Annotated in this window: 50 protein-coding genes and 2 pseudogenes; 19 read left to right on the top strand and 33 right to left on the bottom strand. The window is 64.3% G+C overall.

Going from position 1 to position 57,671, the window contains the following annotated elements; genetic code table 11:
- Positions 1–304: 304 nt before the first annotated feature.
- From AC3IF3_RS00260 to AC3IF3_RS00230, 7 genes are all read left to right on the top strand, one after another.
- Positions 305–1,330, top strand: a complete 1,026-nt coding sequence (locus AC3IF3_RS00260; protein ID WP_489226650.1) for a cyclase family protein — start codon at positions 305–307, stop codon at positions 1,328–1,330.
- A 360-nt stretch (positions 1,331–1,690) separates the two neighbouring features.
- On the top strand, positions 1,691–2,641 hold the full coding sequence (locus AC3IF3_RS00255) for a 3-hydroxyacyl-CoA dehydrogenase family protein (RefSeq protein ID WP_489226649.1): 951 nt from the start codon (positions 1,691–1,693) through the stop codon (positions 2,639–2,641).
- Positions 2,638–3,396 (top strand): SDR family NAD(P)-dependent oxidoreductase, encoded by a 759-nt coding sequence (locus tag AC3IF3_RS00250; protein WP_489226648.1) that lies wholly within the window; start codon positions 2,638–2,640, stop codon positions 3,394–3,396. Before AC3IF3_RS00255 ends, AC3IF3_RS00250 begins: the two co-directional genes overlap by 4 nt.
- 17 nt (positions 3,397–3,413) lie before the next feature.
- A complete protein-coding gene (locus AC3IF3_RS00245) occupies positions 3,414–4,298 on the top strand; it encodes a beta-keto acid cleavage family enzyme (RefSeq protein ID WP_489226646.1) in 885 nt (294 codons plus the stop codon).
- Between the two features lie 370 nt (positions 4,299–4,668).
- A complete protein-coding gene (locus AC3IF3_RS00240; RefSeq protein WP_489226645.1) occupies positions 4,669–4,986 on the top strand; it encodes a hypothetical protein in 318 nt (105 codons plus the stop codon).
- Positions 4,987–5,349: 363 nt separating this feature from the next.
- Positions 5,350–5,712: a hypothetical protein gene (locus AC3IF3_RS00235; RefSeq protein ID WP_243964810.1), complete on the top strand. Its 363-nt coding sequence runs from the start codon at positions 5,350–5,352 to the stop codon at positions 5,710–5,712.
- Positions 5,713–6,024: 312 nt separating this feature from the next.
- Entirely contained in the window at positions 6,025–7,254 is a 1,230-nt protein-coding gene (locus tag AC3IF3_RS00230; protein ID WP_489226643.1) for an ABC transporter substrate-binding protein, read from the top strand.
- Positions 7,255–7,416: 162 nt separating this feature from the next.
- Here the strand turns inward: AC3IF3_RS00230 and AC3IF3_RS00225 are convergent, their stop codons facing one another.
- Positions 7,417–8,286, bottom strand: coding sequence for an aldo/keto reductase family oxidoreductase (locus tag AC3IF3_RS00225; protein WP_489226641.1), 870 nt, complete (start codon positions 8,284–8,286; stop codon positions 7,417–7,419).
- A gap of 92 nt (positions 8,287–8,378) precedes the next feature.
- On the opposite strand from AC3IF3_RS00225, the gene AC3IF3_RS00220 reads away from it, so the two are divergent.
- Positions 8,379–9,308, top strand: coding sequence for a LysR family transcriptional regulator (locus AC3IF3_RS00220; protein WP_489226639.1), 930 nt, complete (start codon positions 8,379–8,381; stop codon positions 9,306–9,308).
- Here the strand turns inward: AC3IF3_RS00220 and AC3IF3_RS00215 are convergent.
- The gene (locus AC3IF3_RS00215; protein WP_489226637.1) at positions 9,262–11,049 is read right to left on the bottom strand and encodes a methanol/ethanol family PQQ-dependent dehydrogenase; all 1,788 of its coding nucleotides are present in this window, start codon (positions 11,047–11,049) and stop codon (positions 9,262–9,264) included. The genes AC3IF3_RS00220 and AC3IF3_RS00215 overlap by 47 nt on opposite strands.
- Before the next feature lie 32 nt (positions 11,050–11,081).
- Positions 11,082–11,678 (bottom strand): LOG family protein, encoded by a 597-nt coding sequence (locus tag AC3IF3_RS00210; protein ID WP_243964815.1) that lies wholly within the window; start codon positions 11,676–11,678, stop codon positions 11,082–11,084.
- A 210-nt stretch (positions 11,679–11,888) separates the two neighbouring features.
- Between AC3IF3_RS00210 and AC3IF3_RS00205 the strand changes: the two genes are divergently transcribed.
- Complete coding sequence (locus tag AC3IF3_RS00205; protein WP_489226635.1) at positions 11,889–13,226, top strand: LysM peptidoglycan-binding domain-containing protein; 1,338 nt, start codon at positions 11,889–11,891, stop codon at positions 13,224–13,226.
- A 6-nt stretch (positions 13,227–13,232) separates the two neighbouring features.
- Here AC3IF3_RS00205 and AC3IF3_RS00200 read toward each other — a convergent pair whose 3' ends face one another.
- The gene (locus tag AC3IF3_RS00200; protein WP_489226633.1) at positions 13,233–14,567 is read right to left on the bottom strand and encodes an aminotransferase-like domain-containing protein; all 1,335 of its coding nucleotides are present in this window, start codon (positions 14,565–14,567) and stop codon (positions 13,233–13,235) included.
- Positions 14,568–14,671: 104 nt separating this feature from the next.
- Here AC3IF3_RS00200 and AC3IF3_RS00195 point away from each other — a divergent pair, with 104 nt between their 5' ends.
- From AC3IF3_RS00195 to AC3IF3_RS00185, 3 genes are all read left to right on the top strand, one after another.
- Positions 14,672–14,866, top strand: coding sequence for a DUF1127 domain-containing protein (locus AC3IF3_RS00195; protein WP_489226631.1), 195 nt, complete (start codon positions 14,672–14,674; stop codon positions 14,864–14,866).
- A gap of 88 nt (positions 14,867–14,954) precedes the next feature.
- Positions 14,955–16,889: an ABCB family ABC transporter ATP-binding protein/permease gene (locus AC3IF3_RS00190; RefSeq protein ID WP_489226629.1), complete on the top strand. Its 1,935-nt coding sequence runs from the start codon at positions 14,955–14,957 to the stop codon at positions 16,887–16,889.
- Between the two features lie 728 nt (positions 16,890–17,617).
- The gene (locus AC3IF3_RS00185; RefSeq protein ID WP_489226628.1) at positions 17,618–18,193 is read left to right on the top strand and encodes a helix-turn-helix transcriptional regulator; all 576 of its coding nucleotides are present in this window, start codon (positions 17,618–17,620) and stop codon (positions 18,191–18,193) included.
- Between the two features lie 34 nt (positions 18,194–18,227).
- On the opposite strand, the gene AC3IF3_RS00180 is transcribed toward AC3IF3_RS00185, so the two are convergent.
- Positions 18,228–19,019, bottom strand: a complete 792-nt coding sequence (locus AC3IF3_RS00180; RefSeq protein ID WP_489226627.1) for a hypothetical protein — start codon at positions 19,017–19,019, stop codon at positions 18,228–18,230.
- Positions 19,020–20,089: 1,070 nt separating this feature from the next.
- On the opposite strand from AC3IF3_RS00180, the gene AC3IF3_RS00175 reads away from it, so the two are divergent.
- On the top strand, positions 20,090–20,464 hold the full coding sequence (locus AC3IF3_RS00175) for a hypothetical protein (RefSeq protein WP_489226625.1): 375 nt from the start codon (positions 20,090–20,092) through the stop codon (positions 20,462–20,464).
- A gap of 47 nt (positions 20,465–20,511) precedes the next feature.
- Here the strand turns inward: AC3IF3_RS00175 and AC3IF3_RS00170 are convergent, their stop codons facing one another.
- The 9 genes from AC3IF3_RS00170 to AC3IF3_RS00130 all read right to left on the bottom strand — a co-directional run bounded on the left by AC3IF3_RS00170 (position 20,512) and on the right by AC3IF3_RS00130 (position 31,600).
- On the bottom strand, positions 20,512–20,796 hold the full coding sequence (locus AC3IF3_RS00170; protein WP_489226624.1) for a hypothetical protein: 285 nt from the start codon (positions 20,794–20,796) through the stop codon (positions 20,512–20,514).
- Between the two features lie 194 nt (positions 20,797–20,990).
- Positions 20,991–21,392: a hypothetical protein gene (locus AC3IF3_RS00165; protein WP_489226622.1), complete on the bottom strand. Its 402-nt coding sequence runs from the start codon at positions 21,390–21,392 to the stop codon at positions 20,991–20,993.
- A 63-nt stretch (positions 21,393–21,455) separates the two neighbouring features.
- The gene (locus AC3IF3_RS00160) at positions 21,456–21,827 is read right to left on the bottom strand and encodes a hypothetical protein (RefSeq protein WP_489226620.1); all 372 of its coding nucleotides are present in this window, start codon (positions 21,825–21,827) and stop codon (positions 21,456–21,458) included.
- 197 nt (positions 21,828–22,024) lie between these two features.
- Positions 22,025–23,512 (bottom strand): HlyD family type I secretion periplasmic adaptor subunit, encoded by a 1,488-nt coding sequence (locus tag AC3IF3_RS00155; RefSeq protein WP_489226619.1) that lies wholly within the window; start codon positions 23,510–23,512, stop codon positions 22,025–22,027.
- Positions 23,512–25,227: a type I secretion system permease/ATPase gene (locus AC3IF3_RS00150; RefSeq protein ID WP_243964830.1), complete on the bottom strand. Its 1,716-nt coding sequence runs from the start codon at positions 25,225–25,227 to the stop codon at positions 23,512–23,514. The genes AC3IF3_RS00155 and AC3IF3_RS00150 overlap by 1 nt, the downstream gene beginning before the upstream one ends.
- 350 nt (positions 25,228–25,577) lie before the next feature.
- Positions 25,578–28,970 carry a carbohydrate-binding domain-containing protein gene (locus AC3IF3_RS00145; protein ID WP_489226617.1) on the bottom strand — a complete coding sequence of 1,131 codons (3,393 nt, stop codon included), beginning with the start codon at positions 28,968–28,970 and terminating at the stop codon, positions 25,578–25,580.
- A 957-nt stretch (positions 28,971–29,927) separates the two neighbouring features.
- On the bottom strand, positions 29,928–30,185 hold the full coding sequence (locus AC3IF3_RS00140) for a hypothetical protein (RefSeq protein WP_489219229.1): 258 nt from the start codon (positions 30,183–30,185) through the stop codon (positions 29,928–29,930).
- A 423-nt stretch (positions 30,186–30,608) separates the two neighbouring features.
- Positions 30,609–31,007 carry a hypothetical protein gene (locus AC3IF3_RS00135; RefSeq protein WP_489226615.1) on the bottom strand — a complete coding sequence of 133 codons (399 nt, stop codon included), beginning with the start codon at positions 31,005–31,007 and terminating at the stop codon, positions 30,609–30,611.
- 182 nt (positions 31,008–31,189) lie between these two features.
- Positions 31,190–31,600, bottom strand: coding sequence for a DUF1236 domain-containing protein (locus tag AC3IF3_RS00130; protein ID WP_489226613.1), 411 nt, complete (start codon positions 31,598–31,600; stop codon positions 31,190–31,192).
- Positions 31,601–31,639: 39 nt separating this feature from the next.
- Between AC3IF3_RS00130 and AC3IF3_RS00125 the strand changes: the two genes are divergently transcribed.
- Positions 31,640–31,891 carry a hypothetical protein gene (locus AC3IF3_RS00125; RefSeq protein ID WP_489226611.1) on the top strand — a complete coding sequence of 84 codons (252 nt, stop codon included), beginning with the start codon at positions 31,640–31,642 and terminating at the stop codon, positions 31,889–31,891.
- Between the two features lie 172 nt (positions 31,892–32,063).
- Here the strand turns inward: AC3IF3_RS00125 and AC3IF3_RS00120 are convergent, their stop codons facing one another.
- Both AC3IF3_RS00120 and AC3IF3_RS00115 read right to left on the bottom strand, forming a co-directional pair.
- Positions 32,064–32,204: a hypothetical protein gene (locus AC3IF3_RS00120; RefSeq protein ID WP_243971311.1), complete on the bottom strand. Its 141-nt coding sequence runs from the start codon at positions 32,202–32,204 to the stop codon at positions 32,064–32,066.
- Entirely contained in the window at positions 32,204–32,455 is a 252-nt protein-coding gene (locus AC3IF3_RS00115; RefSeq protein ID WP_489226609.1) for a hypothetical protein, read from the bottom strand. The genes AC3IF3_RS00120 and AC3IF3_RS00115 overlap by 1 nt, the downstream gene beginning before the upstream one ends.
- A gap of 281 nt (positions 32,456–32,736) precedes the next feature.
- Between AC3IF3_RS00115 and AC3IF3_RS00110 the strand changes: the two genes are divergently transcribed.
- The 4 genes from AC3IF3_RS00110 (at position 32,737) to AC3IF3_RS00095 (ending at position 36,480) form a co-directional block, all read left to right on the top strand.
- Positions 32,737–33,213: a MarR family winged helix-turn-helix transcriptional regulator gene (locus AC3IF3_RS00110; protein WP_489226607.1), complete on the top strand. Its 477-nt coding sequence runs from the start codon at positions 32,737–32,739 to the stop codon at positions 33,211–33,213.
- Entirely contained in the window at positions 33,210–35,252 is a 2,043-nt protein-coding gene (locus AC3IF3_RS00105) for an FUSC family protein (protein ID WP_489226605.1), read from the top strand. The genes AC3IF3_RS00110 and AC3IF3_RS00105 overlap by 4 nt, the downstream gene beginning before the upstream one ends.
- A complete protein-coding gene (locus AC3IF3_RS00100) occupies positions 35,249–35,458 on the top strand; it encodes a DUF1656 domain-containing protein (RefSeq protein WP_489226603.1) in 210 nt (69 codons plus the stop codon). The genes AC3IF3_RS00105 and AC3IF3_RS00100 overlap by 4 nt, the downstream gene beginning before the upstream one ends.
- 77 nt (positions 35,459–35,535) lie before the next feature.
- Positions 35,536–36,480, top strand: coding sequence for an efflux RND transporter periplasmic adaptor subunit (locus AC3IF3_RS00095; RefSeq protein WP_489226602.1), 945 nt, complete (start codon positions 35,536–35,538; stop codon positions 36,478–36,480).
- Between the two features lie 415 nt (positions 36,481–36,895).
- On the opposite strand, the gene AC3IF3_RS00090 is transcribed toward AC3IF3_RS00095, so the two are convergent.
- The 6 genes and pseudogenes from AC3IF3_RS00090 to AC3IF3_RS00065 form a co-directional block, all read right to left on the bottom strand.
- Positions 36,896–37,957, bottom strand: coding sequence for a hypothetical protein (locus AC3IF3_RS00090; protein WP_489226601.1), 1,062 nt, complete (start codon positions 37,955–37,957; stop codon positions 36,896–36,898).
- A 327-nt stretch (positions 37,958–38,284) separates the two neighbouring features.
- Positions 38,285–38,458: a hypothetical protein gene (locus tag AC3IF3_RS00085; protein WP_489226599.1), complete on the bottom strand. Its 174-nt coding sequence runs from the start codon at positions 38,456–38,458 to the stop codon at positions 38,285–38,287.
- Positions 38,459–38,543: 85 nt separating this feature from the next.
- Positions 38,544–38,786: pseudogene (locus tag AC3IF3_RS00080) on the bottom strand (integrase core domain-containing protein); the annotation flags it as partial.
- A gap of 543 nt (positions 38,787–39,329) precedes the next feature.
- Positions 39,330–40,178 (bottom strand): hypothetical protein, encoded by an 849-nt coding sequence (locus AC3IF3_RS00075; protein WP_489226597.1) that lies wholly within the window; start codon positions 40,176–40,178, stop codon positions 39,330–39,332.
- A gap of 297 nt (positions 40,179–40,475) precedes the next feature.
- Entirely contained in the window at positions 40,476–41,363 is an 888-nt protein-coding gene (locus tag AC3IF3_RS00070) for a glycosyltransferase family 2 protein (RefSeq protein ID WP_489226596.1), read from the bottom strand.
- 1 nt (position 41,364) lies between these two features.
- Positions 41,365–43,386, bottom strand: a complete 2,022-nt coding sequence (locus AC3IF3_RS00065) for a glycosyltransferase WbsX family protein (RefSeq protein ID WP_489226595.1) — start codon at positions 43,384–43,386, stop codon at positions 41,365–41,367.
- Between the two features lie 314 nt (positions 43,387–43,700).
- On the opposite strand from AC3IF3_RS00065, the pseudogene AC3IF3_RS00060 reads away from it, so the two are divergent.
- Positions 43,701–44,286, top strand: a pseudogene (locus tag AC3IF3_RS00060) (IS701 family transposase); the annotation flags it as partial.
- Positions 44,287–44,466: 180 nt separating this feature from the next.
- On the opposite strand, the gene AC3IF3_RS00055 reads toward AC3IF3_RS00060, so the two are convergent.
- The 11 genes from AC3IF3_RS00055 to AC3IF3_RS00005 all read right to left on the bottom strand — a co-directional run.
- Positions 44,467–45,063, bottom strand: coding sequence for an RNA-dependent RNA polymerase family protein (locus tag AC3IF3_RS00055; protein WP_489226594.1), 597 nt, complete (start codon positions 45,061–45,063; stop codon positions 44,467–44,469).
- Between the two features lie 86 nt (positions 45,064–45,149).
- Positions 45,150–45,791: a hypothetical protein gene (locus AC3IF3_RS00050; RefSeq protein WP_489226592.1), complete on the bottom strand. Its 642-nt coding sequence runs from the start codon at positions 45,789–45,791 to the stop codon at positions 45,150–45,152.
- A 537-nt stretch (positions 45,792–46,328) separates the two neighbouring features.
- Positions 46,329–47,066 carry a rhamnan synthesis F family protein gene (locus tag AC3IF3_RS00045; RefSeq protein ID WP_489226590.1) on the bottom strand — a complete coding sequence of 246 codons (738 nt, stop codon included), beginning with the start codon at positions 47,064–47,066 and terminating at the stop codon, positions 46,329–46,331.
- A 556-nt stretch (positions 47,067–47,622) separates the two neighbouring features.
- The gene (locus AC3IF3_RS00040) at positions 47,623–48,720 is read right to left on the bottom strand and encodes a glycosyltransferase family 61 protein (RefSeq protein ID WP_489226589.1); all 1,098 of its coding nucleotides are present in this window, start codon (positions 48,718–48,720) and stop codon (positions 47,623–47,625) included.
- Positions 48,721–48,963: 243 nt separating this feature from the next.
- Positions 48,964–49,845, bottom strand: a complete 882-nt coding sequence (gene rfbA / locus AC3IF3_RS00035; protein ID WP_489226587.1) for a glucose-1-phosphate thymidylyltransferase RfbA — start codon at positions 49,843–49,845, stop codon at positions 48,964–48,966.
- Positions 49,842–50,747, bottom strand: coding sequence for a dTDP-4-dehydrorhamnose reductase (gene rfbD / locus AC3IF3_RS00030; RefSeq protein ID WP_489226585.1), 906 nt, complete (start codon positions 50,745–50,747; stop codon positions 49,842–49,844). The genes rfbA and rfbD overlap by 4 nt, the downstream gene beginning before the upstream one ends.
- Positions 50,747–51,796, bottom strand: a complete 1,050-nt coding sequence (gene rfbB / locus AC3IF3_RS00025) for a dTDP-glucose 4,6-dehydratase (RefSeq protein ID WP_489226583.1) — start codon at positions 51,794–51,796, stop codon at positions 50,747–50,749. The genes rfbD and rfbB overlap by 1 nt, the downstream gene beginning before the upstream one ends.
- A gap of 86 nt (positions 51,797–51,882) precedes the next feature.
- Complete coding sequence (gene rfbC / locus AC3IF3_RS00020) at positions 51,883–52,434, bottom strand: dTDP-4-dehydrorhamnose 3,5-epimerase (protein ID WP_489226581.1); 552 nt, start codon at positions 52,432–52,434, stop codon at positions 51,883–51,885.
- Between the two features lie 112 nt (positions 52,435–52,546).
- A complete protein-coding gene (locus tag AC3IF3_RS00015; RefSeq protein WP_489226579.1) occupies positions 52,547–54,415 on the bottom strand; it encodes a tetratricopeptide repeat protein in 1,869 nt (622 codons plus the stop codon).
- Between the two features lie 71 nt (positions 54,416–54,486).
- Positions 54,487–55,938 carry an HlyD family type I secretion periplasmic adaptor subunit gene (locus AC3IF3_RS00010; protein WP_489226577.1) on the bottom strand — a complete coding sequence of 484 codons (1,452 nt, stop codon included), beginning with the start codon at positions 55,936–55,938 and terminating at the stop codon, positions 54,487–54,489.
- Positions 55,838–57,671: peptidase domain-containing ABC transporter (locus tag AC3IF3_RS00005; protein ID WP_489226575.1), on the bottom strand; the 1,834-nt coding region annotated here is incomplete at its 5' end. The genes AC3IF3_RS00005 and AC3IF3_RS00010, both read right to left, overlap by 101 nt.

Raw genomic sequence — 57,671 nt, 5'->3', positions numbered from 1 at the left:
AGCCGGCGCCCGACGGATCACAAGGGCCGGTCGGCGCGGGACGGGTGACGTTTCCCCCGAGTCGTTCGCGCCGCGTCGGCGGCGCCGCTGCGGCGGGGGTTTCACGAGGGGGTTTCACGAGGGCCGCCCTGTCCGCCCGCGGGGCTTCCGAGTCCGGCCCTCCCGGCCTAGGTTCGTGCCCGGCCCGACGCGAAGCGGGACCGACGGCCTCGAAGAAGGGCGACGGACAGGTGAGGAACGCACGCTTGGCCGCGCCCGGGACCGTCCCGCGCCGCGGCGCCCGGCCCTGCCGGGGACGACGCCCATGAGTCTGCGCTGGACCCGCCGGCCCGAGGGCTCGACCTGGGGCGATTTCGGCCCCGATGACGAGCGCGGGCGCCTGAACCTGCTCACCCCCGAGAAGGTGCTGCAGGGCGTCGCCGAGGTGCGGGAGGGCCTGACCTTCTGCCTCAGCCTGCCGCTGGACCTGCCGGGCGGCAACGTCCTGAACCCGCGCCGGCACCCACCGCAGATCACCCCGACCCGGCGCGCCAACGGCCGGCCGAACATGAACTTCCCGGTCTGCGAGGAGGTCGAGGGCGCCACCGACGTGATCTGCGACGACCGGGCGCTCATCCACCTGCAATACTCGACGCAGTGGGATTCGCTCGCCCATGTCGGGTCGCTGTTCGACGCGGACGGCACCGGCGCGGGCCCGACCTTCTACAACGGCTTCCGCGGCGGCCGCGACATCGTCGGGCCGGAGCGCGCCGAGGCGGCGGACCAGCCGTCGCGGGCGAAGCACCTCGGGATCGAGCGCCTCGCCGAGGCCGGCATGCAGGGCCGGGCGGTGATGATCGACCTGCGCGCCCATCTGGGCGACGCCAAGACCAAGGTCGGCTACGCCCAGCTCGCCCGGATCCTGGAGGCCGACGGCGTCGTGGTCGAGCCCGGCGACATGGTCTGCCTGCACACGGGCTTCGCCGAGCGGCTGATCGCCATGGGCGGCAATCCGGACCCGAAACTGGTCCACACCCTCTGCGCCGGGCTCGACGGGCGGGACCCGGCGCTCCTCAACTGGATCACCCGCACCGGGCTGTGCGCGCTGATCGCCGACAACTACGCGGTCGAGGCCTATCCGGCCGGGCCCGGACCCGCCTGCTGCGCGACGCTGCCGCTCCACGAGCACTGCCTGTTCAAGCTCGGGGTCAATCTCGGCGAGCTCTGGCACCTGACGCCGCTGGCCGACTGGCTGCGCGCGCACGGCCGCAACCGGTTCCTGCTGACGGCCCCGCCGCTGCGCCTGCCCGGCGCGGTCGGCTCGCCGACGACGCCGATCGCGACGGTGTGAGGGAAGAATGGAAGCTCTTGCGTCGAAGGCCATGAACGCACGGTCGCAAACGCGTCTCCCTCCCCCCTCTGCGGGGGAGGGTAGCCCCTGCGTCAGCAGGGGTCGGGTCGGGACGAAGTCCCGCAAGGGGGGAACCCGGGTTCAGAAAAGGGCGCGACTGGCCGGACGGATACAGCCTTATTCTGCAGCGTCGCTCCCCTCTCCCGACCCCCTTCGGGGGCCACCCTCCCCCGCAGAGGGGGGAGGGAGGGCGCGTGCCGGGACAGGTCCGATAAGCTTTCGACGTAACCGATCACGCGAGCGCCGCGCTGTCAGTCGGCCCGCGACCCGGATCGACATTCCACAGAGAAGGCCCGCCGCATGACCGAGATCGCGATCGTCGGGGGCGGCCTGATGGGGCACGGCATCGCCCTGGTGCTGGCGCTCCACGGGCATGCCGTGCGGATCACCGACACGCAGTCCGAGACCCGCGCGCGGGTGCCCGCCCTCATGGCCTCCGCTCTCGCGACCCTGCAGGAGGCGGGCGCCGCCCCGGAGGGCTGGGATGCCGACAGGCTGGCACGCACCGTCCGGGTCGAGGCGGAACTCGAACCCGCGGTGGCGGGCGCCGGCCTCGTGATCGAGGCGATCACCGAGAACCCGGAGGCCAAGCGTGCGCTGTTCACCGAGCTCGACCGGCTCTGCCCGGCGGACACGATCCTCGCCAGCAACACCAGCTACCTCGACGTCTTCCCGCTGATCCCGGAAGACCGGCAGGGGCGGGCGCTGATCCTGCACTGGTACACGCCGCCCTACATCGTCGACCTCGTCGACGTGGTGCCCGGCCCCGGCACCGACCCGGCGGTCGTCGCCGCGATGGCCGATCTGGTGCGCGAGCTGGGCCAGGTCCCGATCGTGCTGAAGCGCTTCATCCCCGGCTACGTCGCCAACCGGATCCAGCAGGCGATCAGCGCCGAGGTCTTCCGGCTCCTCGACGAGGGCGTCGCCGCGCCGAGGGACATCGACGACGCGATCATCCATGGCCTCAGCCTGCGCATCCCGATCCTCGGCCACCTCGCCAAGGCGGACTTCACCGGGCTGGAGCTGACCCAGCGGGCGCTCGCCAACGCCAGCTACGCGCCGCCGCCGCCGCGCACCCGCTCGGAGACCCTGGACGCCCTCTGCGCCGAAGGCCGGACCGGGGTGATGGCGGGGCGCGGCTATTTCGACTGGGGCGGCCGCCCTCCGGAAGAGCTGTTCCGCGAGCGCGACCGCAAGCTCCTGGCGCTCAAAGCCGCGATGGCCGGGATCGGCCGGATGGAGGGAACATGATCGGGGCGGATCTTTCGGGCCGGCGCGTCCTCGTCACCGGGGCGTCGTCGGGCATCGGGCTCGCAACGGTGGCGCACTTCGCGCGCAACGGCGCGACGGTCGCGCTGAACCACCTGCCCGACGATCCCCGCGGCCCCGCCGAGGCCGCCCGGCTGGCGGGGGAGGGGCTTTCGGTGATCGCCCTGCCCGGGGACGTCTCAGCGCCGGGCGCGGCCGAGGCGATGGTGGCGGACGGCATCGACAGGCTCGGCGGCCTCGACGTGCTGGTCAACAACGCCGGCACGGCGGGCACCACCACGCCCATCGCCTTCGAGGACCTCGACGCGATGACCGAAGACTTCTGGCAGACCATCCTGGCGACCAACCTGCTCGGGCCGTATCGCTGCGCGCGGGCGGCGGCGGCGGCCCTCAGGAAGAACCGGGGCGCCATCGTCAACACCGCCTCGGTCGCCGGGCTCGGGCGGCGCGGCTCGTCGATCGCCTACTCGGCCAGCAAGGCCGGGCTGATCAACCTCACCCGCAGCCTCGCCCGGGCGCTGGCGCCGGAGGTGCGGGTCAACGCGGTGGCCCCGGGCCTCGTCGCGACGCCCTGGACCGAACCCTGGCCGGAGGCCCGCAAGGCCGCGACGGTGCAGCACACGATGCTCCGCCGCATGGCCCGGCCGGAGGACATCGCCGAGACGATCTTCTTCCTCGCCGCGGGCGCCGCCTACATCACCGGCGAGACGATCACGGTCGACGGCGGGGTGATGTGAGATCCGTGGAGGACAGCATGTCGAGCACCACCGTCATCACCTGCGCCCTCACGGGCTCCTTCGACACGCCGAGAAAAAACCCGGCCGTGCCGGTGAGCCCGGAGGCCATCGCCCGGTCCGCCCTGGAGGCCGCCGACGCGGGGGCCGCGGTGGTCCACATCCACGTCCGCGATCCCGAGACCGGCGCCCCCAGCATGGAGCTCGCTCATTACCGCGCGGTGGTGGAGCGGATCCGCGAGAAGAACGAGGCCGTGATCCTCAACCTGACCACAGGGGCGGGGGGCCGGTTCGTGCCGGGCGATCCCGATCCGGCCCTGGCCGGCCCGGGCACGACCTTCGTGGGCCCGGAGGCCCGCACCCGGCACGTGGCGGCTCTGCAGCCGGAGATCTGCACCCTCGACATCGCCACGATGAATTTCGGCGAGCACCTGTTCCTCAACACCCCGGCCCACCTGCGCGCCATGGCGGCCCAGATCCGGGAGGCGGGCGTGAAGCCGGAGATCGAGGTGTTCGACCTCGGCCAGATCGAGCTGGCCCGGCACCTGATCGCCGAGGGGCATCTGGCGCGCCCAGCCCTGTTCCAGATCTGCCTCGGCATCCCCTGGGGGGCACCGGCCACCCCCGAGGCGCTGGTGGCGATGCGGGCCCGCCTGCCGGAGGACGCGATCTGGTCGGCCTTCGGAATCGGCCGGCAGGAATACCCGATGCTCGCGGTCGCGGCCGGCATGGGCGGCAACGTCCGGGTCGGTCTGGAGGACAACCTGTACCTGTCCCGGGGCCGGCTCGCGCCGAGCAACGCGGCCCTGGTGGAGAAGGCGGTGAGCCTGCTCGCCCATATCGACCGCGAACCGGCCACACCCGATCAAGCCCGGGCGATCTTCGGTCTGGCGCCCCGGGCGTGACGGGTTCGGGCCCTGGATGCAAAGCCGGCTAGCTCCGCGCCGGCCCGACAGCATACCGTCGGCGCGCGCCGGCAAACCTCTCCTGTGAAGCTCCGGGCACGGGTGAGCGGCGGATTGCCTGCGGCGCACTCGAACGACGCGCGCGTCTCGCCGCCCCATAAAGAAGGCATCGCCCGCGTGTACGAGAGGCCCGAGGGGCGGCGGCCATGGCAGCGGGAACGCGTCACGGGTGGGCTGCGGCGGGTGGGGACCGCCGCTCAACTGCCCCTCAATCGATCACGAGACTGCTAGCTGTCGCGACCGTGAGGCACATGGGTCAGCGCATGATGTAAGAACAGTTCTAAAGTTGCTGTGGGCGAACCTCCCTGCCATGATCGATTCGTTCAGCGATCCGAAGGACGTGGCGCTGGCCGCGCTCACCAACATGATCCGGCTGATGGGCGCCGAGTTGGTCGCCGGGCGCCACCGCGACGACCTCGGCCTCTTCATGCGGGCCGTGCAGGACAGGCTCGCCGCCAGTCCAACGCCAGCCTGCTCCCCCGACGTCGCCGAAGCCGGCCTCCAAGTGGCGGCGCGCTGCATCGAGCAGGCGCTCGTTCAGGTCCGGGCTCAGGCGCAGGCTGCTCGGGCGGGCGATCCTGGGACGGGCGATCCTGAGCAGGATGGCGCGGCGCCGATCCTGCACTGATCTCACCCACCCGGTAACCGATCACCCGCAGGGGTGAGGGGACGCAATCGTAGGGTGTGGCACCGGTACCCTAGGCAAGCGGCACAGTCTCTGCGTAGTCTGACCCTCGGACGCGGAGAGATGCCGTGCGACCCCATGCTGTCTGCGCGATCATCGTAGCTCTGGCGCTCGGCGGCTGCCTCGGCCCGCAATCGAACCCCGTCGTTACCGGCAGCTTGCGGTCAACCGCGGGGGCGGGCGGGATCGGGAGCCGATCGGACGAACCGGTGCGCGCCTTGGCCGACGCGGTCACCGCGTGCCTGGACCGTGGAATACCGGCGCAGAGCCCGGCCTTCCGGCGTTGCGTGACCGAGGCGCAGCGGAATGCGGTTCCGCGCGCAGACGCGACGGAACGGGTCACAGCGCTTCGGTGAGGCGAGCCGGGCGCTCGTGGATGCGGCCCGGTATGCGGTTCATCGGTATTGCCGCCACGCGCGTACGTCCCATGTCCAAGCCATGGACAGTGCCTTTCAGATCGTCGCGATCACGGATCGACCGGGCGCCAACGGTGAGCCGGAGGCGCAGGTCTTCGCGGCGCGAGCCCGGACGGCGGACGAGGCGCTCGCGCTGGCGCGAGAACAGCTGAGTCCCGCGTGGACGATCAGCGTCACGCCCGGCTTCCTGTACGCGCCCGTGGTGGTCGAAGGGCATGGCATCGGCGAGAACGAGATCACCCGGATGTGGTGAGAACCGCCGCGCCGGCCCTCCTGTGGCCGAACACCCCCGCACCCTGCCGCGGGGCGCAGGCGCCGGTCACGCGTCAACGCGCACGTCGAATCGCCCTGTCGACCGAGCGGATCACCGGTTCCAGTCCGATCGGCCGGGACCAAACACGCGCGATTCCGGGGGTGGAGCGGCGGTCATCAGACCGGCCACTGACGGATCGACCGCATCCTCACCCGCTGCAGTATCCGGTCCAAGCGCTCGCGGATAAGCTGCCTGCGGGCGAGTCCCGAGCGGCGAACAACGCCGCCGGGTGTGACATCCAGGGAGAGAGACATGACGGTCCGCCACCGCGTCGCGGGACTGCTGGGACTCGTGTGCGCGCTCGGCGCCGGCGCTGCGCCGGCGGCCGAACTCGTGCCGGTGAAGATCGGCGTCCTGAACGACCGCTCGGGGGTCTATTTCGACTCCACCGGCGAGGGCTCGGTGGTGGCCGCCCGCATGGCGGTCGAGGACTTCAAGCCGGAGACCCAGGGCCTGAAGGTCGAGGTCGTGGCCGCCGACCATCAGAACAAGCCCGATGTCGGCGCCTCGATCACCCGGCAATGGTACGACCGCGACGGCGTCGACGCGGTGTTCGACGTGCCGACCTCCTCGGTGGCGCTCGCCATCGCGCAGATCACCAAGGAGAAAAACAAGGCCTTCATCAACTCGGGCGGCGGCACCGCCGACCTGACCGGACCGGCCTGCACGCCGAACACCGTGCACTGGACCTACGACACCGCGGCGCTGGCCAACGGCACCGGCAAGGCGATGCTCAAGCGCGGCGGCAAGACCTGGTACTTCATCACCGCCGATTACGCCTTCGGCCTCGCCCTGGAGCGCGACACCAAGGCGGTGGTGCAGGCGAACGGCGGCACGGTCGTGGGCGGCGTGCGCACGCCCTTCCCGAACCCGGACTTCTCCTCGTTCCTGCTCCAGGCTCAAGGATCCGGCGCCCAGGTGATCGGGCTGGCCGATGCCGGGCTCGACGCCGCCAACGCCATCAAGCAGGCGCACGAGTTCGGCGTTCGCCAGGGCGGCCAGAAACTCGCCGCCCTGCTGATCGCCATCACCGACATCCATTCGCTCGGCCTGGAGGTGGCCCAGGGGCTGGACTTCACCGCCTCGTTCTACTGGGACCTCAACGACGGCACCCGCGCCTTCGCGGAGCGGTTCGAGAAACGGATGCCCGGCAAGAAGCCGACCTCCTATCAGGCCGGCGTCTACGCCAGCACGCTGCACTACCTGAAGGCGGTGGCGGCCCTGCACTCGGCCAAGGACGGCGCCGCCGTGGTCGCCAAGATGAAGGCGATCCCCACCGACGACCCGCTGTTCGGCCAGGGCACGATCCGGCCGGACGGGCGCAAGATCCACCCGATGTACCTGTTCGAGGCCAAGACGCCCGCCGAGTCGAAGGGCGAGTGGGACCTCTACAAGGTGCTGGAGACGATCCCGGCCGAGCAGGCGTTCCGGCCGATGAGCGAGGGCGGGTGCCCGATGCTGGCCACCCGCGCGGCGCAGTAAGGATCGCCTTCCCACCAGCGCCGCATACTCTCATCCCCCTAGCGGGGAGGAGCCGGAGGTGGTGGTCGTGCAGGATCCAGCGTGACGGTGCCGTCTGCACCACCCCCACCCCTAACCCCTCCCCGCAAGGGGGCGGGGAAAGCACCGGTCAGAGCCTCAGCCTCAGGCCGCCCCGATCCGATCCAGCGCCGCCAGCGCCTCCTCCGGCAGGCGAAGCTCCGCCGCCGCGAGGTTCTCGCGCAGGTGGCCGAGGGCGGACGTCCCCGGGATCAGCAGGATGTTGGGCGCCCGGCGCAGCAGCCACGCCAGCGCCACCTGCATCGGCGTCGCCCCGAGCCTGGCCGCCACCGCCGACAGGGTGTCCGACTGGAGCGGGCTGAATCCGCCCAGCGGGAAGAACGGCACGTAGGCGATGCCGGACGCGGCGAGGTCGTCGATGAACGCGTCGTCGCCCCGGTGGGCGAGGTTGTACTGGTTCTGCACGCAGGCGATCTCGGTGATCCGGCGCCCCTCGGCGACCTGCCGGGGCGTGGCGTTGCTCAGGCCGATCCGGCGGATCAGGCCCTGCCGTTGCAGATCCGCCAGCACTGTCAGCGGCGCCTCGATCGGACCCTCCGCGGGGCCGTGGGCGTCGAACATCAACCGCAGGTTAACCACGTCGAGGGCGTCCACGCCGAGGTTACGCAGGTTGTCGTGGATCGCCCGGGTCAGCTCCTCGGCCGAGAAGGCCGGGTTCCACGAGGCATCGGGCCCGCGCCGGGCGCCGACCTTGGTGACGATCACGAGCCCGTCCGGATAGGGGTGGAGCGCCTCGCGGATGATCTGGTTGGTGACGTGCGGTCCGTAGAAGTCGCTGGTGTCGATATGGTCGACGCCCCGCGCCACGGCCTCGCGCAACACCGCGACCGCGGCGGCCCGGTCCTTCGGCGGTCCGAACACGCCGGGCCCGGCGAGCTGCATGGCCCCGTATCCGAGGCGCCTCACGGTGCGGTCGCCGATCTGGAACGTGCCGGCCTGCGCGATGTCGGTCATGGCGAATCTCCTGTTGGCGCCTTGGATGTAGCCGGCCTGGATCGATGGCATAACCGGGGACAATCGGGACGGGCTGTTCGGAATTTCGAACGATGACGACGGATCTGGCTGACCTGACCGCCTTCGTGCGCGTGGCGCGGGCGGGGGGCTTTCGCGAGGGCGCCCGCGCCGGGGGCGGCAGCGCGTCGGGGCTCAGCGAGGCGGTGCGCCGGCTCGAGGCGGGACTCGGCGTGCGCCTCCTGAACCGGACCACCCGCAGCGTCGCCCCCACGGAGGCCGGCGCGCGCCTGCTCGAACGGCTCGGCCCGGCGCTCGCGGAGGTGGACTCCGCCCTCGACGTGGTGAACGGGTTCCGCGACCGGCCGGCCGGGACGCTGCGGCTGAACGTGCCGCTGAGCGCGGCCCGGCTGGTCCTGCCGGCGCTCGTGCCGGCCTTCCTGGCGGCCTATCCCGAGATCCGCCTGGAGGTGGTCGCCGAGGACGGGTTCGTGGACGTGCTGGCGGCGGGCTGCGATGCCGGCATCCGCTACGATGAGCGGCTGGAGCAGGACATGATCGCGGTGCCGATCGGGCCGCGGCGGCAGCGTTTCGCCACGGCGGCGGCGCCGGCCTATCTCGACCGGCGCGGCCGGCCGGCGCATCCGCGCGATCTCCTCGCCCATGCCTGCCTGCTCGGCCGGTTCCCGAGCGGCGCCCTGACGGCACCCTGGGAGTTCGAGCGCGACGGCGCCGTCGTCCGCGTGGACCCGTCCGGGCCGCTGATCGTGCGGGTCGGCGCCAGCGACCTCGCCGTGGCGGCGGCCGTCGCGGGGACCGGGATCATCCACCTGTTCGAGGGCTGGCTCCGCCCGCAGCTCGACAGCGGCGCCCTGGAGCCGGTGCTGGAACCCTGGTGGCAGGAATTTTCCGGCCCGTTCCTCTACTATCCGGGGCGGCGGCACCTGCCGGCGCCGCTGCGCGCCTTCGTGGACTTCGTCACCGCGCGGCCGGCGGCCCCGGATCCGGCAATTCGAACACCGTGAGCTGCCCGCCCGGGGCCGTGTACTGCGACAGGGCCGCGTAGCCGCCCACCGCCCCCGATCCGTCTGCGGGATCGGTGAGCCCGGCCGCGAGCCCGATCCCGGCCCAGCCGCCGATACCGGAGAGCACCGCCACGTATTGCCGGCCGCCATGCAGGTAGGTGGTGACGTTGCCCACGATCCCGGACGGCGTCTTGAACCGGTAGAGTTCGCGCCCGTCCCGGGCGTCGACCGCCTTCAGGTAGCCTTCCAGCGTGCCGTAGAACACGAGGTTGCCCGCGGTGGCGAGGGCCCCCGACCAGACCGAGAAGGGCTCCGGGATCGACCACGCGATCGTCCCCCGGGCGCCGTCCCAGGCGATGAAGGCGCCGGTCCGGTCGGTGCCCTCCGGCGGATGCAGGGTCAGGGTCGCGCCGACATAGGGCTGGCCCGGCGTGTAGGTGACCCGGAACGCCTCGTAATCCATGCACATGTGGTTGGTCGGCACGTAGAACAGCCGCGTCAGCGGAGAGTAGGCCGCAGGCTGCTGGTTCTTGGCGCCGAGTGCCCCGGGGCAGATGTTCTTGGTGACCTCCTCCTCGTCGGCCTCGCCGGGGGCGTAGCGTTTGTCGACGACCGGCCGGCCATAGGACGGGGCGGCGGGATCCATCTCGATCCGGCTGGCCCAGTTGACGCTCGGGTCGAATTTTTCCGCCACCAGGAGCTCCCCGGTGGCGCGGTCCAGGGTGTAGCCGAAGCCGTTCCGGTCGAAATGGGTCAGCACCCTGCGCGGGCGCCCGCCGATCGCCTGCTCGGTGAGGATCATCTCGTTGACGCCGTCGTAGTCCCACTGGTCGTGGGGCGTCATCTGGTAGACCCAGCGGGCCATTCCGGTATCGGCGTCGCGGGCGATGATCGCCATGGACCACCGGTTGTCGCCCATGCGCTGCGCCGGGTTCCAGGTCGCGGGATTGCCGGTGCCGTAATAGACGAGGTTCAGATCCGGGTCGTAGGAGAACCAGCCCCAGCTGCAGGCGCCGCCGATCCGCCACTGGTCGCCCTCCCAGCTCTTCAGGGAAGAATCCCGGCCGATCGGGCGCCCGAGTTCCTTGGTCTTGTCCGGATCGACCAGCATGTCGGCATCCGGCCCGGTGGCGTAGGCGCGCCAGAGACGCTTGCCGGTCGCCTGGTCGTACGCGGTGACGTGGCAGCGGGCGCCGTACTCGCCGCCGGCGAGCCCGACGATGAGCTTGCCGTCGACCGGCAGGACCGTGGCGGTGTTGGTCTCGCCCCGGGCGGGATCGCCGTTCTTCACCGACCACAGCACCCGGCCGGTCTCCGGATCGAGGGCGACCACGGTGGTGTCGGCCTGCTGCAGGAACAGGCGCCCGTCCGCGTAGGCGAGCCCGCGGGAGACTGTGTCGCAGCACATCACGGCGATCACCCCCGCATCCTGCCGGGGGGCGTAGCGCCACAGGATTTTTCCGTCGTGATCGAGATCGAGGGCGTAGACCGTGTTGGGAAACGGCGTGTGCACGACCATCACGTGCCCGATCACGATCGGCGCGCCTTCGTGCCCGCGCAGGACCCCGGTGGAGAAGGTCCAGGCGACCTTGAGGCGGCCGACATTGCCGGCGTCGATCCGGTCGAGGTCGGAATAGCGGGTGTTGGCGTAGTCGAGGGTCTGGAGGACGGGCGCGTCGGCAGCCGCCGCGGCGCCGGCGAGGCAGGCGAGCGGCAGGGCCGCGACGATCGAAGCGCGCATCCCGAACGTCCTTTCGTCTCGCGCGACCCGCCTCACATCCGCTGCTGCACGATGTCCTCGGCTTGCGGGTCGGGCTGATGCCCGGTCTCCCGGAGCATCGGCACCACTTCGGCCGCCTCGCGGGTGACGAGGTAGCTGAGATCGAGCCCCTCGCGGATGAAGCCGTGGCCGCGCATGTGCTCGAACAGGGCGAGCAGCGGCGCCCAGAACTCGGCCACCGAGACCAGCACCACGGGCTTGCGGTGCCGCCCGAGCTGGGCCCAGGTCAGCTGTTCGACCAATTCCTCCAGGGTGCCGATGCCGCCCGGCAGGGTCACGAAGGCGTCCGAGCGCTCGAACATCAGGCGCTTGCGGGTGTGCATGTCGGGCACCACCACGGTCTCCTGCACCTCCGCCAGCATGTGCTCGCGCGCCTGGAGGAAGTCCGGGATGATGCCGGTGACGTGGCCGCCGGCGGCCAAAGCCGCCCGGGCCACCGTGCCCATCAGGCCGACATCGCCGCCGCCATAGACCAGGCGCATCCCGGCCCGCGCGAGGGCGGTCCCGAGCACCTCCGCGGCCGCGCGGAAGGCGGGGTCCCGGCCGAAACCGGAGCCGCAATAGACACAGACTGTCCTCACCGGGGCCATCCGGCGCCCTCCTCGCGCGTCCGTTTGCGAGCCGTCAGAGAGAGCCCCGCGTCCGGCGCTCCACGCGCCAAACTGCTGAAGTCGCGCGGGATTCACCCGCCTGGGCGGCGGGACGGCTTGGTGTCGGCCCCATGTACGGTATTATGGGCGGCCCCGTCGACGGTTTTTCCGGCACGGCGGGTCAGGATCGAGGGGGGCTGAGGGTTGTCGATGTCGGGACAGGTGCGGCGCAGTCTCGTCCTGGCGCTCGCCGGCCTTATCGGCGGTCTCGCCCTCGTGCTGGCCCTGTTCGGCGGCGAATCCCTGCGGTCGCTGACCGGCCGGCCGGCGGCGGAGCCCCCCGCCAAATCCGCACCGGAGAGCGGCGCGCGGAGCCTCGCCGATCCCGGCACCCTGGCGCGGCGCACGGACCCGCCGATCGATTTCCGCGATGACGCGCCGGGCCCCGCCGGGGCCGGGAATCCGGCGGCCGGGGCCGCCGAGACGCCGCGCTTCGACATCGTCCGGGTCGAGCCGAACGGCGATACCGTGGTGGCCGGGCGGGGTGCGCCGCACGCCGTCGTCGAGATGCTGGTCGACGGCAAGCCGGTGGCCACGGCGACCGCCGACGCGAGCGGGCAATTCGCGATCGTGCCGCCGGCCCTGCCCGCCGGGCCCAGCGAGATCCGCCTGCGCATGACCGGCCGGGACGGGCGCGCGGCCAGTTCGGAGCAGAGTGTGGCCGTGCAGGTCGCCCCGGGCCGCGACCGCCAGCCGCTCGTCGCCCTGACCGCCCCGGACGCGGCGACCGTCGTCCTGTCGCAGCCCGGCGCGCCCGGCCCCGGCGCCCGGATCGCCGACGCCGCACCGTCCGGCGGCCTCGCTTCGGGCGGCCCCGGGGCGGGGCCGGCGACCCGGATCGTGAGCGTCGACGTGCAGGGAAACGGCCGGCTGTTCGTCACGGCGACCGGCGCGCCCGGCGCGACCCTGCGGCTCTACCTCAACGACACGCTGATCGCGCCGGGCCGGATCGGTCCGGACGGCCGGGCGAGCTTCACCATCGGGCGCGGGGTCAAGCCGGGCCAGTACCAGGTGCGGATCGACCGGATCGACCCGGCCACCGGCAAGGTCGACACGCGCGCCGAGGTCCCGCTGACGGTGCCGGAGCCGGCGCAGGTCGCCGCCCGCGGCGCGGCCCGGGCGGACGGGCAGGGTGGCGGCAAGGGCGATGGAAAGGGCCGTGCGCAGGGTACGGCGCAGGCGACGGGCAAAGCCGGGCCGGACCGGACCGGGTCGGCCGCGCCCGCCGCGGCGGCGCCCGCCCTGCCGGAGACGCGGACCCTGGCGGCGGAGGCGGGGGGCGAGGCCGCGTCCGGAGCGGTGTACGTGCCGGAGATCAGCACGGCCAAGATCACCCGGGGCGACAACCTCTGGCGGATCAGCCAGCGCACCTACGGCCGCGGCGAGCGCTACACGGTGATCTACGACGCCAACCAGACCCAGATCCGCGATCCCGACCTGATCTATCCGGGCCAGATCTTCGTGCTGCCGACAGACAAGCGCGGGTGAGGCCGCTCACTCGATGACCTGATCGTCGCCCGCGAAGGCGAGGCGGCGCAGGCGGCGCAGGGCCTGATCGAGGTCCTGGCGCGACGGCGCCGCCAGGGCGAGGCGGACGGCGTTCGGCGCGTGGCCGGGATGGACCGCGAAGGCCGAGGCCGGGAGGAGGGCGATGCCCTGGCGGAGGGCCGCCGCCGCGTAGGCCTCCGCCCGCCACGTCTCGGGGAGTTCGAGCCACAGGTGATAGGCGTCGGGCGCGCCGACCACCCGCAAATCCGCGAGCGCCGCCCGCGCGATGACCTGCCGGGCCGCGGCGTCCCGGCGCTTGGCGTCGGCCAGCGCAGCCGCCGAGCCGCCCGCCATCCAGTGCATGCCGGCGGCGAGCGACAGGCCGAGCGCCGTCCAGGCGCCCTGGTGGACGGAGGCCGCGAGCCGGTCGGTCAGGGGCGGGGGCGCGGCGATCAGGCCGACCGTCAGCGCCGGCATCACCCGCTTCGAGAGGCTGTCCACCAGGATCACCCGGTCCGGCGCGAGGCTGGCGAGGGGCCGCGCGTCGGCGAGGAAGCTGTAGACCGCGTCCTCGATAGCGGTGAGCCCGGTCCGTTCGAGAATGGCAGCGAGGTCGGCCCGCCGCGCCGGCCCCATCGTGGCGCCGAGGGGGTTCTGCAGCGTCGGCTGGATGTAGACGCCGCTCAGGGGCGCGGCCCGGTGCGCCTGGAGGAGGGCGTCCGGACACATCCCCTCCGCGTCCATGGCGACCGGCACCAGGGTGATCCCGAGCCGGGCCGCGATGCCCCGCACCGCCGGATAGGTCAGCGGCTCGCAGCCGATCCGCTCGCCCGGCCCCGCGAGGGCTGCGAGGGCCGCCGCCGCGGCCTGACGGCCGTTGCCGGTGAACAGGATGTCGTCCGCCTCGGGGGCGTAGCCGTCGCGGGCGAGGAACTTGGCCGCGACCGATCGCGCCTGCGGCGTGCCCGCGGGCCCGTACTGGCCGAACCCGATCTCGGCGCCGCCGCGGGCGAGCGCCGCCAGGGTCTCGGCCAGCACGGCCTCCTGCTCGGGCAGCCGCGAATGGGTCCGCTGGAGATCGACGGCCGCCGGCGGCGGCTCCGGCTGGAGCGGCCCGATCCGGCCCGGCTCGGACCGGACATAGGTGCCCCGCCCGACTTCGCCGGTCACGAGGCCGCGGCGGGCCAGTTCCGCGTAGACCCGGCTCGCGGTCGAGACCGCGATGCCCCGCTCGTACGCGAAGTCGCGCTGCGGCGGCAGCCGCGCCCCGGGCCGCAGGCGGCCGGCGGCGATGTCGTCCGCGATGGCGTCGGCGACGGAGCGGAAGTCGATGGCCGGCATCATTGCTCCGAGGTCAATGTTTCGATTGATCCGAGAGATGTATCGGACCAATGCTGCGGCAGCAATCCCGGCCGGACTGCTCTCCCGCCACCGGATCGTCCGCGATGCTCACCTCCACGCTCTCCTCGTCACCCGTCCGCCTCCCCCGCGCGGACCCCGCCTCCCGGGTACGGATCTGGCTGCGCCGAATCCACACCCGGCGGGCCCTCGCTTCCCTCCATCCCGACCAGATCCGGGAGGCCGGCCTCGATCCGTGGCTCCTGCGCGCAGAGATCCGAAAGCCGTTCTGGCGGACGTGAGACGATGCCCTGCGCGCCGTGCGGGTGATCCCGCGCGCCGCCGCGCCTATATGCGGGGCTCACGACATCCCGCCCCGCAGAACCCTTCATGACCGACGACACCGCGCCCCCGGCCGGGCCGAAGCTCCCGGCCGAGCGCCCCGGGCTGATCGCCACCTATCGCCGGCTCTGGCCGCATCTCTGGCCGCACGGCCGGCCCGATCTGCAGCGCCGGGTCTTCCTGGCGTTCGGGCTGCTGCTCGCCGCCAAGCTCGTGACCATGGTGACGCCGTTCACCTTCAAGTGGATCACCGACGCCCTGGTCGCGGCGATCGGGGGCAAGGATGCGCCGGTGCCGACGGGCCTGCTCGCCGCGCCGATGCTGCTGATCGCCCTCTACGGGGTCTCGCGGATCGCCATGTCGGCGCTGACCCAGGTGCGGGACGGGTTGTTCGCCAAGGTGGCGATGCACGCGGTCCGGCGGCTGGCGCTCCAGACCTTCGAGCACATGCACCGCCTGTCCCTGCGCTTCCACCTGGAGCGCAAGACCGGCGGCCTCACCCGGGTGTTGGAGCGCGGCCGCTCGGGCATCGAGGAATTGTCGCGCCTGATGGTGCTGACGCTCGTGCCGACCATCGTCGAGTTCGTGCTGGTGCTGGGCGTGCTCGCCTACGAATTCAGCTGGACCTACGCGGCGACCGCCTTCGCGACGGTCGCGGCCTATCTGGCCTTCACCTACAAGGCGACGGAGTGGCGGATCGCCATCCGCCGCCGGATGAATTCCTCCGACACCGACGCCAACACGAAGGCGGTCGATTCGCTGCTCAATTATGAAACCGTCAAATATTTCGGCGCGGAGGCCCGCGAGGCGGCCCGTTACGACGTGTCGATGGCCAAGTACGAAAAGGCCTCGACGCAGACCTACGTGTCGCTCGCCGTGCTCAATGCCGGGCAGGCGGTGATCTTCACCCTCGGGATGACCGCGGTGATGTGGCTCGCGGCGCGCGACATCCTGGCGGGGCGCACCACGATCGGCGGCTTCGTGCTCGCCAACACCATGCTGGTGCAGCTCTCGATGCCCCTGAACTTCATGGGCATGATCTATCGGGAGATCAAACAGGCGCTGATCGACATCGACGACATGTTCCGCATCCTCGGGCAGAATCCCGAGATCGCCGACCGGCCGGGCGCCGTGCCCTTGCGGGTCGCGGGCGGGGCGGTGCGGTTCGAGGATGTCCGCTTCGCCTACACCCCGGAGCGGCCGATCCTGCGCGGCGTCTCCTTCGCGATTCCCGCGGGCCAGACGGTGGCGGTGGTCGGCCCCTCGGGGGCCGGCAAGTCGACGCTGTCGCGGCTGCTGTTCCGGTTTTACGAGCCTCAGGGCGGCCGGATCAGCATCGACGGTCAGGACATCGCCGCGGTGACGCAGGACTCCTTACGCGCCGCGATCGGCATGGTCCCGCAGGACACGGTGCTGTTCAACGACACGATCGGCTACAACATCCGCTACGGCCGGGCCGACGCCAGCGACGCGGACTTGCGCGAGGCGGCGCAGTTCGCCCAGATCGACCGCTTCGTCTCGGGTCTGCCGGAAGGCTACGACACCCCGGTGGGAGAACGCGGCCTGAAGCTGTCGGGTGGCGAGAAGCAGCGGGTCGCCATCGCCCGCACGATCCTGAAGGCGCCGCCGATCCTGGTCCTCGACGAGGCGACCTCGGCGCTCGACTCGTTCACCGAGGCCGAGATCCAGGCGGCCCTGGACCGGGTCAGCCGCGGCCGCACCACCCTGGTGATCGCCCACCGGCTGTCCACGGTGGTCAACGCCGACGCGATCCTGGTGCTCGACCACGGCCGTATCGTCGAGCGCGGCACCCATGCCGAGCTCTTGGAGGCGGGGGGCGTCTACGCGGCCCTCTGGGACCGCCAGCGGGAGGCCGACGCGGCGATCGAGGTGCTGCAACGGGCCGAGTCGCCGGTGGTCCCTGTCCGCACCGAGCGCGCCTCCGAGCGGCGCGTGGAGACGCAGGCCGAGCCGGCGGAGTAGGCGACCGGGCCGCGTCCGGGACATCGACCTTCGTCGCGCCCGCCCGCGAAAGGCGACGGCGATCGTCCCCGACGCAGCGCTCCGCGGAGGATGAGACTTCGTGATGCTGCGTCGCAACATTGGATGGCACACTGATCCTCAGTGACACCCGACTTGCAGTTCCGGCTCATCTCGATATAATGCATAAACAACAAAGCTATGCATATCAGAAATTTTGAGACCGCACTGGGCTCAATAAATGGACCGACTGATCGACATTCATCGTCACGTCGATCGCCGAAAGTGCCGCTCCGCCGAAAGCGAATTCATCGGATTCGGGGTAAGGTGGGAGGAACCATTTTGAAGAGCGCGCCGAGCCCGTCCGGATCTGGACATCAGCGGTCTTCATCGACGATAATTTGGCAAAACATATTGTAGGCCTGGAAGAGGCGACTATATAGGGCCTCCCATAATCGTTCTGGCATTCTGTACGCGTATGCCTGGTATGATTATGTAATATGCCGAGTAATCCCGTCACCGAAGCTTGGAGCTGCGAAATATGCTCATGAGGGATGACGCTTTATTTCGCACCATTCATGGACAGACGAATAAATATCGGCGCAACTCTATCGAAGAGATTGAATATATTCCCCCGGGCGAGCCAACTCGTTGGCCGCTATCAGGTCACGATAGCCTGACGACGACGTATCTTGCGTCTTGAAGACTGACGCATGAGCAGTCAGGAAACGATGCTGGTCGGCGCGCCATTGCTGCAGGTCTTCGGACGCCTGGGTTGCGGTGGCCTCATCCTGTCGACCCAGGGTCATGTTCTTGCCGCCAACGTCGAAGCGCAGCGCATCCTGCAGGATGTGATCGGATACGCGGACGCGGGGCCGGATCTGCTCGACGGGAGCGGACGCGACACGATCAAGCAGCTTCTCGCCCGCTCCAAGGCGCGGGTCCAGCTCGACGGCGAGAACTGGATCTTGACCATGCGCGAGGGCAAGCGTCCGCTCATCATGAGCGCGATCCTCGTGCCGGTCCTCGGCGAAGAGATGTCCCACACCGTGCTGCTCCTGATCGACCTGGAGCAGGCGCCACGCCCGCACACGGCCGCGCTGGAACGCGTCTTCAGCTTGACCGCCGCGGAAGCGCGGCTGGCCGCGCTCCTGGCCAGCGGCGCCACGGTCAACGAGGCGGCCACGACGCACAACGTCAGCGTGGCGACCATCCGCACGCAATTGGCCGCGATCTTCGCCAAGACGCGCACGAATCGGCAGGCGGAGTTGGTGATGTTGATCTCGCGCCTCTCGGCGCTCGTCTGACGGACAGGCGACCCGACGAGCGCCGCCGCCCGCCTCAGGGCCGCGGGCCGGTCACGACGACCTCGACATCGTCGACGCCCATTCCGATGGGCGCATGCACGTGACGGCTGCCCGGCGGCCTCGGATCACGGTCGGGGCGAAGATCGAACCCGATCCGAGCGGCCTTCAGCGCCTGCACCACCCGCTCCTGAAGCGCCGTGATCCCGCTTCTGTTGACCCGGATCAGGATCCCCGAATCCGGGGGATTGGCGAGACCCAGGATGATCCCTGAGGACACATTCCATCCCGCACTCCGGAAGGCGTCCTGGAGTTTACCGCTCAGCGGTTGTGCCTCCCGATTCCCACCCTCGTAATCGATCGAGATGTTGCCCCGCGCGGTCGCGAGCGCGCCGATCAGCGCGGTCGCCTGTGCGGGGGTCAGGTCGGAATCGGGCGATCGAACCGGAGGCGCGCCCGAGCCCGCGTCCGTCTCCAGCACCGAGCGCTGTGCGCCTGCCTCTCTCACGAACCGCGGCACGTGCGGATTCTCGGCCCCGGGCTGCGCGCGGCCGGGCCCCTCGACGGTGGGCCCCGCGGCTCGATCCGCCGCGACAGCGTCCGCTCTCGCCTCGACACCGTGCTGGGCGGCATCCTTGTATCGCTTCAGATGCCCCTCGGCGGCGGCGGCGTCTCTCTTGTGGGTGATGATCGATCCAGCCGCCGACACTCCGACGAAGACCGTCGCGATGGCTGCGGCGATCAGGGAGTATATCAGAGCCCGGTCCCAGGCATCGCTGTCGAGCCCGAACATCAGCGTCGAAGCGGGCTGTCCTGTGCTCGCGATCACGGTGGCTTCCTGAGGTCCGGCTGCGTTCATGGTAGTCGTTTTGCCGATGATCACATACATCAATGCAGAAAGCGTGAAGAGCAGTCGAAACTCGGGGAAAGCAGCAATCGCGCCCCGGTCTGGACATTCCGCGATCGAACGTGCGCGACGTCTGCGGCGTCAGCATCGACGAGAGCCCCGGCCGCAGGACCGTGACGCGCGCGATCCGGTATCGGCGTGGGATACGGATCGAGCATCGTCGCGAGATGCGATCCGACACCCGCTTCCGCGCACGGCATAGGGCCCGTCGCACGCCGAGCGTCCACGCGGCCCTATCGGGTCGGTGCAGCGCGCGGTTGCGATCGATTCACACCGGCGTCCCGACGGGTCATTCGCCGCGCTGGAACGCAAATTCGCTCCTCGGTTGTTGAGCCCCGCGGCAGATGGTAGATCCGGAGCCGCGACATTCCGCTGGGTTTGGCGGCCGGACGCCGTGGCGCTTCCGGCTCCCCGGCCCGCAGTGGAGCCCGCGTGGTCCTCCGAGGGAGCGTGATGCGCCCATATCGTGCTGCCGCAGGTCTCGGCTTTCTCATCCTGGCGAGCACCGCGTGTCTCGCGCAATCGGCACCGCCGGCGGCGCCCGCGCGTCGACCACAACCGTCCGCCGCAGTCCCGGCCCCGGCGACGGACGCGGGCCCGGTCGATCTCGAGGCGACCCGCAAACGGTTCGATACCAATTCGGCCAAGACGGCCGCGTCCGACCGGAAACGGGACGCGAAGCTCAAACAGTCGATGGGATCGATCTGTGCGGGCTGCGAGGCGACGCCTCCGGCAAAACGCGGCCGGGCGGCGCGACCGGCGGCCACGGCTCCGGAGGATGAGCCATCGCCCGCCGACTGATCCGGCCCGAGGCCCCCGTCCGGCTCGAGGCCGACCGGCGTTCGAGCACGCGGTCATAGCCCGATGCGCGCGCGCCTTGGGCGGGCCGAGACGGGAAGAAACGCCCGACCGTGTGGCCCGCGTCGCGGCGACCGGCCCCTCCGGGACAGGCGCACGTCGCGCCCGCAGGCCGCCGATCCCTAGAGGGCGAGATGATGCGCATCACCGCTGCGGCCTTCGCCCTGATGCTCGCCGGATCGCCGGCGCACGCGGAGGCGGCCAATTCGCTGCACGCGCTCTGGGAGACCCTGGGCGCCTGCGCGCGCCGTGCTCAGGTCGCGCCCGAGGCGGCGGGGTCCGAAGTCACCGTCCTGTTCACGCTCAAGCGTGACGGGACGCTCCAGGGCAAGCCGCGGATCACCTATGCCCGGCTGGTCGGCGACCGCGACCAACAGCAGGCCTTCATCGCCGCCACCCTTTCGGCCATCGCCGGCTGCTTCCCGATAGCGATCACCGACGGCCTCGGAGGGGCCGTGGCCGGCCGACCGATCCGGTTTCGGATGGGCAGCGGTTCCCGGGGGGCGTGATGGATCTCGGCAAGCGCGGGGGCGGGATCACGCTCACACTCAGAGGCTCAGTCGCTGCCGTCGGGGCCGGAGAAGGCGCGGAACGCGGCCACGAGACGGGAGGCTTCCCGCACGTATTTCTTCCACGCGGGCTCTTCGATGCTTCTGAGGACCGCGATCCCGTCCTCCGTGACGAACGGCTCCGTCCGATCCGATGACGCGACGGAGTCGGGCTCCCTTCCGTCGAACTTGCACAGCGCACGGGCCACGCGTTCCACCGGGTCGGTCCGCCTGACGGTCTGCCAATCCAACCAAATCGGATCGTCCTCGGCGCTCGTCTCGTCGTCCATCATCGCCGTGAGTCTCCGGATCGGGTCTGCTCTTGTGCCAGGACGATCAGCGCGATGACGGGCTGCGATAACGACGAACAACCGTTTTGGCGGAGACCGCTCAAGGCGATCGACAGGTCCGATCAAAACCCCCCGCGCATCGCCGACCTGATCCGATCGGTCTCAGTACACAGCGACATCGCCGCGCCGAGATGCGCTCAATCACTTTTGCCGGCCGCACGAAAGACGCGGACGCGGCCGCGCTTCACCGGCTCGGCGTGTGCCTCGACCACTTCCGGCGTGGCCGATCGCGATGTCGTGCCGGCCGTCATGTCGATCGTCAGTCCGCTGTTCGGCGTGTAGGGCTGCGGCTCCAGGGTGAGAAGTTCCGCCACGGCCGCATCGACGGCCTTCTGAACCGCGTTCACCGCGCCGATCTCGTCGCGCGCCGCCGCGGCGAGGGCCGCCGCGCCGACGAACTGGCCCCACTCATCGTAGACCATCACCTTCTCGGCGCCATCATGCACCCGTGACGAGGCCAGGAACAGGGCTTCACGCGCCGTGTTCCGCCGGGTGTAGGTGTTGACGGCCTGCCGCTCGGTCATGATCGTGAAGGGCATCGCGGTCTCCAGACTTCATCCGCAGCGGCGTTCAGGCGCGCCGCACTCGAGGACGCCCAGCGCTCAGTACCGCTGCGTCGCCATCCGAAACACGCGCCCGTTCTTCGGCACGGGCCCCTTGGTGCCGACGGACGCCTCGCCCGCCGCGGCCGCATCGTCGCCCGGGCGCGCCGGTTCAGGATCGCGGGCGAGAAGGTCGGTGGTGCCGCTCACGACGACAGCCTGCGTCCCGGCCGGCTCCGCGCGCTCCCGTGCCATCTGCTGCAGCGCCGAGGCGCTGACGAACACCCCGCGCGCATCGAAGACCCAGACCTTCTCGACGCCGCCCTGGACCAAGGTGGATGCGAGGAGGAGCGCCTCGTGCGGCGTCGTGCGCGTGTCCCGGCTGCTTACGCCCGCACGCTCCGATACGATGGTGAACAACATGGAACTCACCGGCAATGTTATCGATCGAGCTTAAAACAAGGGCGTAGACCGCGCAACGCAAGTCAACACCGTCTCGATCGGTCGGCCGTTCTGATCCTGCCGCGATCCAAGCTCGTCCCGAGCGGTGCGCGGGACGGCAGCGGCGGTGACGCGATCGGCGTCAGCCGCGTCACGGGGCGGACGATCCCGTCCCGATGCCCGATCCCCTACTTCTCACGCCACGCCTTGGCGATCTGATCGGACATCGGCTTGACGAGGTAGCTCAGCACCGTCCGCTCCCCGATCTGCAGGAACGCCTCCACCGGCATGCCCGGGACCAGCCGGACCCCGCCCAGGCGCGCCCGCTGGGGGTCCGCCACCGCGATCCGTGCCGTGTAGAAGCTCATCCCGGTCTTCGGATCGCTCGCCACATCCGCCGAGACCCGGCTCACGACCCCGTCGATCTCCGGCGTCGTGCGCATGTTGAAGGCCGAGAATCGCAGCACCGCCCTCTGGCCGACCCGGACGTTGTCGATGTCCTGCGGCTGGATGTGCACCTCCACCGCCAGCCGGTCAGCGTCCGGGACGACCAGCATCACCGGCTCGGACGGCGTCACCAGACCGCCGACCGTGTGCACGCTCATCTGGTGCACCACCCCGTCCTGCGGCGCCCGCAGATCGACGCGCTTGAGCTGGTCTTCGGCCGCCACCCGCTTTTCCGACAGCTCCGACCACTTCGCCCGGATCTCGGCGAGGTCCTTGCCCACCTCGGTGCGCATCTCCGCGTCCACCTGCAGGATCTGCAGCCGCGTCTCGGCGATCTTGCCCTTGGCCGAGGCGATCGACGCGGTCAGCTGCCCGCGCTCGCCCTCAAGCCGCGCCTCGTCCCGCTCCAGCGCCGTCACCCGCGAGAGCGCGACGAGATTCCGGGCGTAGAGGTCGTGGACCCCCTTGAGCTCGTTGCCGATCAGCCGGATCTCCCGCGCCTTGGCGGCCACCTGCTCGCCCAGCCCGGCGATCTCCTCCTGCTGTTGCGAGGCCCGCTCGGACAGCTGCGCCCGCTGCCCGTCCCGGCTCGCCCGCCGCGCGGAAAACAGCCGGCTCTCACCCTCCACCAGCGCGGCGACTTCCGGATCGGCCCCCTGTCGCAACAGAAGCGAGGGCGAGAACGTGACCTCGCTCAGGCCGTCCCGCTCGGCCTCGGCGCGGGCGCGGCGCGCGGCCAGCTCGTCCAGGGCCTTGCGCGTCATGTCGAGGTTGGCCCGCGTCAGGGTCTCGTCGAGATGCACCAGCACGTCGCCGGCCCGGACGCGGTCGCCGTCCTTGACCCGGAGTTCGCCGACCACGCCGCCCGTGGGATGCTGGACCTTCTTCACCTCGGACTCGACCACGAGCTGGCCCGGCGCGATCACCGCCCCGGCGAACGAGGTCAGCGCCGCCCAGCCGCCGATGCCCGGCACCAGCGCCACCGCGATCAGCCCGGCCGCCACCAGCTGACGCCGGATCGAGGCCCGCGGATCGAAGGCGCCGGCCGCCGGCGCCAGGCTGGTGGCCGCGAATTGCGCGGCGGCGAAGCGTCCGGCGTCGGCCGCGAGGCGGCGGATTTCGGCGTGGGTGCCTGCGAACAGCGCCATCGCCCGCGGCGGGACGCGCCGGCGCGCGCCCGCGCCGAGTCTGTGGAACGCGGCCTTCACGGCCTGGGACCCGCTCGCCATCACGCGCTCTCCCGCAGGGCGGGCGCAGGGGCCGGGCGCAGGACGCGCTTGAGCACCTCGTCCTTGGTCCCGAAGGCCTGTACCCGGCCCTCGTGCATCATCAGCACGTGATCGACCGCCACCAGCGCGCTCGGGCGGTGCGCCACCACCACGCAGATCCCGCCGCGTCCCCGCACCCGCAGGATCGCCTGCGTCAGGGCGTGCTCACCCTCCGCGTCGAGGTTGGCATTGGGCTCGTCCAGCACCACCAGGAACGGATCGCCGTAGAGCGCCCGGGCCAGGCCGATGCGCTGGCGCTGGCCCGCCGACAGGCCCGCGCCCGCCTCGCCCAGCACCGTGTCGTAGCCCCGCGGCAGGTTCAGGATCAGGTCGTGCGCGCCCGCCGCCTGCGCGGCCGCCACGATCGCCTCGGCGGGGGCGTCCGGCAGGAACCGGCTGATGTTCTCCGCGATCGTGCCGGCGAACAGCTCGGTCTCCTGCGGCAGGTAGCCGATCTGCGCTCCGAGATGCTCGGGCGACCATTGCCCCAGATCCGCCCCGTCGAGCCGCACCCGGCCCCGCGCCGGCGTCCAGATCCGCACCAGCGCCCGGACCAGGCTCGACTTGCCCGCCGCCGAGGGGCCGATTACCCCCACCCCCTGGCCCGCCCGCAGCTGGAAGCTCGCCTCCTGCACCGTCGCCCGGTCCGCGCCGGGCGGCACCACGTGAACGCCCTCCACGCTCAAGCTGACCTTCGCCGCCGGCAGGGCGAGCGGGACGCGGGCCGGCGGATGGCGCTCCAGCGCCTCGGCCAGACGCTGCCAGCTCTGCCGCGCGGCCACGAAGACGCGCCAGTTGGCGATCGCCAGTTCGGCCGGCGCGAGCGCGCGCGCCACCAGGATCGAGGCGGCGATGATGATCCCGCCGCTGGCCTGGTTGTTGATCACCAGCCACGCGCCCAGCGCCAGCACGCCCGATTGCAGCGCCATGCGGCAGGCCTTCGAGACCGCCCCCAGGCCGCCGGCGAGATCCGAGGCGCGCTGCTGCGCGTGGGCGTGATCCCGGTTGACCGCCCCCCAGCGCCGGCACAGCCTGTCCTCCAGGCCCAGGGCCGCCACGGTCTCAGCGTTGCGCCGCGCGGCCTCGGACAGCGCCAGCCGCCGCCCCGCATGGGCGGCGGCGCTGCGCGCGGGCGCCCGCGAGGCCAGCTCGGCGGCCAGCGTCAGGCCGACCAGCAGCACGGCGCCCCCGATCGCCGCCGCCCCGATCAGCGGGTGGAACAGGAAGCACACGGCGACGTAGACGGGCAGCCACGGCAGGTCGAACAGGGCCGCGGGCCCGGACCCGGCCAGGAAGGCGCGCAGCTGCTCGAGATCGCGCAGCGGCTGACCGGCCTGATCCGGTTTCGCCCCGCGCAGCGGCGCCTGGACGCTGAGGCTGAAGACCCGCGGGCCGATCTCGGCGTCCAGCGCCGCCCCGATGCGGGCGAGGGTGCGGGCGCGCAAAGCCTCCAGCGCGCTCTGCGCGGCGTACAGGGCGAGGGCGAGCACGCACAGGCCGACGAGGGTGGGGATCGACCGGCTGGGGATGACCCGGTCGTAGACCTCCAGCATGAAGAACGAGCCGGTGAGCGTGAGGAGGTTCGCGAGCGCGCTCATGCCGGCCACGCCCATGAAGGCACCGGCGCTGTGCCAGAGCGCCGCCGACAGCTCGCCCGATTGTCCGACCTGGCGCATGCGTTCGGCCCCCCGACACAGGCCGGCCCCGGCGAGACGGGGGCCTGGCATGGTCCGTGCAGATCTCAATCAAGGCTCAACCGAGCCGGCGCAACGATCAGACTCCAGTGAGACGCCAGGCCACGGATGTCAATAGAGCAGAATGTATTCTGACAATCGACGCCAAATCTTGAAATGATGACGGCGCCCGCAATGCCGAAAGCTTGCGGACGCCGTCATAATGCCTTGCGATGCAACACGGCATCGCTCAATGTCTTGACATGTGACCGGCATTGCCGATCCGGATCTTATCCCCTGCGGCCGCTCGACCACCGCGGCGGAGAGCGCCGGGATCGCCCCGACAGCTCCCCTCACGCCATGTGGAACCCGCTGCCGGCATGATGCGTGTCGAGGGTGAAGATCAGGCTGGCGTCGGCCGACGTGAGACCGGCCGCATTGGTCTCGTAGACGGTGACCGTGTGCGGGCCGTCGGCACTGCCGTCGGTGGCCAGGACCGGGGCCGTCGTGGTGAACGTGCCGCTGTCGAGCTTGTAGTGCAGCGTGTCGCCGCTCACGGACGGCGCATAGGTGACCAGACCGTCGCTGGTGACGTGGGTGCCGCCTGTCCCGGTATCGTGCGTGAGCGCGACAGTCGGGGCAGCCGGCGCGGCAGCGGCCGTACCGGCGCCCGTGGCTGTCGCCGACGCGCCGGAGCCCGTGCTCGTTGCCGGGACGGTGAACTGCTGCGATCCGGTGTTGAGCAGGCTCAGGCTGCTGTTGGCGATGGCGGTGCCGTCGTGGCTGGCGCCGTCGACGTACAGGTTGCGGTCGTTGCCGGGGCCGCCATAGGTGTCGTTGAGGAAGGCGACGCTGACCGTGTGCGGGCCGGCGCCGAAGTTGCCCTGTACGGTCACGGTGTCGTCCAGCGCGCTCGAACCGGCGACGTGGGCGGCGTGCGCGGTCAGGGTGCCGCCGACCTGCTGGCCGTCCACCGAGATCGTGTACTGCGCGTCGCCCTTGTAGGCGTCCTCGCTGATCTTCAGCACCAGCTGATCCGGGCCCGTGCCCACCGTGGTCGCCACCCCGCCGCCGCCAGTGCTCGGCGCGCTCGTGCTCGGCGCACTTGTGGTCGGCGTAGTGGTGGTCGGCGTGCTCGTGCTCGTGCTCGGCGCGCTCGTATCCGCACCGGTGCCCGGGACGGTGAACTGCTGGGGTCCGGCGCTGAGCAGGCTCAGGCTGCTGTTGGCGATGGCGGTGCCGTCGTGGCTGGCGCCGTCGACGTACAGGTTGCGGTCGCTGCCGGGACCGTAATAGGCGTCGTTGAGGAAGTTGACGCTGACCGTGTGCGGCCCGGCACCGAAGCTGCCCTGTACGGTCACGGTGTCGTCCAGCGCGCTCGAGCCGGCGACGTGGGCGGCGTGCGCGGTCAGGGTGCCGCCGACCTGCTGGCCGTCCACCGAGATCGTGTACTGCGCGTCGCCCTTGTAGGCGTCCTCGCTGATCTTCAGCACCAGCTGATCCGGGCCCGTACCCACCGTGGTCGCCACCCCGGCGCCGCCGGTACTCGGCGCGCTCGTGCTCGGCGCGCTGGTGGTCGGCGTAGTGGTGGTCGGCGCGCTCGTGCTCGTGCTCGGCGTGCTCGTATCCGCACCGGTGCCCGGGACGGTGAACTGCTGGGGTCCGGCGCTGAGCAGGCTCAGGCTGCTGTTGGCGATGGCGGTGCCGTCGTGGCTGGCGCCGTCGACGTACAGGTTGCGGTCGCTGCCGGGGCCGTAATAGGCGTCGTTGAGGAAGGCGACGCTGACCGTGTGCGGCCCGGCGCCGAAGCTGCCTTGTACGGTCACGGTGTCGTCCAGCGCGCTCGAGCCGGCGACGTGGGCGGCGTGCGCGGTCAGGGTGCCGCCGACCTGCTGGCCATCCACCGAGATCGTGTACTGCGCGTCGCCCTTGTAGGCGTCCTCGCTGATCTTCAGCACCAGCTGATCCGGGCCCGTACCCACCGTGGTCGCCACCCCGGTGCCGCCGGTGCTCGGCGCGCTCGTGCTCGGCGCACTTGTGGTCGGCGTAGTGGTGGTCGGCGCGCTCGTGCTCGTGCTCGGCGTGCTCGTATCCGCACCAGTGCCCGGGACGGTGAACTGCTGGGGTCCGGCGCTGAGCAGGCTCAGGCTGCTGTTGGCGATGGCGGTGCCGTCGTGGCTGGCGCCGTCGACGTACAGGTTGCGGTCGCTGCCGGGGCCGCCATAGGTGTCGTTGAGGAAGTTGACGCTGACGGTGTGCAGCCCGGCGCCGAAGCTGCCCTGCACGGTCACGGTGTCGTCCAGCGCGCTCGAACCGGCGACGTGGGCGGCGTGCGCGGTCAGGGTGCCGCCGACCTGCTGGCCATCCACCGAGATCGTGTACTGCGCGTCGCCCTTGTAGGCGTCCTCGCTGATCTTCAGCACCAGCTGATCCGGGCCCGTACCCACCGTGGTCGCCACCCCGGCGCCGCCGGTGCTCGGCGCGCTCGTGCTCGGCGCGCTGGTGGTCGGCGTACCCGTACTCGGCGCGCTGGTGCTCGGCGTGCTGGAAGCGGCCGGTCCCGATACCTGGATGATGAACGGATGATCCGCGAGGGCGAGGGCGACACTCGACACGTTGTTCAGGGTCTGCACCGGCGTCGAGCCCGCCAGCGGATCGAAGATCTGGACCGATGAGAAGACGTGACCCAACTGCACGGTGACCGCACTCGACGGGACGGAGATGGGTTGATGTGTCTGCTCGTTCCAGACGTCAGGCTCGTTCCAGAGCACGATCTGATAGGAGCTATCGGATTTCTGCGTCAGGAGACTGTAAGCCGAACTCGGCATTCCGCTCAGCGAGTAGTCGAGTCCCCCTGCACTGAATCCTGCAGCGTTCGAGCCGGGATCGCTCAGAATCGTCGTTAGGTTATGAAGAGCCGTGGCCGCCTGCTTCGGTGTGTTGTCCAGATTAAATAGACCGAAGTGGTCCTGGATGTCCGAATTTGTCGGGTCTGAATAAGCATCGAGCAGCTGGTATATGTAAGTCGAGGCCGATCCGGACTGAACGGCATCCAAGACGGTGTTGAGGATCAGCTTTGCCTGTGTGTTCTCATCGACGCCTTCCCAGCCGATGGCGCTGCCAGCCGCGATCGATGTGTGATAACCGATCTCCGTGATCGCCACAGGTTTACCAGGGTCGATCGCCGAGATAGCCGCCTCGGCACCCGTGATATCGCCACGAGGCTGGCCACCACTCATGTTATAGAGATGCACGTTATCCGAGTCTGACGCCGTTTTAGGCGCCGGAAAATCGGTAAAACTGAGTACCGGTATGTCTTTGAGGACCGGATCAGCGTTCACGGCCGCATAGAGATCCTGCTGATAGGCTTGAGCGGCCGCGATCCCGGTGAGACCATGATACGTGACCGGGAAGTTGTTCACCTCATTAGGCCCCTCGATTCCAGTCACCGAGCCCGGATGAGCGACCACGAAGGCATGGATCTGCGCAACCGCATCCACGGGATTGGTCGCACCGTTCACGATGAAGTCGAACTTCATCCCGGCCTGTGCAGCCGCGGCAAGATTGGCCTGGCCGGCCAAGCTCGGATCCGGCGCGGCATCACGCAGATTCGTCAAGCCGATATACTGAAGATCGCTCAAGTCCTTGGCGATATTCGCGTATTGACCATCAGTATAGTCGATATGCGTGTTGACGCCGATACCATCTAAAACATCAACAACGCGCAGCGCAGATTGAATGCTCATCGGTCTCTTCCAGATCCAACGATCGATTCACACCGATCCGGCGCGGGATGATGCAATCAGTCCCCGACGGCACAGCTTCTCGAGCTCTTGCCTTGACTTGCCGTCGCTCTCTACATTCTCGATACGAGGAAGTACGATGACTCTGAACTCTGTACCCGCAGCGCTTCTTTGATCGAGTGCTGGGGCACCATCGCGTGTGTCCCCTTCGGCCGATCCTGCGATCGGATCGGCGATATCCGGTCGCGGCAAAGAGCTTAAGTAGTTACACCAAACTGATCGCCTCGGCCACCATGCTCATCCCTCAGCGCGCAAACCGAGCCCACGGATGCAGCTTACCATTTTGGGGACATTGCGTTTTCGTCGATGCGCCGCGCGCCGCGCAGCGCTTGAGCGATATCGACCCCGCAAGACGTAGACCAATTGTATCAGCGTCCTGAATCCGAGATGTTGTCCGGTCCATCCCGGATGCCAGTCCATGAGTTCGAGCCCGACCCCGTCGAAGCCATTGCGCTTCGGGGCTCAGCCGGGCTCGATCGATATCCGGATGGACTGGATGGTCGCGCCAGTCTGCTCCGGGTTCGGGCACTCCGAGCTTCGTGGCGAAATGGTTAATGATGTCTTAACGTAACCGCGGCAGAGACGAGTTCGGCCACGGGGTTGCGATGGACTGAAATGCCGAGCCTGGCGGCGGTTTTCACCGGATCGCGTTGAACGTCGGGCGCGGCCGGTCGCAGCGTTACCGGAGTTGGGGCGACGACAGGGGTCGGAAGGCGGCGGATCGAGGCGCGTGTCGAGCCGTCTATGAGCTTTCACTGCGACCGATCCGCCTTTGAGGTTACCGACCAACGGCGTCACCTGAGACCGCGCCGTGATGCCGGCGGGCCCCGTTGCGTATCGGTCCGACCGCTGGTGAGATCGGAGGGTGCCCCCGTGATCGGATCGGGGCCAGCCCGAGCGTCAGGCAAGCGCCTGCGGGTGCGGCGACGGCGTTCCGGTGTACGTCTCGGGCCTGAGCGGGCAGCCGGCATGCGCTCGGCGATGTTGCAGGTTCAGACTGCCCTTGCCGATGTAGGTCCCGGCGATGACGACTTGCCCATGGCAGGCAGGGCAGCGCTTCTGCGCCATCGTGTAGAGACCGCGCGCTTGCGTGAGTGTGGTGGGATGCCACGCCCCATCCACCTTCACTTCGCATGTTCGCTGGCTGGCCGTCAGCATGTCCGTTCCGCGCGGCGTCGCGACATCGATGCGCGACCTGAGGATCAGGCTTGACCCGATAGGGTTAACAGCCCGTTGCCCTGGCCGCTCAGACGATGTGGCGGCGGGACATCGCCAGCGCGGCTGACACGCGAGGAGATCCCTGAACGGGCCGTCGATCGTCTCCGCCAGCGCGTGGTCCCAACCGTCGCCGATGTTGCCGCGAATGGCTCGACGCCCGTCTCGGCCAGCCGGCCATCGAGACCACGACACGACCAACACCACCGACCTCGCGGCTTTCTGCCCGCGATGGCCTATGATCCGCGACCGGCCGGAGCCTCAGAGCCGGCGCCGGCGCGCGCTGTTCCGGCGGACGGAATTCGGCGGCCTGTTCGGCGGGCCCTACGCCTGAGAGCGCAGCTCCGGAGCGGGCCCACTCGACCGTCAGCTCGCTTCACCGAGATCCAAGTCGCGGATCAGGTCGCCGATCGGATCACCGTCAGCAGCCTTCTGAGCGACCGGCGGCACCAGCGCGCCCGACAGTCTCGGCAACGTCCGCGCCCCGGGTGGCGGCGCGACCGTTGGATGGCGCGCCAATAGCGCTTCGCTGTCGGCCATCAGCGCGGCGGGCTCGCTGCCGAGCAATCTCTGCGGCGCGTCGGTCCAGATGGTCGCTGTGGATGGCGCCGCCATGGCCACCGTGACGATCCGCGCGCCGCGATCCGACCGTTCATAATTGCCCGGATGCAGGACGTGGGCGGCGACGAGCAACCCGAGTGCAGCAATCGCCGTGGTCGCGAGGGTGGATCGATAGTGTTCCATCTCGGCAGAACAAACGGTCAAGCTCCCCGTTCCGACCGATCCGCCGCGATAGCTAACCGTGACTTTACAGCCGCCGCCGGGCGGCTCGATTTACCGGATTGCCCCGAGGCCGATCGGATCGCCGGGGACGAGCCCAGGCCTGACGCGATCACGCGGTCACGGTCCGGTGGTGGTCGGGGGATCAAGTGTGCCGGGATCGGTTCCTACTCGATCACCTCCACGATCCGCCGGCTCACCGGCTCGACGAGAACCGGGTGGCCGTTGACGATCGTGTAGCTGTACTCCGGAAGCGCGAACTCGCGTGGCACGTCGTAATAGACCACCCCGTCCTCCGGCAGCACCGCCCCGACCCGCACGGGGCCCGCGAGCGCGATGGAGGGGCGGTTTTCGCCGAGCGCGTAGATGCGGAAGCGCTCCCGACGGTCGACGCCGAGGATGCCGTTGGCCGTACCCACGGCCGCCCCGATCGCGCCACCGACGACGGCGCCAAGCGGACCAGCCATCTCCTCGCCGCGCTCGGCCCCGTCACGGGCGCCGCGCTGCAGCCCCTGCGCATGAACGGCCGCCGTGAAGCCGAGCACCGCCAAAATCGGTAGAAGGGTCGTGAACCTCATGGTGTATTCTCCTGCAACGTGATGAGAGGTGCGAGCGCCGTGACCACCGAACCTGGACGCGAGATCCACGTCAGCCCCAATGGCGACCGCTGGCGCCTGCTGTGCGATCCAGCGACTGGGTACAGCTTCGTCCGGCACAGGGGCAACGCCGCCTCGGGCGGCCACGTCACCGAGATTGGCTTGTCCGCCTTTCTCGCCGCGGATCGGGGCGGTCCGGAGCACCGGGCGCTCTGGCTGCTGATCGCGTCCTTGAGCGATGACGGATCCGCACCCGTGACTCCAGCCGCGTAGACCGGACCGGCACGCCCTCGATCAGCTTGGCCTGTTCTCCGAGCAAGGCCTCCGCGATCCCTGCGAGCGCGGCATGCGCGATCGCGGTGATGCCATCCTGGGCGGCCACATCCATCGCCACGGGGACCACGCGCTCACGCCGCCCCATAGCGGGGCGGGGGCGCGACGGCCGTCAGGCCGTCGGCGCGATCCAGCCGAGAACCGTCGCGCAACGCTCGGCCTGGTCGCGGGTCAGCCCCGACGCGACGGCGGTTCCGTTGCGGTAGACCACGAAGGTGCCGTCGTCGGTCACGCGGATCTTGATCGAGGCCATCACAAACCTCCGGCCGCGAGGGCCCGGAGCTGCAGCAACCCCGCTGGGGTGATCTGCCAGGTCGCGAACGTGCCGCCGAGATGAGGGGCGGCCTGCTCACCGAGCCAGACGAGATCGCCCCGGCTCTCAAGACCACGGAGCCGGCTGTGATCACCCGGCCAAGCGCGGTCCAGCTGACGTTTGACGGAGACGCATCCGTCCGTGGATTGCGCGGCTTTGGTGAGCAGGCGGCGCGCGTGATCGACCAGCATTGGCTCTCCGGGGTGGGGCTGCTCCGTCCCGCGTCACATCCGTCGATTGTGGCGCGTATGGCCAAGCTCGAGCAACAGTGCGGCAACAATGTGGGTTTCTGCGGAGGACCCCGAGGGCCATGCCCTTCGGGAGCCCCACCGAGCGGCGGGGTTCGCATCGGGGCAGCCATCCGTCGGTAGACGCAGCGCCAGTTGCAGACTAAACGTTAGGACACTATCTATAAGCCCGCTATGATTCAGATCGGCTCCGTTTCGCGCATGGCTGAGAGAGGCCCGACCGCATGCCCCAGAGCCTGGACCGGCTGCGCCAAGCCTATACGCACACCCTGCTGCTGGCCGGACGGCAGTGGCGGCGCGCGGCCAACGCCGTCGTCGAGGCGCACGGCGTCTCGGACGCGACCGCGCTCCCCCTGATCCTCATCGGCCGCCTCGACGGCGAGCCCCGCCAGACAGCGTTGGCGGAGGCGGTGGGCATCGAGGGCGCTTCATTGGTGCGGCTGCTGGATCAGCTCTGCGCGGCCGGGCTGGTCGTGCGTCAGGAGGACCCGACCGACCGGCGCGCCAAGGTCCTCAGCCTCACGCCGACCGGGGAGCGGACCGTGATCCAGATGGAGGCCGAACTCACGCGGCTGCGGGAGCGGGTCTTCGCCGACGTCGACACCGCCGACCTGGAAGCCGGCCTCAGGGTCTTCCAGGCCTTTCAGAAGCACGTTCTCGCGTTTCCGGACGGCGGGGCACGGGGGGAGGGCGCGGAATGACGCTCCCCGGCTGGCGCGACTGGGCCTTCTCGATCAAGACCTGCGCGGCGGCGGTGCTGGCGCTGTACCTCGCCATGTGGATCGACCTGCCGCGGCCCTACTGGGCCCTGGGCACCGTCTACATCACCAGCCAGATGCTGGCCGGTGCGACCCGAGCCAAGGCGCTCTACCGGGTGCTCGGCACCCTGCTGGGCGCGGTCGTGAGCATCATCCTGGTGCCCAACCTCGTCGATGCGCCGGAACTCCTGACGCTCGCCATCGCGCTCTGGGTGTCCGTGTGCCTGTACGTCTCGCTGCTCGACCGCACCCCGCGCAGCTATCTGATGATGCTCGCCGGCTATACGGCAGCCCTGATCGGTTTCCCGACCGTGGGCGAGCCCGGGACGATGTTCGACACCGCGGTGGCACGCGCCGAGGAGATCACGCTCGGCATCCTCTGCGCCAGCCTCGTCAACACGATCGTGCTGCCCCAGTCCGTGGCGCCCCTGATCACCGCGCGCCTGGAGTTCTGGCTGCGGGACGCGCGCGGCTGGGTCGGCGACGTGCTCGGCCAGGCACGCCCGACGACGGACACCCAGGCCAAGCGGCTGCAGCTGGCCTCCGACGCCATCGCGTTCGACGCCCTGGCGACGCCGCTGCGCTACGACATGACCGGCGCCGAGCGCTCGGTCGACGCCATGGCGACGCTGCGCCAGCACATGCTGATGTTTCTGCCGATCGTCTCGGCGGTCGCCGACCGAATCGAGACCCTTGAACGGGAGCGGGCGGTCCCGGCCCGCGTCCGGGCGCTCCTCGACGAGATGGCCGCATGGATCGCCTCCGGGACCACCGACCCCGCCGAGGCGGCCCGGCTGCGGATTGCGGCGGACGTGGTCGACCCGGCGTTGAACGGCCGGCTGTCCTGGACGGATCTAGTGCTCGCGAGCCTCGTGGCGCGCCTGCGCGACTTCATCGACCTGCGCCAGGACGCCCGGCTCCTGCAGCGGCACATCGTCGACGGCACGCCCGTCCGGGAGGCGCTCACCTTCCGCTACACCGCCGCCGCGCGCACGATCCGCCACCGCGACCACGGCATGGCCATCCGATCCGCCGTCGGGGTGTTCGTGGTCGTCCTGCTCACCTGCGGCATCTGGATCGCGACCGGGTGGCCGGACGGGGCCGGCGCGCCGATGATGGCGGCGGTCGGCTGCTGCTTCTACGCGGCTCAGGACGATCCCGCCCCCTCCATCCTCGGCTTCGCCAACTCGGCCGTGCTGGGAGCCGTGGTCGCCGCCATCTACCTGTTCGGGGTGCTGCCGCAGGCCACGAATTTCGAGATGGTGGCGCTGGCGCTGGCGCCGGCCCTAATCTTGTGCGGGGTCTGCATGACCCAGCCGCGGACCGCGCCGATGGCGATGGGCGCGGCGGTCAACGGCTCGGCCGTGATCGCGCTCCAGAGCAGCTATACCGGCGACTTCGCCGCCTTTGCCAACGCCGCGGTGGCGATCATCGTCGGGATGTGGGTCGCGACGCTGGTCACACGCCTCGTCCGCTCCGTCGGGGCCGGCTGGTCGGCGCGGCGCCTCCGGGCCGTCAATCGCCGCAGCCTCGCCCGGGCCGCCGAGCGCAACGGCGCGCAGAGCGGGCTCGAGCTCGCGGCGATCATGCTCGACCGGGTCGGGCTGCTCGCCCCCCGCCTCGCGGCGCTGCCGCCGGAGGACGCGGAGTGGACGGCCGATCTTCTCGCTGAGGTGCGCGTCGGCATCAACGTGGTCGAGCTGCGCCGCGACCGCCGGCAGCTCTCCACGGAAGCCAGGGCCGCGGTCGAGCGCCTCCTCGCCGCCATGGCCCGCTACTACGACGGCAGCGCGGTCCGGCCCCCGGCCGAACTCCTGGCGGTCATCGATGCGGCGCTCGACAGCGCCGCGACCGAGCCGCACCGGACGGCCCATCGCGCGGCGCTCATGGCCCTCGTCGGCATCCGCCGGGGGCTGTTCCCGGACGCCCCCCCTTACCGATCAGGCCTTAAGGCCCCTCCCGAGACGGCACTGGCGGCATGACCGGCGAACTCGACATCTACGGCGTCTTCGTCCCGAGCCTCGCGGCCTGGATGCTGCTCGCCTTCGTCATCAGCCTGGCCGTCCGCCGCATCCTCGCCTGGACCGGGTTCTACCGCCTGGTCTGGCACCGGCCGCTGTTCGACCTCGCCCTCTACGTCGTGTTGCTGGGCTGCGTCGTCGCGGTCGCGCAGCCCCTGATCTCGTGACCGCGTGAGATCACACGCCCGTCACGCCATCAGCCCGTCACTCCATCACGCCCTCTCTCGCGCGCTCGGTTCCCCCTATGACACGGCTCCTCGCCCTCTCGCTCCGGCTCGCCGTCACCCTGGCGATGGTGGCCGCCGCCGCCGTCGTCGGCCTGGCCCTGTGGGACTACTACATGGAGGCGCCCTGGACCCGGGACGGCCGCGTGCGCGCCGACGTGGTCGAGGTCGCGCCCGACGTCTCCGGCCTCGTCACCCAGGTGCTGGTCGAGGACAACCAGGTGGTGAAGCGCGGCGACGTGCTGTTCAAGATCGACCCCGAGCGCTTCACCCTGGCCCTGCGGCAGGCCGACGCCATCGTCGAGGGGAAGAAGGCCACGGCCGACCAGACCGCGGCTGACTATCAGCGCTACATCAAGCTGAGCGACGCCGCCGTCTCGCAGCAGAAGGTCGAGCTGGCGCGGGCGACCGACCTCGCGGCGAAGGCGGCCTACGATCAGGCCGTGGCCGACCGCGACCTGGCCAAGCTCAACCTCGAACGCTCGGCGGTGAAGGCCTCGGTGAACGGGCGCATCACCAACATGGAGCTGCGCCCGGGTAACTACGTCAACACCGGCAGAGGCGTGATGGCGCTGGTCGACAGCGACACGCTGCGGGTCGAGGGGTACTTCGAGGAGACGAAGCTGCCGCGCATCCACATCGGAGACCGGGCGAGCATCCGCCTGATGGGCGAGGACCGGCTGATCACCGGCCGCGTCGAGAGCGTGGCCGGGGGCATCGAGGACCGGGAACGGTCCGCCGGGGCCAACCTGCTCGCCAACGTCAACCCGACCTTCGCGTGGGTGCGGTTGGCCCAGCGCATCCCCGTGCGGATCAAGCTCGATGCGGAGGCCGACATGAACCAGCTGGTCTCGGGCCGGACCGCGACGGTCTCGGTCGACGCGCCGGGCGCGACCGGCACGCTCGACCTGCTCGGAGGGTGGCGCCAGGCGATGGCCCGAGCCGACACGCGGCGGAAGCCGTGATGCGCCGCGCCCCTCGTCCTTAAGCGGCCTCGCGCGTGGGTACCGCCCAGACTTAGCGATCCAAGAAATCGCTCGCACAATCAAGCCTGGGGCGAGCACAATTATACATTCCCAAATTGCGTTGCAACAAGCCTTTATATTGTCCCTAATTTATTGATGGGTACTAAGTATATATTGGTCCATCGCAGTATCACGTCAATCTAATTTGCAACGATGAAGCTTTACTCACCTTTGGACAAATTTTTTGGCACTATAACATATTTTATCATCCGAGCATGAAAGCAACCGCGCATTTATTAATCATGCCAACAGACAAATTTGCCACAATTTACATGACATGGTTGTCTGCCGGCAAATAGAAAATTCAGATTTTGGCTATAGATTTAGATTACTTAGAATTGATAGCGCGTATTTCTCAGAGGACTCTGGCTAGTGCATCAAGCCGGGAGTGATCTGGGCCTGACGGTGTCCACGTGGGGCACAACCAGCCGCCCTCATCGAACTCGTTCCACGCGTAGGCAATGGCGCGCTTCGATGGGCAGAGAGTTGGGTTGTTGTCGATCCAATTGATGCAGGCCTGCATGTGTGCCGCAATTTCGGCGGGGGTAGCCGTCGCGAAGCTGTTGCTCATACCGACGTAAGGGCGCTGTCCCTGTCCGGCGGCCTCCCACGGTACAGGGTGCTCTATCCGCGGGCGGCGGTCCCAACCCGTCATGCACAACGGGATGACCTGCGTGTCCAGCGCTTTACGGGTGTCCCAGAGCGCCTGAACCGCATTTGCGAGATCAACGTAGGGCCCGTAAGTCGTGTTCACGCTGTAGGCGTAGTCGGAGATCGCATCGGCGCCGGCGGTGGCGACATCGGTCGCGGTCGCACTCATCAACACGACGTAGGGGTTGCCTAGTCCGGCCGCGCTGCACGCGCTGCGGAGGCCCGCGACGCTAAACGCGACCGCACTAGCGAGGCCATCGCCGTTGACCATCAGGTACAGGAGCGGACGACCCGATAGGCACGTCTCGTAATTCGGCTGCTGGAACTGTGCAACCAAAGGCGCAAAGCTTCCCGCCGCTTTCAGCTTCTCCAACGCGGTGTAGGTGTAGATCCAGCACCAGTTGATCGCGTTCTTAGAGGCGCTGGACTGAAACAAATTGAAGCCGTTGAGGAAGTCAGCGTCTGGACCCAAGCTGTCGTATGCCAAGAACGCGAAGTAGGATATCTTGCCGCCGACTGCATAGGCGATCTCGGCATCTATATGTGCCTGCTGTCCACAGATCGACAGCTGCGATGACGAAATCTGCTCGGCAAAAAACGGGGCGCGGAACTGGTATTGCGGCAAGTCCAGATTATGTTGGGCATACCAACTGTCAAGGCCCGGAACATTATCGTACCACGCATCCCAACGGATCGCACCGAAGCGGACGTTATTTGTAGTTCTAGCGAACGCACGTTCTTTAGGCAGGATAAGTGAACTGATCAAGCAGTCAGTTACACCCACGAGTGCAGCACGGCGTGTGAGAGACGACAAAAATACCATTATTTCACCTCGTTAGAAAGCGCCCCCGACCCACAATCGCAGATGTCGGAACTAGCGGTGCGGATGTGGCATACATACTACTAAGACCATATCCTAATGATCGATAAACTCAAATTTGTGCTGTGAAGCGTTGTAGCGACGCAGAAATTAAATTTAGCTTCAATCGGAATTGCCTGCGGAGCGAAAAGCGTCTTGTAAAAGCATGCTGTTTACCGGCCGCTTTCAAACGTATTTTCTAAGGTTGATCTACGATCAAGGTTCATTATTCGATTAGAAATTCGGTTGACGAAACTGGCGAAAGGTACGCCACCACGCAGCGCGCTGCCGTTCGATGTCAATCATGCCTTCTATCGATTTACCGCGAGAAACCTGCTTGGCATTATATGCGTCGCTTGGCGCTGCTTTGTACCCGGAGGCAAAGTCGGCATAGGCGTAGAAACCCACCCTGCCTCGTTAGCTGCCAGGTTCCGAATTTGCACTGGCCAAGTCCGGAATTGCTCCGTTTGTGGTCCGAGGCAGATTTAGGTTTTTAAGCTGTGACAGCTTGGTTAATGAAGGCGTCGGGTATCAAGCTGCTCGGGACCGTGTGGGGTCGATCTTCGTTGTATTGGCACCTACATCTCTCGATACGTTCTCTCGCTTGCGCCAGGGACAGGAACCACGAAGAGTTCAGGCACTTCAAATGTGGGTGGCCGTTAGAAGACTCGATGCAATTATTGTTGGTCGGCTCGTCCGAGCCGAAGAATTCAATTTCGACGCAGTTCAAGTCAGCCGACTTATTGAAGCCGTCTCGATGATTGGGATTACCCAGATTTGGGTGCTTGTTTACTTTGCGTAGGCGACGGCGGATTGACTCGAGGCGATCGCCTGAACGGCCTTCCCCACCGTGACAAGCATGCACATTCCCTTCGCCATCCCCGAGTGCCGCATCAAGCGCATCGTCGAGCAGGATCCGGACCGCCTCGTCGCTCAGATGCAGAGGCGCGGAGCGAGCGGTCGGTGTCCTGATTGCGGTGGTACCAGCCGGTCCGTCCACAGCCGCAATCACCTCCATCCCGCCGACCGGTCGCTGCGAGCATTGCGGCCAGTGCTGCGTATGGAAGTTTGACGGTTCTACTTGCAACCCGTTCTGCCAGCGGCGCACCTTCGCCTAGTCGTCGAAACTCCTTAGCCCTCGCGCTCGACGCCCGCGCCGACTGGCTGAAGCGCAGGCGCGGGTCGGTATCGCCGGCGGCGGCGGCGGCCCGGGATTTGGGAAGATGCCGCATCGAAGTTTGCAACTAAACAAGCCCCCAGGCGGACACCATAAATTCTATCAAAGCTTGATTTCAAAAGGCCGCACCTCAGCAATTCGAGTGTAATCAGACCACCATTCGGGAACAAATCTCTTAAATAGATTAAGCGCAGACGCATACGAATTAGGCGCCCAATCATATAACTTTTTTGCTTCTGGCGGAACCTCATCAAATCTTTGCTCGACGAGCAGCTCAATCTCGTAAGGTTTTGTACCATGAAAATGGACAATCTGCGCCGACGAAAGGTCACCAACGAACGGCCTGCAATTCATATTTGCGTCCAAGCGATCCCACGCGTTTGCAAAAAAATGGTTCAATGCTCCCTGATCATAATACCCGGCGTTACCATGAAAATAAAACTCGTGAGACTTCGCAAAAGCTACAAGTGCCTCGTATTTTTCTCGAAATGAAACTGTGTTCATTAGCATAACGCCACTGTTGAATACAGAGTCCACAAATCCGGGCTCAACGCCTCCTGTCCAAACTTCAGGACAGGCTGCAAAAATTTCAGGTCGCAGCCCAGTTACGGCAGGTTCGCACATAAAAATTACATCAACGTCGGTATAGAGAATATACTCATCATTAGTCTCTATATTCGGAGCTTCAAGACGCAAATAAGCACCTCTAGCTACTTGGGCATCGTACCCACCCCCGGCCTTAGATAATCCGAGATCCTCCAAGTAAGGCACCGTGGTAAAGATCACCTTCACACCATCTTGTTTCAAAAATTCCGTAAATCGATTCGGATCTCCATCGTACAAAAGATGCGGCAAAAGCCTGGTGTTAGAAACAGCCGAACGGCATGCTGCGGCGATCATTTGTCCATACCGAGGGATGCCTCTTTCATTCATCGCAAAGTACCATTTCATCACATCACTCCTAACAGCCCGGATAGTGTCAAAGAACTGATTTGAAATATTTTTATTTACATAGATCCGATCGCAATTCGTGGAACCAATGACTGAATTGCACTTTCGTTGCTCAGATTTCAGCGGTAGCGAATTCTGGCGCAAGGTTAATATGACACTCAAGCGCCCTCATGTTTATGAAGAGAGAATTATTTAGCAGAAGTCACCACAACTTGAACTCCCCAGAATAATAGTTCAGTTTATCAACCGCAACCTGCAATCGGCTGCCAAGAAGCAACTTCCCGTAAACATAATCGTCTATAATTTAAGTAGACGAGAGTTTCGTAGATATGGAAAGAAAACTCGCTCAGCAAAGCTTTTTGTTCCCGTCGAATCGACAGCATCCCAAAAGCCAGCAGGCTGTCTGCGCAAACATGGCGAAAGCGGATTTTCAGCAGGTCCAAGAGCGACCGCTTGAAAAAAACTGAGTAGCACCTGTTCGGTTTCAGGACCTGCAACCGAGCCCAGCGACCGGAAACTATTTGTCGGGTGGAGGCGATAGTTATACAATCGCTCACTATTGAAAGAGGGCTCGCAATAACGGCTGGCGTGGAGCGCAAACATCCAATCATGACAATATTTTAGGTCGTAAAATCCTCCTAATCGATTAAACAACGCACGCGTAAAAACAAAATTACCGGTTGATGACGCGATTTGTCTATTCAGAAGCGCTCGCGACACATATTTATATCGTTCGATCATTATATCAGGATCGAAGGCTACATGTTCTCCAGTGGGATCGTGAAAAAGCGCATTACCATCTTTATCTATAGGCCTAACGTTGCTGAAGGAGAACCAGCAGGACTCGCCTTTGTGGGCTTTCATAATTTTTGAAAGCCTCGAATTATCGTAGTAATCGTCAGAGTTCATTAAACTTATGATTTCTCCGTGGCCCATCCGGCACGCTAAATTAAGAGAGTACGCAGCTCCACGGTTGTAGCAATTACGCACTAGCCTAATCATCTTAAATCGACGCCCAACCTCTGCTTTCTCAACTAACGTGGACAATCGCGAAAATGTTTCATCTGAAGATGCGTCATCAACCCAACACAACTCCAAATCGCCATAGTCTTGATTGACAATTGAATAAAGGCAGTCCTCTACATAATTTTGATGGTTATAGCTTGCGACCGCAACGGTGATCATTTCAACCTCGGCTCACTGAGGTAAACGATGGTGCAGAGTAAAGCTGTCCGTTAATTAACTGAATCATTTGGACGGAGTATCGCCCCGGTATCATTGACGACATATTTAAATGCAAGTTATAGCCGTAATAACAACTTGCTGGTTTTAAATCGAACGCATGATACTCGGCCACATCGACCCTTTGTAACCAAGAATACACAGCAGCGTGAAAATATACACGAGGATCAGACTCGCTACTTAGAACAAGGTAAGCAATCCTCTCAAATGAATGTTCTTCATGCGGTCGCATCATGACCCATCCGCCAAATTCCCACGATTCGTCGGGGCCGAATCTAACTATATTTTCGGTTTTTTTCGGCGCCGAATTATCAATGATCAAGCATCCCCCGTCAAGAATAGGTGCCGTGTTTAATTCTCTCAGTATCTCAGGAAGCCCGCGCTTTAGGTTGATAGGTCTGCTTGCTCTCTCTTTTGCCATAATTTGAGCAACCATTTGGACTTCTCTAGAGAAGTTTGCAAGCTGCTCGGCCGCGCCTTTTGGAGCTAAACTAGACACAAGCGCAAATTTAGCGGCATCTGACGGTCCCACTACATAGTCGCCTCTAACACTGCGAACCGCTTCCAAGTAAGACCGCCCAAAGACACGATCTGGTTCGAGCATTGCACCTTCACCCCACTCATTCCACGAGTTGATAAACAGCATTTTTTTCCCCGCGGGGAGCTGTTGCGCCTGCTCTAAACTAAACCGAAGCCATACCTTGAACGCCTCCGGAGTACTGTTAGTGAAAATGTGAGACTTTGATCCTTTTCGAGGCGTATTGTCCCAACGCGGCATTACTCCTGGAAAGGTCAATTTTTTTCCGAGTTTTCGCCCGGCAGCTTCGACAACAACTTGACGGTAATCAAATATTTTTCCTTGGAAATTCTCACGCACTTGAATTTTTGAAGTGACTTCGTTTGCGACTGCAGTATGAGGCGGGAAATCGACTATCGCATCTACACTGCTTGCCGCTTCATCTTGCAATCCGAATGATCGAACTGCTGCTACAAACAACCCATCAAATCCTGCTTTTATTGCGGCTGCTCGCCACGCAGTAATCGTCGCATCTGCATCATTCATTATATCTAAACGATATATAAGTATTAGCGGGCAGCCATTAATCTTTATGTAACGATCATCTTTAAAAAATGGCAGTAAATCATCTATGATACTTTTATCAATCTCAGGATTATGATCTTGTTTAACAAGTAAATCTACTTCGTCCTCGCTTCCGTCCCACCGTCGTGACCATGACTCATTTGCCCAGCAGAGGCAAAAATCGGTCGATGGTTGGCCGGACGATAGAATCTCATCGAGAACGTGTTGCATCAACCTTTGGCCAGAAAACCAGTAGTAATAATAGCAAAATCCATCTATTCCATACTCAGCCGCTAAATCGCCCTGTTTCTTTCGCGTTTCCTCAACTCTCAAATCGTAAAATCCAAGATCTGCGGGTGTAAGTGGCATTCGGTGGTCGGCATGTTGCGGTAAAGCATCTATTACGTTTGACCACTCAGTAAAGCCAGACCCCCACCATCTTTCGTTTTCAGGGAACGGGTAGAATTGCGGTAGATAGAAAGCAATGGTTCGAACTCTGTTTTCGTCGAAATTCCTTTTTTCGTACTCCCCACTCAGAATTTTTCCGGGATTTTCTTGCGACACCACAACATCTAAATAATGTAAAAGATCTTCACCATTTAGTTCTAACTCATCTATCCGATGATAATTTTCTTCTTGGTCTTGCTTCGCGAGAAATATTAGACTATGCGCTCTAGAAAAAAAGCCTTCCCCCTCGCTTGCTATGTAGGCCTGTACTGCAGCAAGAAGCGGTCTGCGGCAAAAAGATGTACTTAAATTTAGTATGCGCCGGTCACCTGATGCCTTTTTCCATGCTTCGAGAGGGCGATTTGCAATCTCCAGACCATCAAGCTGTAGGAGAGCATGCCCACGGTCGCCAAGCTGAGCTAAATCCAATTCCAGCATGATGGGCTTGTACTCCTGCGCAGGTTTATTCTAGGCCCTTCATCTAACCCAACCTCTCATGTGTGGCCAGCGCTTCCCAGCTTATCCAATAACGATTTTCGCGTTGAACTGGCTGTCTGGACGCGACACGTCCCTGGCATCGGCAAGGACCCGATGGATGCGCATGATAAGGCTTAGGCTGTGTCGTTCTTAGCACTACTTTGGCAGATTTAGGGAACGCTGGAGGTTTTTTTAGGATTCGCCTGCCACGGCCATGAGCGTGGGTGCTCGCGATGTCAGGTGCTGGTGGATGACGTGAGGATCTTGACCGGTGGCTGCTGCCGTTCCTTGCGGGACTGTCGCATCCGACGCGTCGGGCTATGTGCCCGCTCTACGTGAGCGGTCTGATTGGCTTGGGTGACCGCGAGAGCGTCCAGCCGATGGCAGCGCGGGCCGAGGGTGTGCCCTATGATCGGCTGCACCACTTCATCGCCGCCGGGATCTGGGATGGGGCTCCGCTTCAGCGGGCTCTTCTCGGCGAGGCCGATCGCCTCGTCGGTGGTGCGGATGCGATCCTGGCCATCGACGACACCGCTTTGCCGAAGAAGGGCAACCGCTCGGTTGCGGTCGCACCGCAATACGCCACGACGCTGGGCAAGACCGCCAACCGCCAGACACTGGTGTCGCTCACGCTGGCGCGTGGCGAAGTGCCCGTAGCAGTCGGCTTGGCGCTGTTCCTGCCCGAGACCTGGACGGGCGACCCGGATCGGATGGTATCGGCCGGCGTACCCGAGGGGCTTGCGCGCGGCCCGCACCAAACTGGAGATCGGGGTTGCGGAGATCGACCGGGTTCGGGAGGCTGGCGTGCGCTTCGGCTGCGTGCTGGCCGATGCAGGGTATGGGTCCGCCCCGTTCCGACGGGCGAAGCCGACATCCAGACCGTCGTCGATACCGCCCGCCTCACAGGCTGCAGTCCCTTCGGCACCATCCTCTAAACCGTCCGCACCTGAACCCCGCAATCACACGGCTTCCCGGTAGGGACGCTTCTTGCGGAGCGCCCCCCGGACAGATCCGTACTTGCGGGATTCCCGCATACGGCTCCTACCTCGGGTGTTTGACGGCGAAGCGGACGTTGGGCCAGGGATGACGGATGCAGGGTGGTGGGAGCCAGTCGCCGAACAGCCTCACCATGCGGTCCCACGTGACCGCGTCCTTCTGGCTGCGCCGTCGAAGCGTGCGTCGCCAGAGGTCGCCCACCCAATGCCGGAACGCCGAGAGCGCCCGGCTGTTGGTCGGAACCGCATAATAGGCAAAGTGGCCGGTGACCACCTGCTTCAGCCAAGCTCTCGGGATCGCGATCGGCTGATGCATGCGTCGCCGAAGCTCCTCCTTCAGCTCCCTGAGCTTGGCACGTCTCCGATCGGCCCGGGTGATCCTCCTGAGGAGGAAGTGCCCCTTACGGCACCGGCCGCAGATGTGCGTGGACCCGAGGAAGTCGAAGGTCTCCGGTTTGGTCAGGCCCCGGCTCGATCGGCGTGCAGCCGCGTGGCTGCCGAACTCGATCAGTCGGGTCTTGTCCGGATTGAGCTTCAGGGCGAACACTTCCAACCGCGCCTGCATCGCCTGCTGGAAGCGGCGGGGATCGTCCTCCCGTTCGAAGCCGACGATCTGGTCGTCGGCATAGCACACCACGATCATCGCGCCCCGGGCCTCCCGCCGTTTCCAGCGCTCGACTCAGAGATCGAAGACGTAGTGCAGGTAGACATTGCCCAGGAGCGGCGAGATCACCGATCCTTACCCCGTCCCCCTATCGTCGACGGTGACGATCCCGTCCTCCAGCACCCCGCCTTCATCCATCTCTGGAGCAGGCGGAAGATGCGCCGGTCACCGATGCGGTGCTCCAGGAAGCGGATCATCCATCTCTGGTCGATCGCCCCAAAGAAGTTCTCCACGTCGGCGTCCAGGATGTGGTTCACCTTGCGCTTATCGATTGCCACCGCCAGAGCGTCGAGCGCATCGTGCGGTCCCCGTCCGGGTCGGAACCCGTAGGAAAACCCGAGGAAGTCCTCCTCGTAGATGGCGCTCAGCACCATGGCGGTCGCACCCTGGACGATCTTGTCCTCCAGCGCAGCGATCGCCAGCGGCCGCTGCCGGCCGCCCGCCCTCAGTATATTATACGTCCGGCGGGACGGTTGCGGGCGGTAGCTTTCCCCATGGACCCGATCGTGGAGATCAGCGAGCCGAAGCTCGATCCTAACCTCGTAGTCCTCCCATGCCAGGCCATCCACGCCCGCGGCGGCCCGACGCTTGAGCGCCAGGAACGCCGCCCGGAGCAAGTCGACGTCGATCGGGCGCAGGAGAGTGGTGAAGCGTTCCGTTCTCCCATGCTTCGCTGCTTGCCGTACGCGTTCCAGCGCCTGTGTCACGCCAGCTCGGCCATGGGTCCGGAGCGTGCTTTGCCGATTCGCTTTCCCCTCGGTTCCCGGCCTTTGCTCCACCGGCTCCACCCCCGGCTGCCCGAGTTTGTTCGTCGGCTTTTCAGCGACTCAGCCGGAATCAGACTTCTCCCGATCGTTCATCGGCGGCTTCGGCTCCTCGCCTCCCCGCCACGGACCGATCCACCACGACCGCCATCGGCTGATCGGAAGATCTCCCGGTTCACGAACACGGAACGTCCGCACATGCCATGGTCAGCGACCACGCCGGGCCGGACAGGCACTCGCGATGACGCGCCTGTCCATGACGCCTTCCGACAACCCAACGTCGTCGATACCCGGGAGATGTAACTTTCGTGGCTCGATAGCTGGCCTGTGCGCTCCCCTGCCGACGCTTCGCTGACGCCCTCACGGACGCCAACGCACGGCTCAGGGCCGATGCGCTTCGCTACACCTTCATCGTGACGGACTTCCACCATATATATCCCGTGCCGGTTTCCCGACGCACTGCGTGATTACACTACAGATCTATTTTATTCCAATCGAAGGATCAATAATACAGTGATGAAAACAGTTTCGAGCGGAAACGACACCAATCAAACGCTCTATCGCATGGTGCATAGTACCGTCGATTTGCCCTTGCTCTTTTGGAAAGTGACTGTATTTCCATGGAAATGATAAGACTTGACAAATAGCTTTAGGACGCGCCCAAAACATTCCACCCGTAGGAAATTTCACGTCGCTGAAATCTATCACAATACCATTAAGCAAACCCCAATCCCTAGCAATTTCGTAATTGCCCAACCAATGATGCGCCCAAACAGGCAATGAGGCGAATTGATTGGGGTATACAAGACCGCAATTAACATCAACCTCAAACATCTTGATAATGGCCCTGATTAGGCTTGGACTACCAATAATGTTATTCGTAAGATAGCTTTCCCATCCGGCAAAACTAGTGGTATGCAACGACTTCTTAGTATGAACATGGCACAATAGATCGTAGTTTTGCAACTGTTTGCCAAATTCTACAAGAAAAGGCGCAAAATTTCTTCCGATATTTGGCGTAATAGCAATAACGCATCTGGCGCTTTCACATAACTTTTCGGCTTCGCTTGCAACAAAATTTGCCAAATTCTCGTCCGGCGTTGTAACATACAAGTCATAAGCCACCGGCACATTGCCAATTTTTTTTAGCAATGTGCGACAAACATCATCGTAGTACATGTGCGCAACGATCGCTATTTTGGGCGAGCCTGTGAACATAGAGGTACAAGCTCCTTACTTATAAATAAACGTGCCACTGGAAATAATATACGAAGCAAAGCTCAGAAGGCACGTCAAATCCATAAGCACAATTATATCGAAAAGAAATTTGTACTTACACCTCGAAGAGTACATTGTTAGTAATCCTCGATAGTCGTGCACCTTACCATCGCGAGCCAAAAGCAGATTCTAAACACTTTTGTATGCTTTTCTTGGTCAGCGTTGCTGTAGGACAACCACTACAAATTGCCTCGCGGATTTTGTAATATAAGTAACAAATAGATTCCGGTTTTTGTCCCCTCAAAATGTCTAAGGAATTAAAGTTAATTCGGCGCATAACTGCACTACAACGCAACAGGGCCGCGCCAGTCTAAATAAAAATCTTAGGACGAAGCAAGCGCTTACGCTATGCTATATACATATTCCATTAAACAATGAAGTTGTAGTCAGCCGGCGATAATATTTCGCCACCCAGATCTTAATGTCTGAGATTTTGGTAATGATATATTTGAGATAACGTCATCAACGAGATCTCAAGTCAACCTCAACAGCCAAACTATAAGGCCCGGACAAATTCGATCAGATCAATGAATTCTTGATTATTATCGAAAAAATCGCTATCATGAATATTATAGTAAGTCCAATCACATCCCGCAAGCGCGCAAATATTCCTAACCCAAATTCCGCTCATCAGTGGCGACATAATTTCACATACCTTTGTTCCTGGCCGACAATAGATAGTGTTGGCAAATCCCGCCCCCGAAAATCCTGTTATAAAAGATGCTTCTCTAAATATAGATATCTGCTCTCTAACTGAATGACACGCGGGCTCAATGAGAATGTAACCGTTGGAGGCAAATGCCGCTTCAACTTTGTCAACCCCGGGAAATTTTCTTTTCTCGTCAGATTTTCTGCTAATGCAGATCTTTAGACCGCTTCCCCGCGGCTCGCCAAGCTCAAGTAGTTGAATTTCACGCATTAAAGAAAGATTTGAATTAGGGTTGTGAAGATAATGATCCATACACGATGACCACATTACATTCTTAACAAGATATATATCGTCAGTAAGCTCATCGTACGACGACAGTCCTATTAACTCCAAATGATCAGCCTGCCAAGATTTGAGCGGCGGAAATAGAAATTTATGCTCCTTAGCAGCTTTCAAATGCATGAAAGCCGCCACCGCCGGCAAGCAATCGAGTAGCCAATGACCATAATTCCTTGTTCCGCCCCATGGACAGCAGACTAGCCCTTTTTCAATTGCTCGGATCCCTCTGGGCGGGCGAAAGACAGGTTGTCCGGATGAATTGTCAACAAATGGTAGCTTGGTTATATCATCTTTCAAATAGTAACTTGCTTCTGCGAAAGAAAACCGCATTAGGCTACCGTCTTCACTTATCAAAACACCATACTTTGGTAAGTAATAAATATTTAAATCTCTAAAGATATGCAAATCACCTCGACGTATGTCGTCATTTTCTATTCGGCTGAGACGATTCCCTCCACCTGGTGAGATTGGTCGTCCAGGGTGGCAAAAAGTCGGCGTAAGACTGCCTTTTAAGGCTACATATCGTGCAGCGCTGCTAATTGTTTCATTGAACTCTGAAAGAATGTCGATTTTTTTTAGTCGCTCCAGTTCGTTAACAATTCGCATTTCAATCCTCCGATCCAAATCGGCTAACAGTAGCTGTACTAGTACAGCAACATACACCAAATTCGATCACATTTACGTGAGATTGATTATGATCGAAATTGTTGGTTAGGCGCTGACGTATCAGGCATGACCTTATTGAACTTATTTATTTTATTTGCAGTCCGAAGATCATCTGAGAGCCTGCACATATCTAGATTTATCACATTATTAGCTTTTTGTTATATATTTTTCGATTTAATATTTTTAACTATAAAAATTGTGATCCAGTGCAAGCTTTAGTAGGTTCTGGCCGTAATTGGTCTTGGCGAACATCTCGCCGCGGGCCACCAGCTGCTCGCGGGTGATGAAGTTCTGAAGATAGGCGATCTCCTCCAGGCAGGCGACCTGAAGCCCCTGGCGGTGCTGGAGGGTGCGGACGAACTCGCTCGCCTCCAGGAGGCTGTCGTGGGTCCCCGTGTCGAGCCAGGCATAGCCGCGGGACATGCGCTCCACGTGCAGCTGCCCGCGCTCGAGATAGACCTCGTTGACGCTGGTGATCTCCAGCTCGCCGCGGGGCGAGGGCTTCACGTCGGCGGCGATGTCGAGGACCTGGTTGTCGTAGAAATACAGGCCGGTCACCGCCCAGGTCGAATCCGGGTTCTGCGGCTTCTCGACGATCCGGGTCGGGCGCCCGGTCTTGTCGAGGCTGACCACGCCGTAGGCCTGGGGATTGTCCACGTGGTAGGCGAAGACCGTGGCCCCCTGCTTGCGCGCCGCGGCCCGCGCCAGCAACGCGCCCATGCCGGCGCCGAAGAACAGGTTGTCGCCGAGGATCAGCGCCACGTCGTCGGTGCCGACGAACTCGCGGCCGATCACGAAGGCCTGGGCGAGGCCCTCCGGCCGGGGCTGCAGGGCATAGGAGAATCGCAGGCCGAACTGCTCGCCAGTGCCGAACAGGCGCTTGTAATTGTCGAGGTGTTCCGGCGACGAGATGATCAGGATCTCGCGGATGCCGGCGAGCATCAGCACCGAGACCGGATAGTAGATCATCGGCTTGTCGTAGACCGGCAGGAGCTGCTTGTTGATCGACAGCGTGGCCGGGTGCAGCCGCGTGCCGGATCCGCCGGCCAGAACGATGCCCTTCATGGCTTGGATACTCCCTCGCGAGCCGGCCCGACGAGCCGGTCCAGGATGTCGTCGAGCGCCGCCTGCCAGGGCCGCGGGGCGATGCCGTAGGCGGCCGTGAGGCTGTCGGTGGACAGGCGCGAATTGGCCGGCCGCCGGGCCGGGGTCGGATAGGCGGCGGTCGGGATGCCCTCGACCGGGATGGAGCGGCCGCCGCGCCGGGCCCCGCCGGCGACGATCGCCTCGGCGAAGCCGCGCCACGTCGTGTCGCCCGCGTTGACGCAGTGGAACGTGCCGGTGGGCGCCTGCGCGTCGGTCGCCATGCGCTGCGCGATCGTGGCCAGGGCGGCGGCGAGGTCGGCCGCGGAGGTCGGGCAGCCGTGCTGGTCGTCGACCACCGTCAGGGCGTCGCGCTCGCCAGCGAGCCGCAGCATCGTCTTGACGAAGTTACCCCGGTGCGGGCTCACCACCCAGGCGGTCCGGACGATGGCGTGGCGCGGGTTGGCGGTGCGCACCGCGAGCTCGCCCGCGGCCTTGCTGGCCCCGTAGACGCTCTGCGGGTCGATGGGTGCGTCGGGGGCGTAGGCCCCGTCTGGCTTCGTGCCGGCGAAGACGTAGTCGGTCGAGACATGGACGAGGGGGATCTTGCGCTCGGCCGTCGCCGCCGCCAGGATCGCCGGGGCCAGCGCGTTGAGGCGCCACGACGCCACAACCTCGGACTCGGCCTTGTCGACCGCGGTGTAGGCGGCGGTGTTGATCACCACCCGGTACGCGCAGCTGTCGAGCGCCGCCGCCACGGCCGCCGGGTCGGTGATGTCGAGTTCGGTGCGGCTCGGCGCGTGCACCGACACGCCGTCCGGCCAGGCCAGGGCCTGCAGCTCGGTGCCGACCTGGCCGCCACCGCCGAGAACGAGGACCCCCATCAGGTGTTCAGCCCCAGGCGCTCGCCCTTGTAGCGGCCCTCGCGGATCGGGCGCCACCAGCTCTCGTTGTCGAGGTACCAGGCGACGGTCGCTTCGAGCGCCTGCTCGAAGGTCTTCTGGGGGCGCCAGCCGAGCTCGGTCTCGGCCTTGGTGCAGTCGATGGCATAGCGCCGGTCATGGCCCGGGCGGTCGGCGACGAAGCTGATCAGCTTCTCGTGCGGGGCGTTCTCCGGGCGCAGACGGTCGAAGGCCGCGCAGAGCGCCTTCACCACCGCCAGGTTGTTGCGCACCGCCCGGCCGCCGAGCAGGTAGGTCTGTCCGACCCGGCCGCGCTCCAGCACGGCGACGAGGCCCCTGGCGTGGTCCTCGACGTGGATCCAGTCGCGCTCGTTCTGACCGTCGCCGTAGACCGGCAGTGCCTTGCCCTCCAGGGCATTGAGGATCATCAGCGGGATCAGCTTCTCGGGGAAGTGACGCGGCCCGTAATTGTTGGAGCAGTTGGTCACCAGCACCGGCAGGCCGTAGGTCTCGTGCCAGGCCCGCGCCAGGTGATCGGAGGCCGCCTTCGAGGCCGAGTACGGCGAGCGCGGGTCGTAGCGGCTCTCCTCGGTGAAGAACGCATCCGGCGGCAGCGAGCCGTAGACCTCGTCGGTGGAGACGTGGAGGAACCGGAAGCTCTTTTTGTCCGCCTCCGGCAGGGATTCATAATACCCGCGGGCCCCGTCCAGCATCGTCTGGGTGCCGATCACGTTGGTGCGCACGAAGGCGCCCGGATCGGTGATCGAGCGGTCGACGTGGCTCTCGGCAGCGAGGTGCATCACGGCCTGGGGGCGGAACTCGGCCAACGCCGTCTGCACGGCGGCGCGGTCGCAGATATCGGCCTCGACCCAGCGGTGGCGCGGGTTGTCGGCGAGCGGCGCCAGGGAGATTGGATTGGCCGCATAGGTCATCGCGTCGAAGGTGCAGACCTCGTGGCCGAGATCCTCGACGAGGTGCAGCACCAGCGCCGAGCCGATGAAGCCGCAGCCTCCGGTCACCAGGATGCGCATGGCGGATTACCTCCTCGGACGGGTCGGAAACGGGATGGCGGGGCAGCAGAAGGCTGCGCGCCGTGACAAAATTACGGCTTGGCCGGTCAAAAGGCGCGCCCGAGCTCGGTGAGCCGGGGGGCGCGGCGGTCCTTGTCGGACAGGATCGCACCATCGCCCGAGACCGGCCACGGGATCCCGATCTCGGGATCGTTCCAGGCGAGCGACCGGTCGTGCTCGGGGCTGTAATAGTCGTCGACCTTGTAGGCGACCATCACGTCGGGCGTGAGGGTGCAGAAGCCGTGGGCGAAGCCGTGCGGGATGAAGAGCTGCGTGCCCGTCTTGGCGTCGAGGGTCACGGCTACGAACCTGCCGAAGGTCGGCGAGGCGCTGCGGATATCGACCGCCACGTCCAGGATTGCGCCCTGCAGCACGCGGATGAGCTTGGCTTGGGCGCGCGGGGCGATCTGGAAGTGCAGGCCGCGGATCGTGCCCTGCGGGGCCGAGAAGGACTGATTGTCCTGAACGAAGGTGTTGGCGATGCCGGCCCGCCCCAGCGCGTCCACCCGGAACGTCTCGGAGAACCAGCCGCGCGCATCGCCCAGGCGCTTGGGCACGATGCGCTTCACGTCCGGGATCTCGGTCTCGATGACCTGCATGTAAACAACCTGCCTAATATTTCCGCAAGCACTATCCAACCGAAGGCGAGGCAAACAGAAGAAGCTTTTTAGTAACGATTTAGATGATTCCGAAAGCCAAGAACGAAGTAGATTAATGAATTTTGTCTAACTCAACAGTTGTATTACCCGGGATATGACGAGATGACTGCTTGCCAAACTTTTCAAGAGCTGCTTTTGCTTGATCTAGACCATGAGCAGCTGCAGAAATCAAATACTGGGAAGCTCGATCGACGTCCTGAGCAGCACCGTAGCCATTCAGCATCATGATCCCGGCGTTATATTGCGCAACGATGTGACCAAGCTCGGCGCCTCGGATATAATACCGAAGTCCCCGAGAAAGATCGTCCGAATCACGATTGCGCTTGCAATAAAATACGCCCAGCTCAAAATTAGCAATTGGATCACCTAATTCAGACGCTCTCGACAGCAAACGTTCGGCTTCCAGAACGTTGTTCGTCAAATGCCGGCCGTGAAGTAATTCAATCGCCAAGAGAGTCATTGCGCGCGCTGACCCCGCAGCAGCCGCAAATTTCAAAACGTCCAGTGCAGCTACGACCGCAGCGTCGAACTTTATAGTAGCAAACGAGCTAGACAGAACAAACTCCGCCGCGCCCAAATGCCCTTTAGACAGCGCACTTTTTAGTAGCGCGACAGCACGGTCAGGCGCCTCTCCTTTTTGCTCCGCGATCAATAATCGAGCGAGGGCAACTTCCCCTTCAACATCGTTCTGTTTTACGGCAAGTTCGAAGAATTCAACCGCAGAAGCTGTATCATGAGAACCAGCCATCCCAGAGCCAAGCAGATGAGCTAGTCGGACCTGGGCTTGCGGCAAGCCGCCACTCGCAGCAACCCTAAGCCACTCAATAGCTTTATTTACATCCTGATCCACCCCTTCGCCCGTTTCATAGAAAACTCCCGTATTGAGAGCCGCCGCCAAATGGCCACCATTAGCACTCATTTCAAAATAACGCGCGGCGTGCACCAAGTCCTTCGGAATACCCTCACCTCGAGCGAAAAGACATCCGATCTGAAACTGCGCCTCCACATGCCCCGCATCAGCCGCGCGGCGAAACCAATCAGCTGCCTCTCGAAGATCCAATCTTAGCTTCTCACCACGACTGTATAAACACCCAAGGACGAAAGAAGCCTCGACATGACCCATCTTAGCTGCAGATCGGAAATATTCAGCAGCACGCTCTATTTCCCCTTGGTTTTCGCTTCGCTGAATTAACACGACCCCCATCTCATAGGCTGCTCCGCTGTGCTTGCGCGCAGCCGCAAACACTAGATATCCCTCAGCTTTTTCTTTATCCGATTCAGACTGTGGACTTACGCGAAGCGCAATCCCCAATTGAAATGCCGCGGATACATTGCCTAAATCTGCCGCTTTTTGCAACCAATGTTTGCGCTGAAGCAAATCGAATTCGCCCAACCTGTCGTCACCGAACAACTCAGCCAACCCAAGCGCAGCTTGACCTATGTCTTGACCAACCGCTAACATAAGCCAATGCCGGGCCTCGCTAGGCGAAGACTCACATCCAATACCTTTCAATAACAGCCAGCCAACATTGGCTTGAGCTTCCGGCTTGCCTGCTTCAGCTGATCGGCGGAGCCAGATATACGCGTGATCATTATTCTTATTGATCGACAACCCACGCGGGAAAACAATTTCACTTGCTAACCCACCCCTTTGAAGCGAGGCCTCCGCCCACCGAGCAGATAAGCCAGTACACCACTCGAGCTCATGATCAGCCAAAAGGGCAACACCTAATTCAAATTGTGCATCCCGATGCCCTGCTTCGGCGGCTATCTCAAACCACCGTACTGCTTCACTTCCGGTCCGAGTACACCCCAAGCCCTGACTGTAGCTCAGGCCAAGCCGGTAAATTGCTTCAACATGCCCTAAGCGTGCAGCGGCCGCGATGTAGCGGTGCGCCGACGCAGCACGTCCCAGCCGCATGAGTCGATTTGACCTGAAAAACCGGAAATGAGCCCAAAGCTGACGTACCCAATCGACGAAACCATGAAATCTCATGGCTCCCGCATAGCCTCGTTCACGCCATATGTTGCTCCACCGACCAGATATCCAAGAACAGACCGCTGCCCTATATGAATGTCTGCGTTCAATGTCATACCTGGGATAAGCCGAAAAGTGGCCGGCACACGAACAAAGCGCATCTCACCAATAACGACACGAGCTTTATAAAAAGGCTCCACTGGCTTACCATCTTCATCAAGCGAGAATGCCCCCTCACTTATCCAACTCAATTTTCCTAATGCTAGACCATGCTCAACAAACGGGAAGGCGTCTATTTTGATAGACACATTGTCGCCAGCTCGCACAAATCCAATCTCTCTTGCTGAAATATTCAGTTCAGCCTCGATCGGCGAATTCTCGGCCACAATCGTGAGTAGTGTCTCGCCTTCTTTCAGCACCGATCCTACCGAGACTTTGGCGCGGGTCAGGACAATCGCATCCTCGGGCGCGATGAGCCTCACCAAATCCTTGTGTCGCGCCGCTTTGGCTAGTTGCGCTACAACAGTATCGCGCGTGCCCTGAGCGGCCACCAAATCCTGACTACTTGTAGACATCCACTGCTGAACAAAAGCGTCCCGGTCGGCCGTTAGCGACGCAATCTGGTGACGTGCCTCCACCAGGCTGTTCTGTCCATCTTCCATCATCCTTAGCATTTCCAGTCGAGAGTCGCTAGCAGTAAGCAAGTTAAGTAAACTGCCCGCCTGTTTTTCAACGAGTGTCTGACGCATTCCCTCAATCTGTTGCGAAATTTTTTCCCGCTCTTTATATCGCGCTTCGCTACCCTGAAGACGTTGAATGGTAGCCTGTGTCTGTGCAATCTTCTGATCATAGCTGAATATTTGTGATTTGAGCTGAGATGCGCGCTGCTCATAAAGGTTTTTCTGCAAAATGGCATACTGATCCTTCAGCGGGTCGACTGTCTTCGGAGCATACATCACCCCCTGCTGCTCCGCTTTTGCCCGAGCGATCTGCGCATCCAGGCTCATAAGTTGCTGCTCAAGCTGCACCACGTCAGCCTCCGCGAACGTCGGATCAAGTGTCGCTAGCAACTGTCCTTTCGTAACGCGATCACCCTCACGGACGTCCAGAGATTTAATTAGCGAGTTGTCGAGTGCTTGAAATAAAATTGCGCCTTTGGCAGGAACGATCCTGCCGCGGTCACTAGTAACGACACGATCTACGCGCGCGACGGCAGCGAACGCGATACATATCAACAGGACGCCTGTCGCGATCCAGACAGTGACGCGCAGAATGATTGGTTCTGGCGCCTCTCGTACCTCATCAATTTCGGATTGAAAACGCCGAAGATCGAGGTCGACTGAATTTTTTCTCATGACAACCCTTCTAACTCGCAATCCGCAGTTTGGGATCAGCGCGGCGTGTCGAAGCATTTTGCTGATTCCACAGGTCTCGATAAATATCGCATCGATCCAGAAGTTCAGCATGCTTCCCAATATCGTGCACTCGTCCGCGCTCCAATACAAGAATTGCGTCTGAAGATACCAGCGACGACAAACGATGAGATATTACGATTACTGTACGACCTTCCGCGATGCGTTTTAAGTTAGCGTTCACAATCGCTTCACTGTCTGGATCGAGAGCACTCGTAGCCTCGTCAAGAATAAGAATGCGAGGATTTGTGATAAGTGCGCGCGCAATTGCTATACGCTGCCTCTGACCGCCAGAAAGATTAGTAGAGCCTTCATTAACATAAGTATCATAACCGCTCGGAAGCCGATCGATAAATTCTTCGGCCCCGGCCATTCTTGCTGCTCTGACCACTTCGTCGAAAGTTGCATCTGCCTTTGCTGCGGCAATATTATCTCGAATCGATCCAGCGAATAAGAAATTATCTTGCAAAACCACTCCGAGGCTTCCGCGAAGGTGGTCCAATGCATATTCCCGAACGTCTATCCCGTCGATCTTTATGAGGCCATCATAGTCTGAATGGAGGCGCTGCAGCAGCCGTGTCACGGTTGTTTTACCTGAGCCGCTCCGACCCATTATTCCTAGAGTACTCCCGGCCGGCACCTCAAATGACACCTGATCTAATGCTGGACTTGTTGCGCCGCGGTACTGAAAACGTACCGATGAGAATTCGAGCTTGCCGGTTAGTGGCTGGCGGACCCCTTGTCCTGATCGCATATCTTCAGGAGCGTTGTTTATCATTGAGCTTACAAGATGGACGGAAGACTTTGCTTCCTCATACTGCTCAACTAATTGTGCCATTTGCCGCATAGGGCCGACGACTCTTTGGCTTAATAAGAGAAACATAAATATTTCAGCGACAGCTGCAGAATTATTTGACTCCAGTGCCGCATAGACACCAACTGCAAGTGTTCCGGATATCATGAAGCGTTCGACAGGCAAAATGGCTGATTGAATTAGATTTGCCAGGTAACCTTCTTTGGTGCGCAGGCTCGCGCTACGTGCCACATGAACCTCATATTGGTGGATTTGGCGGGACTCTAAGGCCAGTGATTTGATCGTTCGGATTCCTTGAAGGGTCTGAACAATAAAGGAGCCGCGGATCCCCTCCGCCGCAATTAGAGCGCTCGAGCGCCGACTCGCGGCAGGCAGCATTGCCATCGTCCAGGCCACAATTAAAGCGCAGCATACGAGGACAATTAGCGTGAGAAGAGGGCTATAGATAAACATCACCGGAATAAATATGATAAGACAAATACTATCTAACATTGTTCCGAGCAGCTGATTGCTCAGAAATACACGGATTTTTTGAGCCTCGTACATGTTTCTCGCGATTAGACCGACCGGTGTAGTCTCAAATAGCTCCACTGGCTGCCGCAATACGCGCTCAAATATAAGGGTTGATAGCTTTACGTCAACGCGGGTCGTAAGGTGAAGCAGTAGAGCACGCCGCGACGCTGAGAACACTGTCTCGAACACGATACATAGCGCCAAAGCTAAGCAAAGCACTGCGAAGGTACTCATGGCATGATGTGTAATCACCCGATCCGTCATCAGACGGAAGAATAGAATTGGCACTAAGGATAGCAGACTTAGAGCGACGGCTGAAACTATAATGTCTCTAAGTATACGTCGCTCGCGAAAGATTAGCGAGGAAATTAATCCAATGCCAAACGGCTGCTCCTCGTCCTTGATACTATAATCTCGCTTTAGGAGAAGAGTTTCTCCGCCCCATGTCTCTTCCAGCCGC

It is taken from the genome of Methylobacterium sp. J-118 (assembly GCF_057836565.1).
This window is presented reverse-complemented; position numbering and strand designations above follow the sequence as displayed.

Bases quoted from the DNA above. Each gene is read 5' to 3' on its own strand.
- AC3IF3_RS00200 (WP_489226633.1), bottom strand. From the start codon at position 14,567: ATGCCGGCCATCGACTTCCGCTCCGTCGCCGACGCCATCGCGGACGAC.
- AC3IF3_RS00105 (WP_489226605.1), top strand. From the start codon at position 33,210: ATGACGCTCCCCGGCTGGCGCGACTGGGCCTTCTCGATCAAGACCTGC.
- AC3IF3_RS00260 (WP_489226650.1), top strand. From the start codon at position 305: ATGAGTCTGCGCTGGACCCGCCGGCCCGAGGGCTCGACCTGGGGCGAT.
- AC3IF3_RS00015 (WP_489226579.1), bottom strand. From the start codon at position 54,415: ATGCGGCTGGGACGTGCTGCGTCGGCGCACCGCTACATCGCGGCCGCT.
- AC3IF3_RS00195 (WP_489226631.1), top strand. From the start codon at position 14,672: ATGCTCACCTCCACGCTCTCCTCGTCACCCGTCCGCCTCCCCCGCGCG.
- AC3IF3_RS00070 (WP_489226596.1), bottom strand. From the start codon at position 41,363: ATGATCACCGTTGCGGTCGCAAGCTATAACCATCAAAATTATGTAGAG.
- AC3IF3_RS00040 (WP_489226589.1), bottom strand. From the start codon at position 48,720: ATGCGAATTGTTAACGAACTGGAGCGACTAAAAAAAATCGACATTCTT.
- AC3IF3_RS00245 (WP_489226646.1), top strand. From the start codon at position 3,414: ATGTCGAGCACCACCGTCATCACCTGCGCCCTCACGGGCTCCTTCGAC.
- rfbD (WP_489226585.1), bottom strand. From the start codon at position 50,747: ATGGGGGTCCTCGTTCTCGGCGGTGGCGGCCAGGTCGGCACCGAGCTG.
- AC3IF3_RS00055 (WP_489226594.1), bottom strand. From the start codon at position 45,063: ATGATCGTGGTGTGCTATGCCGACGACCAGATCGTCGGCTTCGAACGG.
- AC3IF3_RS00120 (WP_243971311.1), bottom strand. From the start codon at position 32,204: ATGGCCTCGATCAAGATCCGCGTGACCGACGACGGCACCTTCGTGGTC.
- AC3IF3_RS00210 (WP_243964815.1), bottom strand. From the start codon at position 11,678: ATGGCCCCGGTGAGGACAGTCTGTGTCTATTGCGGCTCCGGTTTCGGC.
- AC3IF3_RS00145 (WP_489226617.1), bottom strand. From the start codon at position 28,970: ATGAGCATTCAATCTGCGCTGCGCGTTGTTGATGTTTTAGATGGTATC.
- AC3IF3_RS00100 (WP_489226603.1), top strand. From the start codon at position 35,249: ATGACCGGCGAACTCGACATCTACGGCGTCTTCGTCCCGAGCCTCGCG.
- AC3IF3_RS00115 (WP_489226609.1), bottom strand. From the start codon at position 32,455: ATGCTGGTCGATCACGCGCGCCGCCTGCTCACCAAAGCCGCGCAATCC.
- AC3IF3_RS00220 (WP_489226639.1), top strand. From the start codon at position 8,379: ATGACGACGGATCTGGCTGACCTGACCGCCTTCGTGCGCGTGGCGCGG.
- rfbB (WP_489226583.1), bottom strand. From the start codon at position 51,796: ATGCGCATCCTGGTGACCGGAGGCTGCGGCTTCATCGGCTCGGCGCTG.
- AC3IF3_RS00165 (WP_489226622.1), bottom strand. From the start codon at position 21,392: ATGCCCTTCACGATCATGACCGAGCGGCAGGCCGTCAACACCTACACC.
- AC3IF3_RS00205 (WP_489226635.1), top strand. From the start codon at position 11,889: ATGTCGGGACAGGTGCGGCGCAGTCTCGTCCTGGCGCTCGCCGGCCTT.
- AC3IF3_RS00010 (WP_489226577.1), bottom strand. From the start codon at position 55,938: ATGCTGAACTTCTGGATCGATGCGATATTTATCGAGACCTGTGGAATC.
- AC3IF3_RS00045 (WP_489226590.1), bottom strand. From the start codon at position 47,066: ATGTTCACAGGCTCGCCCAAAATAGCGATCGTTGCGCACATGTACTAC.
- rfbC (WP_489226581.1), bottom strand. From the start codon at position 52,434: ATGCAGGTCATCGAGACCGAGATCCCGGACGTGAAGCGCATCGTGCCC.
- AC3IF3_RS00185 (WP_489226628.1), top strand. From the start codon at position 17,618: ATGCTGGTCGGCGCGCCATTGCTGCAGGTCTTCGGACGCCTGGGTTGC.
- AC3IF3_RS00065 (WP_489226595.1), bottom strand. From the start codon at position 43,386: ATGCTGGAATTGGATTTAGCTCAGCTTGGCGACCGTGGGCATGCTCTC.
- AC3IF3_RS00130 (WP_489226613.1), bottom strand. From the start codon at position 31,600: ATGAGGTTCACGACCCTTCTACCGATTTTGGCGGTGCTCGGCTTCACG.
- AC3IF3_RS00225 (WP_489226641.1), bottom strand. From the start codon at position 8,286: ATGACCGACATCGCGCAGGCCGGCACGTTCCAGATCGGCGACCGCACC.
- AC3IF3_RS00190 (WP_489226629.1), top strand. From the start codon at position 14,955: ATGACCGACGACACCGCGCCCCCGGCCGGGCCGAAGCTCCCGGCCGAG.
- AC3IF3_RS00255 (WP_489226649.1), top strand. From the start codon at position 1,691: ATGACCGAGATCGCGATCGTCGGGGGCGGCCTGATGGGGCACGGCATC.
- AC3IF3_RS00150 (WP_243964830.1), bottom strand. From the start codon at position 25,227: ATGCGCCAGGTCGGACAATCGGGCGAGCTGTCGGCGGCGCTCTGGCAC.
- AC3IF3_RS00140 (WP_489219229.1), bottom strand. From the start codon at position 30,185: ATGCTGACGGCCAGCCAGCGAACATGCGAAGTGAAGGTGGATGGGGCG.
- AC3IF3_RS00240 (WP_489226645.1), top strand. From the start codon at position 4,669: ATGATCGATTCGTTCAGCGATCCGAAGGACGTGGCGCTGGCCGCGCTC.
- AC3IF3_RS00110 (WP_489226607.1), top strand. From the start codon at position 32,737: ATGCCCCAGAGCCTGGACCGGCTGCGCCAAGCCTATACGCACACCCTG.
- AC3IF3_RS00155 (WP_489226619.1), bottom strand. From the start codon at position 23,512: ATGGCGAGCGGGTCCCAGGCCGTGAAGGCCGCGTTCCACAGACTCGGC.
- AC3IF3_RS00215 (WP_489226637.1), bottom strand. From the start codon at position 11,049: ATGCGCGCTTCGATCGTCGCGGCCCTGCCGCTCGCCTGCCTCGCCGGC.
- AC3IF3_RS00230 (WP_489226643.1), top strand. From the start codon at position 6,025: ATGACGGTCCGCCACCGCGTCGCGGGACTGCTGGGACTCGTGTGCGCG.
- AC3IF3_RS00235 (WP_243964810.1), top strand. From the start codon at position 5,350: ATGCGGTTCCGCGCGCAGACGCGACGGAACGGGTCACAGCGCTTCGGT.
- AC3IF3_RS00250 (WP_489226648.1), top strand. From the start codon at position 2,638: ATGATCGGGGCGGATCTTTCGGGCCGGCGCGTCCTCGTCACCGGGGCG.
- AC3IF3_RS00095 (WP_489226602.1), top strand. From the start codon at position 35,536: ATGACACGGCTCCTCGCCCTCTCGCTCCGGCTCGCCGTCACCCTGGCG.
- AC3IF3_RS00170 (WP_489226624.1), bottom strand. From the start codon at position 20,796: ATGATGGACGACGAGACGAGCGCCGAGGACGATCCGATTTGGTTGGAT.
- rfbA (WP_489226587.1), bottom strand. From the start codon at position 49,845: ATGAAGGGCATCGTTCTGGCCGGCGGATCCGGCACGCGGCTGCACCCG.
- AC3IF3_RS00175 (WP_489226625.1), top strand. From the start codon at position 20,090: ATGATGCGCATCACCGCTGCGGCCTTCGCCCTGATGCTCGCCGGATCG.
- AC3IF3_RS00075 (WP_489226597.1), bottom strand. From the start codon at position 40,178: ATGAAATGGTACTTTGCGATGAATGAAAGAGGCATCCCTCGGTATGGA.